Consider the following 47761-nt stretch of genomic DNA (forward strand, 5'->3'; position numbering starts at 1 on the left):
GCGCTTGCCTTCGATGGATTCGAGCAGCGCGGTTTCTTCGCCGCAGATATAGGCGCCGGCGCCGACCCGCACTTCCAGGTCGAAGGCCTGGCCGCAGCCGGCCACGTCGCTGCCGAGGTAGCCGGCGTCACGGGCGATGGCGAGGGCCTGGTCGAGCACGCGGATGGCGTCGGGGTATTCCGAGCGCACATAGATGTAGCCCTTGTCGGCACCCACGGCGAGGCCGGCAATGATCATGCCTTCGATCAGCAGGAACGGGTCGCCTTCCATCAGCATGCGGTCGGCGAAGGTACCGGAGTCGCCTTCATCGGCGTTGCACACCACGTACTTCTGCCCTGCCCCGGCGTCACGCACGGTGCGCCATTTGATGCCGGCCGGGAACGCCGCACCGCCGCGGCCGCGCAAGCCGGAATCGAGCACGGCGGCGACCACCTCGGCACCCTCCAGGGCCACGGCCGCTTCAAGGCCGGCGAAACCGCCATGGGCACGGTAGTCGTCCAGCGACAATGGGCGGGTGATGCCGGCGCGGGCGAACAGCAGGCGCTGCTGGGTCTTGAGGTAGGGGATGTCCTCGACCGGCCCCAGGGCCAGCGAGTGGCCGCCGGGTTCACCGGGCTCGCCGGTCAAGGCGTCGAGCAAGGACGGCACGTCTTCCGGGGTGACCGGGCCGAAACCCAGGCGCCCTTGCGCGCTGTCGCACTCCAGCAGCGGCTCGAGCCAGTACAACCCACGGGAGCTGGTGCGCTGAATGTCCAGCGGCAGCTGGCGGCGCTCGGCCTCACGCTGCAAGGCATCGGCGACCTGGTCGGCGCCCACGGCACGGGCGACCGAATCGCAGGGTATATACAGCTTCAGCATGCTGCGTCCTCCCGGCAGGCGTTGACCAGTGCGCGCAGGCGCTCAGGGGTAAGGCGCGCATGCACCTGGCCATCCAGTTCCAGCGCTGGCGAGCAGGCACAGGCACCCAGGCAGTACACCGGGCGCAGGCTGATGGCGCCGTCGGCGCTGGTGCCGTGGTCGTCCAGCGCCAGCTGTTCGCGCAGTTGCGCGGCCAGCGCCTCGGCGCCCCGGCTCTGGCACGACTCGGCGCGGCACAGGCGCAGGGTGTGGCGCGCCGGTGGCGTGGTGCGGAAATCGTGGTAGAAGCTGATTACCCCGCGCACCTCGGCCAGGCTGAGGTTCAGGGCATGGGCAGTTTCGGCGACAGCGGCATCGGGGATGTAGCCGATGTCGTGCTGGATGGCATGCAGGATCGGCAAAAGGGCGCCGGGGGTGTCCTTGTCACGGGCCAGAATGCGGTGGATCACAGGCAGGTGGAGCGTTTCATCAGGCATACAGCGGACCTCGGCATCACGGACCCTGCCTGAATTGTTGTGAGGGCAGGTATCCGGCGTGTTCTGCTGCGGCGCGCCGGCCACGTCACGGTTGCGTGGTGCCAGCGGCCTCCTTGCCTACGGCCGCACGTCTGCGCGCGCTGGTACGAAGGCATCCTGCAAGCATGGCACTTGTGGCGTCGAGGGGTTGTGTGCGAACGACCAGGCGCATCCTGAAACCGACGCGGGCTGTTTCTGGCCTTACTCTGCTGCGCTGTCGCTGAGAACTGAATTCGCAAGCGGCCCGCGTAACCTGTGGGAGCGGCTTTAGCCGCGAAGAATCCAACGCGGTGCATGGCACCGGCTACGCCGGTGTTCGCGGCTAAAGCCGCTCCCACAGGGTCCCTGCCAATTCAATGAGTTATGTGCAGCCCCATGAATGCATGGTATGCGCAAGGCTTCAAGGCTGCACGGCTTTGTCGATCAGTGCTTGCCTTCCACTGCCTTGGCCGTCTCGATCAGCTTGTCGAACTTGCGGTTCAGCTGGGTAAAGCGCTCATCACTCTTGGCCCGCGCCTTGATGTTCTGGTCCGAGCTGGCCTTGTCGGCAATGGTCACCACCGTCCAGTCCCAGTCCTTGGACACCCAGTACACCAGCTCACCGTCTGCGGAAAACGCCTCGAGCCGTCCACCGCTATTCGGCACAGGCTTGGCCTGCCTGGTCATCGGCAACAGTTGCTGGACCCGCGCCTCGTCGGTGCTGGCCAGCCGCACCTCCACCTGGCGAAGCTGGTCGGCTTCGTTGAACGACGCCTTCACTTGCGTGATGGCAATACCGCCCAGGTTGTAATTGCCCTTTGGGTTGCGCCCCTGAAAGAACTCGGTGGGCACTTGGTAGTGATAGCCGGTGAAATGCTCAACCTCGCCGAACTGCTGCTGCAGAATGGCCATAGCCTGGGGCTTGGGCATGCCCAGGGTGAACTGGCCGACTTCCAGCGCCGACCAGGCTTGCAGGGGGAAAAGCGTGCAGGCGAATACCAGCGGTAGGGTCCGTTTCATCGGTCATCTTCCTTGAAATTAGCCTTGCAACCTAACCCCTACATGCCAATCAGACAATACTGGCAGGGTGCCAAGCCCACCCTGGCAGTGCCAGGGGGCCAACATCGCCGCCCATGGCTATCGGTTCTTGCGCATACCCATGTGGGCGTCATCCATCAGCGCCTTGGCCATGTCGCAGAGAAAGTGCGAAGCTCAGACCAGCACCGGGGCCTGCAAGACCGGGGAAGATCGAGAAAACCCCGGCTGACCCGAAGGTCACCCGTATGCAGCCACCATTAAGCACAACCATTGGCACAGACCAACGGCTTGATGATGAGCACGCTTTCGATACTTCCCCAGGCTTGCAAAGACTCATTGCGTTAGCAGGAAACCTGTGGAAGCGGGTTTACCCGCGAACACCGGCCTAGCCGGTGCCATGCACCGCGTTGGATTCTTCGCGGCTAAAGCCTCACAGGGTACGCGGACCGCTTGCGATTCAGTTTTCTACCTATTTCGACGCCGACTTGTCCTGGGAGGCAGAGGACCGTGTCATCGCCCGGGTTAATCAGGCGTGCTCGCACCTGGGTGTCAACGTGGAAGTGCGCAATCAGGCCCGCATTCACATAGGGTACGAAGCGAAGTTCGGCGGCACCTATTCACCATTGAACAAGGTCACGGATGGCATCGACCGGTATCTGATCCGGTCGACCTGCCTGGGGGGCGATGTGGGCACTGGCGAGCTTTACAGCACGCATGGCCTGGACGACCTGCAGAACGACCTGCTCAGGATGAACGAGCTGAACCCTCGGCCAGGCTTGTTCAGGGAGAAAGCTGCCAGCTACCAGGCACGTTGGCCGTGGCTTGCCTTGGTTGAGTGAACGTGCGCATAGGACCCCATCGCGCAACTGCGCAGTGCTGCAATCGAGGCGTACCGCCAACAGCAGAGGGGGCGCTGCCCCCCCGTGGCCGCTGTGCTGGCAGTAGAAGACTATCTGGACGACGCAGTGGAGAATCAGCCAGCAGCAATAGCGCAACGAACGGCCAAGGCGATTCAGAACGAGCGATCAGTTCCAAAGGCTGCTTTCGACCTATAGCAGAAGCCCACCAGAAGCTACAATCCATGCCCAAACCACCAGCAACTGCCTGCCCCAATCAATCGCAGGCTCATGAAAAGGAAGTCACGCAAATGGATGCTCGTTGCGCCTCTCTGGACGAAGTCCGCCAAGGGATCGATGAAATTGACCGAAGCCTCGTTTCTCTGCTCGCCAAACGCGGAAGGCTCGTGACGCAAGCGGCAGGCTTCAAGAAAACCACCGATGATGTACGTGCGCCTGCACGGGTCGAGCAAGTGATCAGGAAGGTTCGTGAAATGGCTGACGAAACCGGTGCATCGGCTGAGGTCGTGGAACAGGTCTACCGGGCGATGATCTCTGCCTTCATCGCTGAAGAACTGGCCACCCATGCGAAGCTGGCCAACGATCCTTCAGCATCTTGATATGACTACGTGGGGCTCATCCGCAGCCCCGCCGCCGTCTCCCACCACTATCTCTGGCTCAACGCCGCAATCGAAACGCCAGACGCGACGAAGGTGAGGCCTGCGCCCATGTTCAGCCCATTCACCAGCCGTGGCCGCTGGTACAGGTAGCGAGACAGCACCGTGGCAAAAACGCCCATCAGGGCAAACCCCAAGGCTGTGAGTACAGCGAACCACACTCCGTAAACCATCATCTGCACGCTAACCGACCCGCGTACCGGATCGACGAACTGGGGAATGAATGCCAACACAAAGAAGCCTGGCTTCGGATTGAGCGCAGCCGAAAGCAGACCGGTCAGAAAAATGCTGGGTAACGATTGCCTGGACGCCGGCTGGAAGCTTATCAGGCTGCGAGCGCGCAAGACCTTGATCCCGAGCCACAGCAGATAGCCGGCACCCATGAGTTTGATCACCCAGAATGCGAGCACCGAGGTTTGCATTAGTAGGGTCAACCCTAACGATGCGGCTGCAACGTGAAATAGAATGCCTGCGCCTGAAGCCATGCCAGATACGGCCGCTGCGACTTTTCCCTGGCTGAGACCACGACCAATGGCCAACAGGTTGTCAGGGCCCGGCGCCAGAACCAACAGCACGCAGGCGGCGGTATAGGCGAACCACACATTCATGGGAAACACGGCTCTCTCCTTAAGCCTGATGAAGCACCCATCCTGACGGTGGGATGTGCCAATAGCAAGGCGGCAGCTCAAGGATTGTTGCCTCTGATGAGCGTGGCCCTGCTTAGTCGCCCGAGTCAGCAATGAGCGTGATCTCCGCTATGGGTCGAATGCGGTCATCCGTGACCGGCTGCCATCGCCCCATTGCAATCCTTCGCGGATGATTATTATCGGCCAGAAGCATTCAGCCGACGCGGTTCTGGTTTCTCCCGATAGGCTGAGAGAGCAACCCCACAATACTGAGGCATTGCCGGAGCATTGTAGGGTTGGTATGACCGCCCCTACACTGCCCCGAAACGCACCTCCACCGACAGGCTTCCCAGGTTATCGCTCAGGCCAGCGCCATAGCGCCCGGCCAGGTCGTCATTGATGCACAGCTGCAACTCACCCTGCTGGCCACGCGGCAATTGCACCTGGTTACCCACCAGGAACGGCACGCCGTTGCTGCCGATACGCCCGATCAACGCCCCTTCGTTCTGCCCCGGCAGGGTGTAGCCCGGCTTGGCAGTAAACGCTGGGTTGCCCTGCGCGCCAACCATGCCGGTGGTCGGGTTGGCCGTCCACTGCCCGCCCGTACATACCGCCAACTGCCAGCTCTGACCATTGACCTGCATGCCCGTGCCCTGCCATGCCCGGTTGGCCTGCACCTGCACCGTGCGCTTGAGCAGGTCGCTGGCCACCACGTCGGCGGCCTGGAAGGTCAGCGCGGTGATGGTCAAGGTCGGGTTGGCGGTGCCGGTGGTGGGGAACACGCCGTCGCCGACAAGGAACAGGTTGGGGTGGTCCCAGCTGCGCTGGTCCTTGTCCACCACCGACTTGGTGCGGTCCGAACCCATGCGGTAGGTACCCATCAAGTGGCCAGCGCCGAAGAACGCGTAGTTCTGGCCGTCGTACTCGAACACCGTTTGCGAGCCGGGCTCAAGCTTAGGGTTCAGGTCGGTCAGCTCGGTGGCGCCCATTAGCTCGGTAATGATATGCGTGGCGGCCAGGCGCGCCTGTTTGAAGCCCTCCTTGGTGTAGTCGGACAGTTCGTAGGTGATCTGAGGCCGAGGCAGGCCCAAGCCGTCTGTGAACTCCGTGCTCCTCTCCACCCGGCACAGTGCATTGTCGGGGTCTTTCTCCACCTGCTCGATCAAGAAGCCCAGACGGAACTGGCGGGTCAGCACGCTGTTGAGCTGCTGCACCAGCGCCTTGCCGGACAACGCCAGCTTGTTGGGGTTAGCGCCGCCGTTGTTGGTGCCGTCGATGAAATCGCAGACCGAGGTGTAGGGGTCGTTCACCGACCAGTTCCAACCCTCGTTGCCGATCTCGATACGCCAGGCGGCACGCTGGCTGCGGAACGGGCCATCGCGCATGTCCTCGATCCCCGAGGTGGACAACGGCCCGCGGAACGGGAACAGCGGCTTGCCTTCGGGCATCAGGCCCCAGGCCAGGTACACCGGGTGGTCGGCCAACGCCTGGCCGACCTGGCCGCTGCTGTTGGCGACCCCTTTAGGGCTGTTAGGGCCGATGGAGTTGAGCAGCAGCTTCGGTGTTTCGATCGCGTGGGCGGCGATCACGTAGCGCTTGCCCTGGGCCGTGCCGTTCTGGCGTGTGCCATTGTTCTGATACTGGATGAAGTCAATACCCGTGACCCCATTGGCATCGACCTGCACCTGGCTCGCCACGGCCTGGTAGAGGATGCGCACGTTGCCGGTATCCAGTGCCTTGGCCATGGTCACGGTGGCGTCGTACTTGGCCTGGATCGGGCAGATGGGCGTGCAGCTGGTGTTTCCAGCGCATACCCGGCGGCCGTTATCGCTCTGCGAGTTGCGCCCAGCCGGGGTCTGCCGGACGTTGAGGGTGACACCTGGGTAGGGCTTGCCGTCCGGCGCCTTCTCCGGGCTCTGGTACACCGTGCCCGTGACGTTCTTGCCCAGGCCTTGGTCGACCAGCGACGGCGGGATGCCGTGCATGCTGTATTCATAGCCCTGCGGGAAGGTCACGCCCAGGTAGGTCTGCGAGGTAACATCGGCGGACACGCCCATTTCCTCCTCGGCGCGGCAGTAAGCGGTCTGCAGGTCGTCGTAGCTGATCGGCCAGTCGACCCCGACGTTGTACGCAGTGCGCATGCGGAAGTCGTTTGGCAGCAGACGCAGGGCCGTGCCCATCCAGTGCCACATGGTGCCGCCGCCAACCCGCTCGTAGGTGCTGGCGAACAGTTGCGGCCCCTTCTGTACCAGGTAGCTCTTCTGCGCCTTGTTCGGGTCTGTGCTGCCGGCGGTGATCAGGTCCTGGATGGTCGCCCGTGGCGCGAACTGTGTGGCCGGAGTCTGCTCGCTCTGCTCAGGTGGGTACGGCGACTCGGGCGACTTGAGCACCGCGGTGTAGAAGCGCTCCAGGTACTCGCTGCGATTCGGCGGAATGGCCGGGCCCGACTCGAGCACCAGTACTTTCAAGCCGGCCAGGCCCAACTGGTAGGCCATGACACTGCCGGCCATGCCGGCGCCCACCACGATCACATCGGCGGTTTCGATACTCTGTGTTTGTACATTGCTCATGGCTGCAGCCCTTCCTTGGCGTCGACACCGGTGAATTGCTTGAGGGTCGGTGGCTGTTCAGCCCAGTAGCCGAAGTGGTACTGGCTGTAGCCCATGGGGTGGGATTGGGCGATCTTCCACGCCCAACTCTCCTTGTAGGCCTGGTCGGAAACCACACTGGTATCACCCTTGTGCTTGCTGCCTTGGTCATACGGCTGGTACCAGCTGCCAAGCAGCCACAGCTTCATAATCGAGCGGGCGCCCTGGGCGATCTGCGGGTCCGAGTTGCCGAGCACGGCGCTGGCGATTTGCTCAGGCGTTTGACTCCTGATGCTGGCATACAGCTCCAGCAGGTTGCTGAACGCTGCGGTACCCATGCCATGCTGGGCAGTGGCGAAGAACAGCGGCGGCAGGTTGATCGGGTCAACGGAGGGTGCCAGCAGGTCGGCTGACAGACCAGTGAGTGCAGCGGACAGGTCGATGAAGTTCTGCAGGTTTGGGTCGCTCATGGCATCACTCCTTGGCGCCGGTGGATTGGGCACGTTCAAGCAGGAAGGTGAAATCGGCGAAACTGGTGCGCGGGGACTGGGTCACCCGGGTAGTCGCGTTGTTGTGGCACTCCATGCAGCTGGACGAGGCCTGTGGCGTGGTGCCCTGGTTGTAGGTCTCCAGGGTGGCGTTGGCCAGGAAGGTCGGGGCAGGCGTGCCCAGCGGGTTGGTCGGCGACGGCACTTGGCAATCCTTGGCCGGGTCGGTCGGCCACTGGGTACTGATCAGCTGGTAGTTGGCCCAGACTGTGCCCTTGAGCGCGCCTTGCCACTGCGCGTTGAGCTGTTGGGTCGCTGTGGTGAGCGGGATTTCCCGCACGATCTGCGAAGGTGTGGCTTTCTTCGACGGGTCCCACGGTTGCGCTGGCGGCTCGTTTACCGGGCGGTCGCTGGCCTGGGCGTCGTAGAACAGGTAGGGGCCTTTACGCTCGTTGATCGGAGTGGTCTTTTCCGGCACGTTGCGCACGTGCTCGAAGCTTGACCATACCCACTGCGGCGCATCCTTGGTCTTGTGCACGATGTGCAGGCCGACCAGCCCGACCTTCTGCGCGCTGCACGACTCGGGGATCACCGCGCCCTTGTTCGGGTCGTCGTTGCCGGGGGTGTATACCAAGGCGTCGACGGCGTGGAAGTCCTGCGGTTTGTCGTTGCCGCCGAGTACCTTCCAGGCCGACTTGACCATGATCGCGCCGACTTGCTGGGCCTTCTGCGAGCCGCAGGAGAAGGCGATGCGGTTGTCGGCCTTGCTGAAGAACGCCTGCTGGCCTTCCTTGCTGTAGAGACCATTGTTGACGATGTCGTCGAACATCGGCTGGTTGACCATGATCGCGTTGCGCGTGTAGGTGCCGTTCTGGTCCACCAGTGGGCCGGTCTTGAACGGCTGGATGAATTCGTCAAGCACACCGGCGACCTTGCCCATCTGTTGCAGTACGGGCAAGTCACCCTTGCCCTGGCAGGCAGCGGGTACCGGCGCCTGCTGGTCCCAGGCGACCGGTTTCTGGCCTTGGGGCAGGAAGATCTCGTAGCTTTCTTTCCACGATTCCCACACCGTCTTGCCGGGCGCGCCGATCTCCACTGAGGTGTTGGCGCTGCCGTCGGCGTTGGCGGGCCAGTTCAGGGCGACGAAGGTCTGCCACGACAGCACGTCGAAATCGTGTTGCAGGCTGTCGAGGTTGAAGGGCGGGTTGGCGGTGACGTCGAAGGGGATGGTGGGCGATAGCACGGGTGGCCCGGCCGAATCGGCCATGGCGAACACGCTGGTGAAGCTCGCACCCAGGTACGCCAAGTGTTTCAGAGGTATTCTCATTATCGTCTCCTCAGCAGGTAAAGCATCGGGACGACGAGACGTACTGGTCCTCCATGGACCGAATGTTCAGCGTTATCCCTGACGCTAGGCTGCAGGCTAGCCGTTGCGCCAGAACCCTCAGAGATATCCGACTAACGGTAGGGATACTGCCGAGGAAGGCACTGCCCTGGACCTGCTGATCAGCTCAATGGCCGAGACGTGTAGCGGTCCTTCGCGGAGGGCAGCAATTGGCCAAAAGCGGACCTCCATGAGAAGTGTGCAACTCATCTGGAGATTACCGAGTGATGCGTCGGAGGCTGAGTACAACGGCTCGCCTCTCTATTTTGCTAAACAATTTCACGGCTTAAAAACAATAAAAACACCGAAAGGGTGTGTTTTTCTTATGACTCCACTGCATGTCCACCAAGCTACTTTTCACTACGAGTAAAGCAAAAACCTAGGAAACCCCAGGCTTTTGCTAATACAGCACGAGATGAAATATTTAATACTTCGACTCTGAACGGGCCGAAACCAAAACAGCAGTTAGTGAGTCATCCGCCTCGGGCATTCTGGTGAGTGCCACCGCGTCTTCTAAAACAATTTCTCTAGATCCTAGTTCATGCCGGAGGTCGGCACGAATCATGCGCAGTAATGACCACGCCAGCACACCGAGCACGGGTATCAAAGGCAGTGCAACGACAATGGTAGACGTTTGAACAGCTTTCAGACCGCCTACTTTAAGAAGGCCGATGCCGATGACCGCCAGTAGCAGTGCCCATACAATCCGCAGCCAACGCTGAGGCTCCTCATAGCCACTTAACTCGCTCGATGTCACCGATGCAAGCACATAAGCTGCCGAGTCAAGCGTCGTCGCAAGAAACACGAAGCAAAGCAGAACGAAAGCGCCAATAACAAGACTTGAAAATGGCATTGTTTTCAAGATGGCGAGCACAGCAGCCGGAATACCATGTTGTGACAGAATAGCACTGACATCCAGTTCGCCTGTCAGCTGAAGATTAAGCGAGTAGCCGCCCCAGACCGCGAAAAAGACCCAGCAGCCCAGGCTGCCCCACACAAGCTCAGCCAAAATGAGCTCTTTGATTGTCCGCCCGCGAGAAATACGAGCCACAAACAACCCCATCATGGGGGCATAGGCAATCCACCAGGCCCAGTAGAAAATCGTCCAGTCCTGAGGGAACGAACCTTTTGCAACTGGGTCAGTCCACAGGCTCATGTGGATAAAATTATTGAGCATCAGGCCAAGGCTATTTGCCCAACCATTGATGAGCAACAATGTTGGACCGACAACAGCAGCGAACAAAAGCAGCAGAAAAGCCAAGTAGACATTTATATCGCTAAGTATCTTTATTCCTTTACTCAGCCCAAACCAGACACTCATGCCGAACATCAATGTCCAGAGCGCCAAGACGCACATGTCAAATACGAAGGACTGCTGTATTCCAAAAATGTCGCCAGCCAAGGTTGAGACAAGGGGCACGGCCAAGCCAAGGGACGTACCAACACCGCCAACAATCCCGAACACCACCACGGTATCAAGCGTAAGACCCAGCCACCCATTGGATTTATCGCCCAAGACGCCACGCGCAGCGACTGATAATCTCACCCCTGGCTGTCGACGCACATACATCGAGTATGCAATTGGCAAAGCCGGCAAGCAGTAAAATGCCCACGGGGTCAGCCCCCAGTGGAACTGCCCATACGTCAACGCCCACTCTGCCGCTTCACGACTGTGAGCAGCCACATTCAAAGGAGGCCCATTAAAGTAATAAATCGGCTCAACCCAGGCCCAGTTAACAATGGCTATGCCGATACCGCCACAAAAAATCATGGCGACCCAGCTAAAATAGGAAAACTCTGGAACATCACTCTTTCGCCCAAGGCGTATATTTCCGTAACGCCCGAACGCCATCCACAACAGGAACATGACAGCCATCAAGCCGGAAACCAGGTAGAGCCAGCCAAACTTTCCGGTCGCAAATGCAAACATCTGATTTATCACTGCATTCCCAGCCTCAGGAAATGCAATAAGCGGAATCGTGACACCGAGTATCACCGCAATCGATGGCCAGAATACGCGACCATCCAATGAAGCACCATCTTTCAACTTACTCATTTGGCATATCTCCTCAGAACGTTCGACTCAAGACCCAGCATCTGCCGAATAAAAATATGTCAAGCACGAATTACAACCCCTGCTCGAACAGATTTAGTCCCATGGAGAAATGAAAGGCCGCGAGCCTTTCCCGAACATATATTATGCTTATTATTCATATTCGCCTCTAATTTTATTTAATTATTATTTCAGCGGCACAGCCAAATAAACTTCAACACCACAAAAGATGCGTGCCTGGCGGCAGTCAGGCACACATCTTCTTCAATTGTTACTTCATGGTCGGCATGGAGAACTCAACGCCTTCCCGAACACCTGACGACGGCCAGCGCTGGGTGACTGTCTTACGTCGGGTGTAGAACCGGACGCCATCGGGCCCGTAGGCATGCAAATCACCGAACAGCGAACGCTTCCAACCACCAAAGCTGTGGTAAGCGACGGGTACAGGCAAAGGAACGTTGATACCGACCATGCCTACCTTGATATTGTCGGAGAAGTATCGAGCCGCTTCGCCGTCTCGGGTGAAGATGCACGTACCATTGCCGTACTCGTGTTTGTCGATCAGCGCCATGGCTTCCTTCATGCTGTTGACACGCACGACCTGCAGAACCGGGCCGAAGATCTCCTCCTTGTAGCTCTGCATGTCTGGGGTAACGTGATCGATCAGGGTGCCACCGACGAAGAAACCGTCCTCGTAGCCAGCAACGTTTGGCTCACGCCCGTCGACAACCACGGTTGCACCCTGCTCTTCAGCACTGTTGATGTATCCAACCACTTTTTGCTGATGCTGCCGGGTGATCACCGGGCCGAAGTCATTCTTGCTGTCGGTGTAAGCACCCACCTTCAGGTTTTTCATGGCTTCTTTCATTTTGGCGATCAATGCATCGGCTGCCGCGTCACCCACCGCCACAGCGACTGAAAGGGCCATGCAGCGCTCACCGGACGAGCCAAATGCAGCGCCCAGAAGCTGGTTAACCGCATTGTCGATATCGGCATCCGGCATGACGATCGCGTGGTTTTTGGCCCCGCCCAGCGCCTGGCAGCGTTTGCCGTGGGCTGTGGCGGTGGCGTAGATGTACTCGGCAACTGGCGTCGAACCCACGAAGCTGACTGCCTGAATTCGCGGGTCGCGCAGCAGGATGTCGACCGCTTCCTTGTCCCCGTTCACCACATTCAGCACGCCCTTGGGCAGACCTGCTTCCTGCAGCAGTTGGGCAATGAACAAAGTGGAGCTCGGGTCTCGCTCCGAAGGCTTGAGAATGAAGCAGTTCCCCGCCGCAATGGCCACAGGAACCATCCACAGCGGTACCATCACAGGGAAGTTGAATGGCGTGATGCCTGCAACCACACCCAGCGGCTGGAACTCGCTCCAGGCATCGATGTTCGGACCGACATTCTTGCTGTGTTCGCCTTTCAGAAGCTCGGCGATCCCGCAGGCGTACTCAACGTTCTCAATGCCGCGCTGCAGTTCACCGGCGGCATCGTGGGAAATTTTGCCGTGCTCTTCACCGATCAGTTTGCAAATCGCATCAGTGTTTTGCTCCAGGAGTTCTTTGAAACGGAACATAATGCGGGCACGCTTGATAGGCGGCGTATCGCGCCAGGCCGGGAAAGCAGCTTCAGCAGTCGCAATGGCGTGCTCGACCGTCTGGCTCGATGCCAACGCAACTTGGCGAGCCACCTGGCCGGTGGCGGGATTGAAGACATCCTGGGTGCGTTTGGATTCAAGGACGACTTCGCCGTTAATCAGATGACCGACAGTATTCATGTGAAACTCCACTTTTTGTTATTCACGTTTTGCGTTGGTGTTCGATTACCAAAGGCTGCGGTAAAGCTCGACCATCTCGGCCTCAGTAGGCACGCGCGGGTTATTGCCAGGGGAACCGGAAGCCAGCGCCTGGGCAGCCATGGTTGGCATCAGTTCGAAGAATTTTTCGCGATCGATTCCAAACTGCGCGGGGGTGGGCACATTCAGCTCATCGTTGATAGCCACCAACTCTTCCAGCAGCTTCTCCACTGCGGATTGGTCCGTGTCGCTCTCGGTCGCGACACCCATAGCGCGCGCGCAATCTGCGTAGCGGTCACGTGCAGCGGGGATCGAGAAGGCCGTCACTTCAGGCAGCAACATGGCGTTCGACAAGCCATGAGGCACATGGAATGCGGCACCAATGGGGCGGCTCATGCCATGCACCAGAGCAACTGACGCAGCCGAGAACGCCAGCCCAGCCAAGGTCGAACCCAGCATGACGGCCTCACGCGCAACACGGTTGGCACCCTCGTGATAGACCTTGCGAAGGTTTGGCCCAATCAGCCGCATGGCGGCGAGCGCCTGGGCATCGCTGAACAGATTGGCTTTCTTGCTGACGTAAGCCTCGATGGCATGGGTCAACGCATCAATCCCGGTATCAGCTGTCACTCGAGGCGGCAGCGAGAGCGTCAGTTCATAGTCGACCAGTGCCGCAACAGGCATGAAGCCTGCGCCGACGCAGAGCATTTTTTCGTCAGTCGACTCATCGGTGATGATGGTGAACCGGGTCACTTCGGAGCCCGTGCCGGCGGTTGTTGGAATGGCAATGATCGGCAAACCCATTTCAGTGACATTGCGCGGGAACCTGTAATCGCGCATGACACCGCCGAACTTGGCCAGGATGCCAATCGCTTTGGCGCTGTCGATCGGGCTTCCGCCGCCTAGTGCGATGATGCTGTCGTACCCCCCTTCCCTGGCGGTCGACACGCCGGCTTGAATCGAAGCGACTGTAGGCTCGGGTACGGTATCGGAGAACACGTCGACGTCTATCCCGTGCTCTGCCAGTACTGCACTGATACGACCTGCATAACCCAACTCAACCATCATCCGGTCAGTGATGATCAGTGGCTTATGGCAGCCAAGGCTGGCCAATACCTGATGGATTTGCTGGCTGGCGCCGGCACCGGTTTGCAGGATTCGTGGGAGGATGCTGTTGTAAGTCATGGCTCTATCTCATTTCCTGGGCATGAACGCGCCCGCGAGCAGCCTTGGGCTCGTGTTCGCTTGATCGGTAAATCGGGAAACAAGGGAGGGCGTTTCAAAGGCTCCCCCCCTCTACTTGCCCTCAGCAGTCAGCTCGGCAGGTATTCCTCACTCCAGGATTCGCCGATTGCGCCGGCATCCAGGAGCGACTGAATCTGCACGTCGGTATAGCCGTAGCGGCCCAGTACCTTGCGCGTGGAAGCGCCAAACTTCTCAGCCGGTGGCAGAGCCCGGACGCGCGCTACCCGTGGACGAATGGCGTAGGGATCCAACTGCGTAACCCGATGTCCACTTGGATGGTCGTTATAGATGCTGAAGGAATAGCTGCCGTTCCCCGTCCCTGGCAGACCATCAGCGAATCGGCTGTATTGGCTGCGCAAGTGATCAATGTTGTCCGGCACCGCGGCAGCAATGTTGGCGGCCTGGAGACGCTCTTGAAGGAAGGCGCTGCTCATACGGCCAATGACGGCTTGCAGGTAGGCAGCCCGATCATTTGCAGATACCACGCCAGTGAACTCCGTGATGGCTGCGAATTTGGGCAGTTCTGGCTCGGAGGCATCCAGGTAGATCCAGCCGTCCGCTGTCTTGTAGAAGCGAGAAAGATCGCTGTAGCCAACCACGTCGCGCCCGGAGGGCTCATTGAATGGCGCTCGGCCTGCGTAGTCGTAACAGAACGGGATCTGCACCAGATTCCCCAGTGAAGCCAGAGAGGTACGGGCCCGGTGAACTTCGCCGGAGTGGTGCTTGCGATAAAGCGCTGTTGCGACACCCAAAGCGGCAGCAAATCCACACATCACATCGATGGTGCCGACGTGAGCATGCTCTTCCGGGGTTTCCATGCCGCCACCAAACCGCAGCATGATCCCTGTGGTGGCTTGGATGAGATCGTCATACCCTAGGTAATCTGTGCGAGGGCCACGACGCGGGCCGCCGAAGCAATCAAGTTGGCAGAAGATCACACCAGGATTCACTGCCTGAAGACTTGCCTCATCCAGGCCCAGCGGTGCGAGTTGGCGATCGGGAGCGTTCATGACGATGACATCGACCTCCCGCACGAGACGATTGAAAACGTCCCGCCCTTCAGACTTGTTCAGGTCAACCAGAACACTTTCCTTGCCCCGCGCCGAAGACATACCGAAGACCACGGTATTCCAGGGATCGTAATTAGGCACGACAGGGTCGAGTTTGATGACGTCTGCCCCGAAGCGCCCCAGGAACGACGTCGAGTGGGGCCCTGCGATAACGTTGGTCAGGTCGAGAATTCTGACGCCTTCCAGCCAGCCGGTAGGTTTGTCGAGCTTGGCAGGCGGCAAGGCAGGTACCGGACGCTCGGACAGTGTTGCCAACGCTTGCTCATAGCTCACCTCGCGACGCGAAAGGGGTTTCAGCATCGGCTCTGAGCACCCCTCCATCCACGCAATTGGGCCAGGCTGTTTCATGATGCCGAACTCGCGATCATCTACCTCAACGATCAGCCCAGCAGTATTCGAATGCTCGTCATGGAGCCACTCCTGGGTCGACCTGTGGGGAGCTCCGGGGAAATGCCCTTCACCGAAGATGACTTCCCACTCCGCTGCTGTTTTAGTCAGGAATACTTCTTTCATTCGGGCAGAGATGCGTGCGGCCCAATCAGCAGGCAACGGGTAGACACCCAACGATGCATTGCCTTCCCACTGGTCAATGGGCAAGTAAGGGTTATCAACCTTGGGCAAGCCAGCGGCAATCATTTCTTCGTAAATGCCCATAGCCTGCAAACAGCGCTTGGCATGCTCTCGATGCGAGGGGCAAACGGCATAGAATTTACGGCCATCCGCACATTCATAAGTGCGGTAGAACGGGTCGAGGAACTCCTGCAGATCCTGATAGCTCAAGTTCATCGGCAGGTTCTCAGCGCGACGACGCTCGCTCTCCTTCTCACGCAGTGTTTTATAGCGCAGTGGGTACCCGTCAATCTTGATCGAGTTGTACGACAGGCCTTCCATCACCGCTGATGCCAAGGGAACTTCGATCTGGTCGCCCACGCCAGTCTTTTCACGTGCCTGCAGTGCAAGCACGACAGAAGATACAGCCAGCATGGTGCCATACGCTGACGCCAACGGAAGCGGCGAGAAACTAGGGTTGATGCCCATCAGTACGCGGTTTTGCCCCATATCGGTGAACACACCGGAGGCCGAAGCGATCACTGCCTCGGTCGCGCGCCATTGCGCACGCAGTTCGTCATCACTGGCAAACCCTGGAATCGACAACGTGATCAGCTCAGGACGAGCACGCCGCAGCTCTGCGAAATCAAGGCCCAACCTGGACATGACACCAGGCCGGAAATTTTCGATCACGATATCGGCACGGGAGATGAGTTCGCGAGCTTGATGCAGCCCCTCTGGAGTCTTCAGATCCAGGCGCATGCACAGCTTGTTGCGGTTAAGCGTGGCATTCGCCGGGCTATCCCAGAGAGGCCCGTCCAGCGGGTCGACGTGAACGACAGTCGCGCCCAGATCAGCAAGGATCATCGCAACTGCAGGTCCTGCGATGTATTGCCCAAAATCGATGACATTGACGCCTTGCAAAGGCAATTGGTTGGAGTGTTCCATGACGATAACCCTACGTAGCCCCCGAGCCAACGAGATTTGCCGGCGCGGTTATTGTTGTTATTGAGACCTCGTACTAACCGGCCACCTGGACGACTGCACCATCCAAGGGCTTACGATGTGATTGCTACTTTCAGAAATTCGAAGGCATCTCGAAAGCAATAAAAAATGACCCAAAGGGGTCATTTTTTTTATTTCTGGTGGGCTTTGCTTATAGCTAGAGGTGTTCGTCTTCTTCCGCGTTGGCATCCACCTTGAAAGAGTGGGCTTCTTCAGACAGCCATTGAGCAAAGGCTGCCGCATCGGGATTGATCATGCTGTGGGCTGAATAAACCAGGTAGAACGCTTCTTTGGTAGGCACATGACATCCCAGCGGGGCGACGAGACGACCCTCGTCCAGAAGATGCTTGACCAATGAAGACCGAGCCAACGCGATACCTTGGCCGAGCTCAGCGATCGTCAATGCCGAAATAAGGGTGTCGAACTGCATCCCCTGAGACGAGTCAACGCTCTCTGCATTGTTCTTCTTGAGCCAATAGCCCCAACCTTCCTCATAGCCCAGCACATGCAGTAAAGGGTGCATCGCAAGATCCTGAGGGCGCTGCAGCGGACGTTCCCTGGTGATCAATGCAGGTGAACACACGGGTACCAGCGTGTCCCACGTCAGTCGCTCGGCCTTCATGCCAGGCCAGCGCCCTTGCCCGTACCTGATTTCGAGATCGGCATCGAACTCTGTTTCATCTACCCAGATGTTACTTGCGACTCGAATGCTCACATCCGGATGCTTTGCTCTAAATCGGGGTAGTCGGGGAGCTATCCAGTGGGTGAAGAACACCAGACTGCTACGAATGCTGAGCGCGCTTCGATGACCTTGCCCAAAGATCTCATCCGTTGATGCAACGAGGCGCTCAACCGACTCTCTCACCACTGGAAAATAGGATTTACCTGCCTCGGTGAGCTCAAGTCCGCGCGGCAGACGCTTGAAAAGCGCTACGCCTAATTGGGACTCCAATGCCTTCACCTGCTGACTGATCGCCGCTTGCGTCAGATTGAGCTCTTCAGCGGCATGGGTGAAATTCAGCAGCCGAGCAGAAACCTCAAAAGCTCGAAGCCAGTTCAGAGGAGGTAAACGCTTTTTCATAACGCATCCAACACTAGGCTCATCGGGAATCGAGTCGCTCAGTGGTTGACATTAGAGACGATCAGTCTAAATTACAACGCATGAATAGTTCCAAACCTATCCCTCGAAGAGGCCGCCCCCCCAAGGTCGCACGTGAGCATGGCGAGACGCTGGAGCTTTTACTGCGCTGTGGCATGGAAATCCTTACCGAGCAGGGTTTTGCTGCCACCGGCATCGATACTGTGCTCAAACGCGTGCAGGTGCCAAAAGGCTCGTTCTATCACTACTTCGACAGCAAAGAAGCATTCGGCCAAGCGGTACTGCAGCGCTATGCCGACTACTTCGCTCGAAAACTCGATCGCTGCTTCAGCGACCTGAGCGTGTCGCCGCTACGAAGGCTTTCCAACTTCGTTGAAGAGGCGAAGGGCGGGATGGCCAAGTACCAGTTCCGAAGAGGCTGCCTGGTAGGCAACCTTGGCCAAGAGGTCCTGGTGCTGCCAGACAGCTTCCGTGAACTACTGGAACTGACCCTACAAGACTGGGAGCAGCGTTTGTCTGCCTGCCTGGAGGAAGCGGTCAAGGTGGGAGAGATTTCTTACGAGCATGACTGCAAAGCCCTCGCAGCCTACTTCTGGGTTGGCTGGGAGGGTGCCGTTCTTCGTGCACGGCTGACGCAACATGTCCGCCCCCTGGACATTTTTTTCCAAGGCTTTCTGACAGGAATCACTCGGTGATTCCTGTCGGACGATTTAAAGACAACCGGTCTAAATGAGGATAAGCAATGTTCAAGGCCATTCTGATTGAGAAGCTGGAAGACAAGTATTCGGCCCGCCTCACTGAACTGAAGGATGATCAGCTACCCACTGGGAACGTGACGGTGAAGGTGGCCTACAGCACCTTGAACTACAAGGATGCACTCGCAATCACCGGCAAAGGGCCGGTTGTTCGTCAGTTTCCGATGGTGCCGGGCATCGATCTTGCGGGCATTGTCGAAGCGAGTGACGATCCTCGATACCAGCCTGGCGATCGCGTACTGCTCAATGGTTGGGGGGTGGGTGAAAGCCATTGGGGCGGGCTTGCACAAAAGGCGAGATTGAACGGTGACTGGCTGATCCCTCACCCCAAACGCCTGAATGAACGCCAAGCCATGGCCATCGGTACCGCTGGATACACCGCCATGCTGTGCCTGATGGCCTTGGAGCGCCATGGGATGAAGCCATCCCATGGGCCGGTACTGGTCACAGGCGCCACAGGCGGCGTCGGTAGCTTAGCCATTAGCCTTCTGGCCGGTGCTGGGTATACCGTCACTGCCGCAACCGGAAAAACTAACGAAGCCGCCTATCTGAAAAGCCTGGGGGCAACAACCATCATTGATCGGGCCGAGCTTTCTGCTCCGGGGCGTCCATTGGCAAAAGAAAAATGGGCGGCCGTTATCGACTCGGTCGGCAGCCATACGCTGGCCAATGCGTGCGCAAACACAATGTCTGAAGGCTTGGTCGCTGCGTGTGGATTGGCCCAGGGGATGGATTTCCCGGCTACCGTTGCACCTTTCATTCTTCGAGGGGTAAGCCTGCTCGGCATCAACAGCGTCACTCAGCCGTTCGAGCGACGAGTCGAAGCTTGGGAAAGGCTAGCTGACCAGCTCAACCTTGATGTTTTATCGTTGATGATCAAAGACATTAGCCTTGAGGCTGCACTTCCAGCCGCCTCCGAACTCATGGACGGAAATATTCGCGGCCGCTTGGTAGTAGACGTACATAGTTAGGCCCGTCCCCCGACAGCTGTATGACGGATGCAGTACGCCTTCCTGGAACGCTCCAGCAGCTGGCGCGTTAATGCCACTGCAGAAATCCTGCGTAGCAACCTCATCGTGGAGCTGGGCCTGGCCAAGCAGAAATTCGAGATCCTGGGTGCGGTGCAGGATCTCTTTGGCGATGGTTCTATCGCTCCGGCAGAAGGCATTCTACACATCAGCCTCGCGACGCCCTCCCAAGATTCCTCGGCAATCTCCATAGAAGAGGAAACATCGAGAAATATCTACCTCGCTGTCCTCGCGCCGTTCGAGTGCACCGATACAGTGAACGTACTGACACTGCTCGGATACCTTAGGCCACCATCGCGGTACACATCTGCGCGGCACGTCGTCCGATTCTGGTCGTGACGCTCTCGTCTGCCCTTATCGACTGGCAGCGCGAGGTACTGCTCGAACGCTGGCCGCTACGAATGTCAGCTATTGGTCGGAAGCTGCCGTTCGCGAGTGACCGCTATCGCCCCATAGCGGACATCTAATATCGGAGTTCCCTCACGGCCCAACGATCATTCAACTATGGATACCGGCGTTCATGAGCGCGGCGGTAATGAATGGTCCCTTTTTCTCAAGATATTCAACCATTCCACCAGTATTGCTCGACTCCAACTGAAGCTTCAGCGCTTCATACTGCTGGCGGATCGAGGCATCGCTCCTGAGCAAATCTCTGAACCCAAGCATCTGAGTGATCGAAATGTGGTCGCGGACACAAGCGTGGAGCTTGTGCGTGCGGATCCCATCCACATTGCGTCGGTAGAAATAATGCCCTTCCGATAGGTCACTTCCTCGAACATACCCCAAATCCTTTAACACCTCGTCTCGCGCCGAGACATTGCAATGATCGCGGACCTCGATGAGTACATCGATCTCGGGCTTCGCCGCGAGACCTGGAACGGAGGTGCTTCCAACGTGGTGTATGGCAATCAGTTCATCGCCAAAGGCCGAAGCGATGAGTGACTTGTCTGCCAGAAATTGGAGGGGCCATGCGGGGTTGTAGGGAGCGATCTTGCTGGTCAGTGCCATGTCCGTTCCTTGATGGCAAATACTTGAAGTGGCGAATTATCTCTGATCTTGCAGGTTGGCGGGACGATCAGCATTGAAAAATGACGGCAAAAGTCATCCAGGCGTTGTCGCACCTTTCGCATTAACGCTCAACCGAAATATCAGCGGCTCGCAGCCAATGTCCGCTTTGGGTCGGAAGCTGCCCTTCGCAACTGACCTCTTCCGCCCCTTACCTAACTCTCCAGCTGTGAAAAGCCAGACCCTATCAGAAGGCCAGTATCTGGCCGGAGCTGCACCGGCCGGGTGAGCATGCCAAGCTGGGCTGGTGGGGACTCTTGCCATTTTGCCGTTCAGCCTCTCACCGCAACCCACGCCTGACGCTGAGTAGCGGATGCTCTTCATGGGCTCCAATCTTTCATTAATACTTGTTTATTGAGCTTTTGAAATCAAGCTTCTCATGTATTGGTTAACATCTCGCAAATCCTGAACACTCCAAGAGTGAGGCGGAATCTTAACATTATTCTCTTTCAATGTATTCGGAATCAAATTTCCATTTGGACGAAGTACTATAGAAGATACAATCACCCCAGGATAATCAGCCAATCGCTTCTTGAAATTCAATGTCGTGAGGTCTGGTGTTGGAGGATTGCTTTTTCTTGCCAGCGGCCCTGTCCCTTTGATATCCGCACCATGACAAACCGAGCATCTCTGCATGTAAAGTTTCTTTCCGTTGATGTTATCCGCCAACGAATACGGCGTCTGGGTTATTGCGCAGAATCCAAGTAAGGCGATGAACAATTTCCTGTTTTTCATTTTTGCTTGCGCCAATCAATTTTAATGAAACGAACCTTGCGCGATCACAGCCTCTCCAATCGGGTAGTCCGGCTGCCGACATGAATACGCCTCTTTCCGAGGTGGACAGCTTAGAGGCGGTTCGGTCGTCTGTCGAACGGTAACTTTGACTAAGGCGCAAGGCGTCCGCCACTGGCAGATAGCAGCTACTGCTGAACGTCAGCTATGGCTCGTTAGTTGCCTCCGTAGAGGTCTGCCTGGATCGAAAGCGGCCATGCCCGCCGTTGTGGTACGTGATGGCCTGAAGCACGGCAAGCTTGAAAACCTGCTGCCGGACTGGGCGCCACGTAACGGGATTGGCCGTGCCGTCTATGCATCCCGTCGTGGTTTACTTCCATCGGTGCGGGCGCTACTGGACTTCCTGGTGACCAATTTGCGAGCAGCGGGATCAGCTAACGGCTTGCCCTACCGGACGCGCCGAACACAGTTTTGCGCTGGCGTTTCGCCAGGATCTTACGGCCTGTTTCGACAAAGGGCGTGACGATCAGGCCATAGACCGTCAGGTAACGCTGGTGGTCTTGTTCTCCGATGCCGAAACGGATGTTTTCGGGCTTTGATGTCGTGACATAAAGCGTGCCGAACATCCAGTCCCAGAGGGACAGGTTGGTGCCGAAGTTCCGGTTGAAATGGCGAGGGGCGTCACTGTGATGGATCTGGTGCTGGGCCGGGCTGTTCAACACATGTTCCAACTGCGGGCCGAACGACAGCCAGACATGGCTATGCCGCAGGTTGGCCGCCAGGCTGTTGAAGATGAACACCAGATAGGTCACGCCGAACAGGGTGTAGCGGCTGACTTCACCGCCGCAAAGGTACCAGAAGCAACCGGCGTAGAGGCCGATGCCAATGCCGGTGCTCAGCTTCTCGACGATCTTTTCCACGAAATGCACCCGGCTCGCCGTCGCCGGCACCAGCACGGGTGCCGAATGATGGACCTTGTGGAAGGCCCAGAGCCAGCGGGAGTGAAAGGCCCGGTGCGCCCAGTAATGGATGAAGTCCTTGAGCAGGAACACCCCCAACCCGTAGAGCAGGGACAGTGCGAGGTTCTCGCCCAGGCGCGGGCGCGCGCCCCAGAGGTTGCTGAAAAAGGCTTGGTAATCGCCGGCGCGCAGAATGTAGGGATCGACCAGATGGACGATAGGCAGCACCAGCACAACCTTGAGGATAGCCCGCACGAAGTAGTAGCGGTAATCCAGCAACGCCGAGGGATGCAGGTGTACCCGGGCGCCGCCGATGAATTGCCAGAACGAATGGGCGTCGCTGAGGCCGCGCTGCTTCCTGAAGCGGAACAGGCCGTAGGCGACGCCATAGGAGATGCAAAGGAACAAGACCCCGAAACGGCCATTCACATTGAAAATGCCTAGAAACTGCTCGGTGACAGGCGTGATCACCCACTCGGTCAGGTGCTTATAGAGAAGCGACAGGGCATCCACGAAACGATAGCCTCGGCAAAAGGGATGCAATTGTAAATCAGATTTATTTACTCAAGTGGTTTTATGCATGCCCTGGTGCTTAAAGCGCCTGGTAACGGCTTGCCAGGCCCGCATAATCCATCGAAAGGAGCCAATGGAGTCCGCTTGTTTTTCTCCCCCGCCTTCAATTGGAGGTTCACCCCGTTATGGGGCTTGGAGGTGTCTACAAAACCAGGAGCAGTTCAACCGACCGTGTCCTTGCACGACGATATCCCATCTGGCAAGGTTGCCATTACAACGCCCACCGATTGACCAGTGGTGCCTCACTTCAAAGGAACTTGACCTGTCGCTGCAACCATCCGTTCGACGTGATCTGCTGATTCTGTGGCTCTCCATTGCCGCAGTTGCTCTTGTGCTGGGATGGCTGTTGCTGATACTCAGCCGCCAAGGCGTCGATACCCAGATTGCGCATGCGCGCCAACTCACCTCGACCAGTTGCCAGGCGCTGCAAGCGGGTGCAGCACGCGTTCGCCAGCAACTCCCGTCTGCGGACGATCAGCCCTACCCCATGACCCCAGCTGCGGCACAGGCGGTGCTTGATTTGACACTGCGCGATCAGCCGGGCATGGAGGGCGGCTTCTGGCGAGCGGATGCGGGCGTGGTGGCCTACGCGTTCCCAACCTACGACGGCACGGGAATCAAGCGTGACCCCCCGAGTGCCGAGTTGGAGCGCATTGCCTCCACGGCCCAGCGCGCACAGGATTCTGCAGGCCTCGTGGCGGACGTCCGACCGGGTTTACGCGAAGCCGTGGCTTTCGCGGCATGCCCTGTGGAGACCGATGACCGACGCCTAATCGCCTGGACCCTGATGCGCGTGCCGCTTTTGGCCACAGGAACGATCAACACCTTGATCCTCGCGGTGAGCCTGCTGCTGGCGCTGGTCGTGGTCTCCGGCGCATGGCTGGGCTGGATGATTTCGCGTTGGCAGCGCCAGTCAGCCCATCTGCAAAAGCAACTGGCCCAGTCCGAACGTCTGGCCACGTTGGGGCGCGTTTCCGCCGGGCTTGCGCACGAGATTCGCAATCCTTTGGGTACGATGCGTATGAAGGTGGAAAACGCGATGGCTGCGCCGGCCGACCGGCGCGAAGCCCGTGTGGTTGGCGCTCTGGAGGCCGTGCTGTCGCAAACTGCACGCCTGGAGACGCTGGTGTCGAGCCTGTTGGCGTTGACACAACCGTTCCACGCCGAGCGCCAGACGGTTGACCTGCAGGAATGGCTGGAAGAGCGGCGCAATGCCTACGCCGAAGCGGCGCAAAAGAATGGCGTACGAATCACACTGGCGATTGAACCGGAGCTGACCGCTAGCGCCAAGGGGCTGGCGCTGTTCGACCCGACACAAATGGCACGGGCCTTTGACAACCTGCTGCTCAATGCGATGGCACACACGGGAGAACGCGGTGAAATCGAACTTGGTGCGCATCGCGCGCGCCGTGGCGCATTACTGTTGTGGGTGGCGGACAATGGTTCCGGCATTCCGGTCGACTTGCGCGATACGCTGTTCGAGCCTTTCGCCACAACCCGCGCAGGAGGTACCGGCCTGGGACTGGCACTGGTGCGCGAGATCGTGCAGGGTCACAGCGGGCGGGTCCGTCTCGCAGACTCGGCCAAGGGAACGCGTATAGAGATGGAGCTACCGTGGCCCGAATCCTGATCGTCGACGATGACGCTGCGTTCCGCGACAGCCTTGCAGAAATGCTGCAGGACCTGGGGTATGCGGTGCTGCAGGCTGAAACCACCGATGCAGGCCTGCACAGACTGCGCAACGAGGACGTGGATGCGGCCATCGTCGATCTGCGGCTGCCGGGAGAGGATGGCCTGGTGTTCCTGCGCCGCGCAGCGCGCATCTCGCAGGTGCCTTGCATCATGCTCACCGCCTACGCGAGTGGCGGCAACACCATCGAGGCGATGAGCCTGGGAGCGTTCGACCATCTGACCAAGCCAGTGACCAGGGTCGTCCTGGTCGAAACGCTAGAGCGGGCCTTGCGGGGAGCAGCCCACACCCCAGACAGGCCTCAGGCGGCCGGGGCATCGCCTGCCGCAAGAGAGCCCGTGGATGGCACTGAACTGGTCAGCAGCAGCGAGGCCATGCGCCAGGTCTTCAAGCGCATCGGCCTGGCCGCGAACTCTGATGCCACCGCCTTGATCCTCGGCGAGACGGGTACAGGCAAGGAACTGGTGGCGCGCGCCTTGCATCGCAACAGCGGTAGAGCCACCGGCCCCTTCGTCGCAGTGAACTGCGCTGCGATCCCGGCCGAACTGATGGAAAGCGAGCTGTTCGGTCATGTCAAAGGCGCGTTCACCGGTGCCGTCAATGAACGCACCGGACGCTTTCGTGAGGCCGATGGCGGCACCCTGTTCCTCGACGAGATAGGCGACATGCCGCTGTCCACGCAGGCGAAAATCCTGCGGGTGCTGCAAGAACGCGAGATCACTCCCGTCGGCGCCAACCGTGTCCAGCCCGTGGACGTGCGCATCGTCGTGGCCACGCACCGAGACCTGCCCAGCGCGGTCAAGGAGGGGCGCTTCCGGGAAGACCTGTGGTACCGCCTGCAGGTAGTGCCACTGTGGTTGCCGCCGCTGCGTGAGCGCCTGGGCGACGTGCTGCTGCTGGCCGAACACTTTCTACGCCTGCTAGGCGGCGACTCGCCCAAGCGGTTGAGCGCAGCGGCAGCCCGGCTGCTGCTGGCCCATCCCTGGCCCGGCAACGTGCGCGAACTGCGCAATGCCATGGAGCGCGCGGCCATCCTCAGTCACGGCCCGGTCATTGATGTCGAACACATCGGGTTGCAGACGGCGGCTGCGCTTACCCCGGGCCTGGACATCGACTGGGAAGGCCCTATGGCACAGGCCGTTGCCCGCCTGGAGCGCGAGATGATCGTGCGCGCCCTGGCTGCGACGGCTGGCAACCGCGCAGAGGCGGCGCGGCGCCTCGGTCTGTCTCGCCAGCAGCTCTATCGCAAGCTGGCCGAGTTTAATCTGGACTAACCCCTTTGCACGCAAACCGGTGTCCGATTCCGCGACACCCTGGCGTCACGGAATCGGACGGCACACCACCCATTACGGTTATAACCAATTGATTTTATTGTAAATATTTCTTGGCATGGTGCTTGCCACACAGGTTGGGTGTTTTCCCAACCCAAGGACCTGCTCCGATGTCTACGCACTTCATCGCCACATCTGTTGCGCTGGCATTCGGCCTGTGTAGCCTCAGCGCACATGCCATGCCGCCCGCCCCGCCCCCGCATCTGCCTGCAACACCACATCAAGGGGTGGATGCCCCTGGCCTAATGGGCCAGTACGCTGTGGAAGGCCAGGTTCAGCGGATGCTCATCAATCCCTACGGTGAAGTCGACGGCCTGCGTCTGAGCGACGGAACCATTGCCCGGTTTCCGCCGCACATGGCCGATGCGCTCACGGCCACGATCAAGGTGGGGGATGCCGTCCGCATCATCGGACGGGCGGAAACGCGGGGCACGGTCAAGGCCGACGCCATCATCCACTCCGACAGCGGGCGCACCGTGTACGACCAACCGCCGGTTGGCGAAGGCCGAGCCCTGCCGCCACACCTGCGCGCCCAGCGTCTGCAGCCCCAGCAGGTGGAAGGCCACGTGGACACCGTGCTCACTGGCCCACGGGGCGAGGCCAACGGCGTCATCCTGAGCGATGGCAGCATCATTCGTTTCCCGCCAGAGAGCTTGCGTATTTCCGTGCAGACGGGCGCACCGTTCGCGGCATCCGGGCTGGGCACACGCAATGCGTTTGGCACCGCTCTGGAAGCCGTCAGCATGGGCACCACGTTATCCACCCTTCAGCCACTCTACGACCACGCGCCATAAGGACGTGCCCCTGTGCACCTGGCCAGTGCGAGCGTCCGCCGCACCGGCCAGGCCGTGGCATTTCCGCTGACTGGAATTTCCCATGCCTTCAAAAAACTTGCCCATGGCCCGGCATACCCGCTCGCAGGGCTGGCTATCCGGCCTGAACTTTTTCCTGGCCGACGTCCGTGACGGCCTGGGCCCCTTCCTCGCTGTGCTTCTGGCCAGTCACGGCTGGCGAGCCGATGACATAGGCTACGTGATGGCCGCCGGCGGCATCGCAGGCATGCTGGCGACCACGCCGATGGGTGCCTGGATCGACGCTTCGAACCACAAGCGACTTCTCCTGGCAAGTGGCACCATCGTAATCACTCTCGCCACGGCAGCTCTATGGACGGCACCGTCGTTTGGCGTCGCTGTCGCCTCTCAGGTGGTGACGGGGGCTGCGGGCGCGTTGATGGGCGCCGGCATCATGGGCATCACCTTGGGCATCGTTGATCAGAGAGACCTGTCTCGGCAGCTCGGCATCAACGAGGCCTGGAACCATGCCGGCAACATGGTCGCGGCTGCATTGGCCGGGCTGGCAGGCTACCGCTGGGGGCTGTCAGCGGTATTCGTTTTGATGGCTCTTATGGCGTGCGCGGCTCTTGCTTGCTTGCGGAAGATCCATCCACAGGACATCAATCATGAGCGGGCCCGCGGTGGTGACCTCACTTGCAACCAGCCTGCGCAAGGGAGCAGTCCCTCGCCTTCCATATTGCGGGTTTTGACGGACTCGCGCGAGCTGGGCCTGCTCGCGATCACTATGCTGCTGTTCCACCTGGGCAATGCCGCGATGTTGCCCTTGTTTGCACAGTCAATCGTCACGCGTGGGCTGGCGGACCCCAGCGTCTTCACGGCATCGACCGTCATCGTGGCGCAGCTATTCATGATTCCTGTGGCGCTTTGGGCAGGCTGGTATGCTGCTCGGCACGGGTATCGGGCACTGATCATTATCGCCCTGCTGGCCTTGCCCTTGCGAGGGCTAATCGCCGGTCTCTGGGAGTCACCGTGGGCACTGATTCCGGTACAAGCCCTTGACGGAATCGGGGCGGGTCTGCTGGGAGTCGCCTTGCCCGGGCTTGTCGCTTGCATCCTGCGGGGCACTGGACACGTCAATGCAGGGCTTGGTGCAGTGATAGCAATCCAAGGGATAGGCGCGGCCATGAGCCACGCACTCGCCGGCTGGATCGCGCATCATTTCGGCTATAGCGCAGCCTTCGTCGCTCTGGGCATCGTGGCCGCAATCGGACTACTCACCTATCGCTTTGGCATCACCTCCCAAGTGCATGCAAATAGCTTGGAAAGCTCCCCTTTCCTCTCCACAGCACCACGCAAAAAACCGCCGGCGAGCAAAACCAGCTCTCGCGAAAGGGCATTGCTGCCCTGAAATGCAAGACGAACTCCAAGGATGGGGCGTTGCACCTAATTCGCCGAGGATGGTCGCCGTTTCAGCTGTGCCGAACTGCTGCTGGCCGACAAGAAACTGGACCTCAAGGCCAGGTCCGCACGCAGCTCGCTGAGTCGCCTGGACACCATCCCCTTCCCGCCATCGCCGCCGATCACAAAGGCCGATTTCATCATCGCCTGTCTTGACGACGACAAAGCACAGATCCACTCCCTCCCCCCGCGCACGAACGACGCCATTGAGATGAAAGCGGGGGCTGGTGTACAGCACACGGATTCAGCTGAAGGAGAATAGCCTCCGGGTCGGCGAGAACAGAATCGAACTGTCGCCGGGCATGGCCGTGCGGGCGGAAGTGAAGACCGACAAGAGAAAGGTGATTGACTACATCCTGAGTCCGCTTGAGCAATATAAGTCCGAGGCCTTAATGGATCGATAAATACTATCTATCTACGGCGCGCAGCTTTGGCTTGCTTGCATATAGGTATCGGGCAAAAATATATTTTTTGCGTCCTGATAATTAATTGGCCTCGCTCAACGTTGAGAAAAAGCGCTCGATCAATTTCAGCCAAGAGGCCGAAGTGAGCGTGAAGTGGATATTGTAGCGTGTACGCGATGCAAGCCAAGCCCTGATTTTTTCGGTCTTGTGTGTTGCGTAGTTATCCATGATCAGAGGAATTGGCATTTCAGCAGGTACCGAAACATCAATTTCTCTCATACGCCGCGTACTCCAGTGGCTGGAGTCATCTGGCTGCCTTTCAATACCTGGTTTACTACCTGCTAAACTTGTTCATCTGAAATAGTACGCGGCCGGCCAGAGCGCGGTTCATCGTTCAAACCCAGCAACCCCAACTTAGAGAAACGCTGGCGCCATCGTGACACCACATCGTTGCTGGTAACCAAGCGCTTGGCGATGTCGTTACCTGATTTGCCGGCGGCACAGGCGAGGATTATCTCGGTGTGTAGGCATGCATCCTGAGCACCTTTGCGGAGCTTGACCCGACGCAGTAACTCCGCATGCTCAGTTTCAGAAAGGGGAATGACAGTTGCTGGTCGGCTCATGTCGATACACATCTCTTGCTGAATGGGTTTCTACAGAGCCTAGCTCAAATTTTCAGCGGCACTTCTGAAACACCACGCTAGCTTAAATGGTAACACTGCATCTATAAAATGCGACGCTTGTCCACTATGAGTTTCTACAGTCCTTTTTGACATGCCGCCAGCTGGCGTCTAAAAGGATGGATACGAACACAGTACGGAAGTGACGTTCCCCATGCCAACTTTACCTCTAGCGCGCGCGAGGCTTTCCAACGCGTTTTACTCCGTTGCCCATCCTCCGTAACGAATTACCCTCGTTTGTCTAATCCTGACTACAACTCTGCTCTGGGCTGCTCCAACGGCCGCGCCCGAGAGCACATCTGAGAATGCTTAATCCACTTTGGATGAATGATCATGAAGATCTTACTAATTCTCGGCGCTTGCCTGCTGGTGGCCTGTACTTCAAACACCCCGTTCCGAGACGACCGTGTAAGGACATGTGGCACCATCGAGTCGTGCAGCAACAGCTACTACGAGGTGCACCCCAACTACGAGATAGGCTTCGTCGAATACAGCGAGCGCGGCAACGATTTCGCCCCGGCGAGAACAGAACAGCTTGTTGATCGCCTCAGGCAGTACTCTGCCACCGGCAAGCTCGCCATGGTGGTTTTCATCCACGGCTGGAAACACAACGCAGATCAGAATGACGAAAACGTCGTCAGTTTCACAAAAGCTCTCGCTAACCTATCCGCTTCCGGTGTACTGAGTGACCGCAAATTGGTCGGTATCTATGTCGGATGGCGTGGCTTGTCTTTACACGGGCTCGGCAGCGAGAACGCCACTTACTGGGATCGAAAAGCTGTGGCGGAAGAGGTCGGTCGCGGTGGTGTTACCGAGTTGCTCGCTCAGTTGGAGCAAATCGACCGGAGCCAGGAAACGAATTATCTGGTAATCGTCGGACATAGCTTCGGCGGCGCAATTACTTTGAGCGCCCTACATGATCAGTTACTCGAACGCCTGCAAAACCAGCAAGCTGGTCTTCCTGTACGGGCTTTCGGCGACGCTGTGATCATGCTCAATCCTGCGATCGAGGCAAACCAAGGTCTGTTGCTCAAGGAGAACAGCCTGAAAGTGGGCGCTTCAGGTGCTCGCGCGCAGTCACTGCTTTACGTAATCAGCTCAGAGGGTGACGAAGCCACCCACTACGCCTTCCCGCCAGGTCAATGGCTGGGGGTCAATCTGACTTGGAGCCAGGTCGACCTCAACAGGACCTACAACGGCCAAGCCTTTACGATCAGGGAAGAAGAGATGGATACCACTGCCATCGGCAACTACAGCCTTTACCACACCACACGGGTCATAGACCCTAACCCCACTGAAGCTATGGCCCAACAAGCGATCGTGGACTCCTCGGGGGGCGTCAACAAGGCTATGGCCGGCCCCAAGGTGCTGGAGGACACGAAGTTCGGTGACTGGGAACTCGTAAGCTATTGCACAACCGACGGCAAAAACGGGGACCCGAAGGTACCGCGCATGCCCTGCTACAGCAATGAACCTGTCAATTTCATCTATACCGCCGACTCCTTCATTGACGACCATAATGACATTTTCAACCCCGCAGTGATTGCCTTTATGTCCACCGCGGTTAGCAAAGCAATTTATGAGCGTACGAATGGTGAGTCCTACTTCGATGAGTGCATAGACAAGACTCAGGCAAAGTTCAGTTTCAACTCATGTTTTAATTATCATTTCACAAAGGCAACGCAGACGGATAAGGCATTGGAGAAGGCGATAAAGACCGACTCCAACGCTACCCGTCTGGAGTCGGTCAAGCGGAATACCAATGCGGGCCTCTAGCCTACTTGCGCTCTACGTAAGTGAGTTTTTTGTCACCGCAGACAGGACTAACCACCGATACCATAGAGAATAAAGCCACGTCTTTCAGTGTTGTTTTTCAACGCACGGACTCAAAGGATGGAGAGCAGAACATGGCCAATGAGGAAAAACAAGACGAGGTAAAACCCAACAGCCCCGTGCAGCAACTGATTGATGAACGGCACGAAAAGCTAAAAGAAGAAGGCATGCTACCTACTTCGAAAAAGCCATGGGGCTTGGCGCTATCCGGCGGCGGTATTCGCAGCGCCACGTTCTGCTACGGCTTGATCAGCGCGCTGGCAGAAAATCGTGTATTCGGGAAAATCGACCTAATGTCGACCGTATCTGGCGGCGGCTATGTCGGCTCGATGGTGGGCCGTTTGGCCATGGCCAAAGGCTCATCGCAGGCGTTACAGGACGAACTGGGTGCCAAAGGTGCTACGGCCAATCACAGAAGCTGGTTGCGTGCCAATAGCCGTTATCTCACACCGCAAGGCAGCCGCGATCAGCTTTATGGCTTGGTGGTGTTCCTGCGCAACCTGGCCGGCGTGCATTTGGAACTGGGGCTTCTCGCCGTAGTGCTGGCCTGCGCACTGGGCGCTTTCGATATTGTTGTGTGGTGGAGCGTAAACACTTCATTTACCCAGGCTCCCCTAGAAGACTGGATACGGCATCCGGCCTTCTGGCAAGTCATGGCCTTTGTGCCAACGCTATGGCTGCTGTTACCCGTGCCATTAATATGGGCCGCTGCGGCCATCGCTTGGTACTGGTATGTGCCGATAGTCTGCAAGGACAACAAGAAGCTCGACCGCTCCTCACACCGGGCCACGCTGCAACTCAGCCGAGCGGTAAAAGTTGCGGCCGCCATCCTGGTTCTGGGCGGCGTGGATATTGTGGCGTGGCGCCTGGCGCAGGACCCCGCGCATCTGTTTCCTCTGGGCGCATTGTTTGCCACCATTCTTGCGGTATTGCGTCTTGTGCTGCCGATGCTTCAACAGGTAAACGGCTCTGCCGGCGACATTTTTCGCCAGCGCATGCCTTTTATTCTCGATATGGCAGGCCGGTTTGGCTTGGTGGTGCTGCTTATTTTCTGGACCAGTATTGTTCACGCGTTTGCCACCACCCAGGTGTGGGTGCTGGGCGGGCCGATTACTCAGCTTGATTACATTGGCGCGCTGATATCGCTAGCGGCGGCTGGTAGCATCTGCTCGGTGTTGATCGTGCTATCTGGCCGGAATGTAAATTTTCTCAACAGATCGTCGCTGCATAACTTCTACCGCTCGCGCCTTACCAGGGCCTATCTGGGAGCGGCCAATCCGGAGCGTACGGCCAACTCCAAAGTCACCGAAGTGCATGACAAAGATGATGTGTTGTTCAAAGACTACCAGCCTCACCGGTATGGCGGTCCTGTGCATATCGTCAACGTGTGTGTAAACCAGACTTACCAACGCAAGGGTTTGCACAATGTGGATCGTCAAGGCGATCTGATGTCGATCATCGGAGGCGCGGGCTATTGCCGAGTGTCAGGAGCGGGCTGGGTGCCTGTTGCTGAACCTGCTTTGGCTACCTTGGGCACCTGGATGGCTATTTCCGGCGCTGCGGCTTCACCGGGTATGGGCGCACTGACCAAACCAGGTTATGCCGCAATGCTCACTACCCTTGGGGTGCGGCTTGGCTATTGGTGGAACTCGCACAACAGCACGTTGACCCAGAGCTGGAGCGACACATACTTTGGTAAATACAAAGGTCTGTTGGGCGAACTGTTTGCAAGCTTCGCCGGTAAAAGTAACAGGATCCAATACCTCAGCGATGGCGGGCACGCGGAAAACACTGGCGCCTATGCGTTAATTCAGGAGCGCTGCAAACTAATTATTCTCGCCGACTGTGGCGCCGATCCGGAATACAAATTCCAGGATCTGGAAAACCTTATACGCCGCGCCCGAATTGATCTGGATGTGGATATCCGCTTTGTTCTACCGAGGGAAAATCACGACGGCATCTTCGGCACTCTGGATGACCTGATATCCCGTGAAGGCCATGCTTGTCTAGCCGTGGCAAGGGTGATTTACCCCGATGACAACACCCCCAGCGTGTTAGTGTTGGTGAAGCCTAATATGGTATCCGGATTGGCAGAGGATGTTTACAATTACAGCCGCGACTTTCCCGTGTTTCCCCAGGAAAGCACGGCCGACCAGTTCTTTGACGAGGCGCAGTGGGAAAGCTACTTCTCCTTGGGCAACCATCTGGGCAACCTGCTGAAAGGCGATTTGCTGGAGGGCCTGGAGGCATCCATTGGTAACAATGACTGGTTGGAATCCCCCGAGTTGAAATGCAAACGCACGCCCCAGCGCATAGTGGGCAAATCCGTGGCCGCAGCCAGCCTTGGCCTCGGCGCGATCATCACGTCAGCATCTGGCATCTGGGTGGCGCTCGATAGTCCGGATGAAACCCTATCGCCCAATGCGTTGTTTAAATCCCTGTATACCGCTTACGGCAGCCTGTCGCTCACAGCTAAGAACGACGAGGCGAAAAAGGCCATTGGCGACATGGCTGCGCAACTGTTGATGGCCTGGCAAACCCTGCGTGCCAACGATGAAGACCAGCTTTTTCTACGTAATGCTGAAACCCTGGATATGCTTCGTAAAACCTATGCCTTGTGCACGCAACTCAAGGATGAACTGGCCGCCTGCAATACCCTGAACACTGTGTTTGTTTGCCCGCAAAAACCCGATGAATCAGCGCGCAGCATGAACGACGGCTATTGGGCTAGAGATGAGTCAGCCGTCACCAAGCTCGATCAAGCGAAAAACTCCCGTACTTATTGCGGCGAGCAAGAACTGCCGGAAATTAGCGTTGCCACGACAGCCTCCACGGGGGATCTCACATATACAGCAACAACGCACAGCGCTAGCAATCCCGCGAGTGGTGACGCCAGCGAACGCGATAAATTAATGGAGCAAATGACCGCGGTCCGCAAGCAGATGGAGGCCTCGCACAGAGCCGTGAGCCTCAAACCCAGCCTTGCCATCCCGCAAACCGGCGCGCTAGTTGAAAGTCCCATTGCACCGTCCCCCCCGTTACTTGAAGAAACGCCACCGCCAAGCCCTGCTGCCGCCATCGAAGATGCCTCAGCACCAACACCAACAGAGGAACCTACCCCCATCCCCGGTGATAGCGTGACAATTGAGGCTCATGACACGACTATGGAACCAACCGACTCGACTCAAGCCGACAGCACAGTCTGCTCGGAACACGTCATCTTTATTCAGATATACGGTCCAGAGGACCGTGACAAAGCCCGTGCGTTCCGGAGTATCTGGCAAGCGAAAGGCGCCTCCGTGCCTCCCATTGAGGATGTGGTGAGTACGGCCTACCAGCAAAAACGCAGTGCCCCCAAACCCTATGAACAGCCGACGATTATTTACCACCGGGATGATGCCAAGAAATGCGCCAAGTCTCTGAAAAATACACCGCTGCCGGCCTCACATTGGCAACTTATGCAGCTTTCCCAGAGGCTGACAGGCGCACCGCGTACTATCGAGGTGTGGCTACCGCCCTCGGCGTTTGAGAGGGATCTCACACAACCTGCTGCTGTGGAGTAAATGCCCGTTCGTTAGCCCAGCGTTGTGCAGTTTTTTATTGCGCAGATGACTCGGCCCTAGCTCGTATACGCTTTTGAATGTCAGCTTCTGGCCGTTTGCCGCCCCCAGCAAAGGCAGCTTTGGGTCGGAAGCTGCCCTTCGCGAGTGACCGCTTTCGCCCCAAAGCAGACCCTCGCCAGAGTCTGCATACGGCCAGAAGCAACCCCTCAACGCGTTGACAAAAAGAGTGACAATCCAGCTGCCCGTTCAACTGACCTTGCTGCGATACCAGACGGTAGTCCGCTCATTACCAGCGTGGGACTTTCGTATTTCAAACTGCCGTGATTCGTGCAGAACATGCCTCCAGCTACTGCAACCGTAGCGTTTGAACCTCTGCTCTGGATAGGTGTCATCAATCCAGCGGATGGCGGCCTCCAGTCGAGTCCAGCCATCTTCGGCAAGCTTGGCTTCTGCTTCACGTAAACAGGAACATATCCCACTGCCAGGCCAATCGACCGAGCCATCCACCCGTATGCCGTTGAGCACATCGTCAAATGTCTGGCTCTGTATAAACGACGCCAGTTTAGCTCCTGCCTCAACCATGGTTTTGGCCCAACATTGCAGGTTCAAACAATGCCGATTGATGGTCTGGTAGCTTTCCTCCAGATAAACGTCCGCAGCCTGGCAGCCCGATTCAGACCAGAGATCGAAATGTTCAATGAAGTGGTGAACTAGCTTGTTACGCAGGTCGACCAACGCCCTGATAGCCACCTTCGTTGCCTCATAGTGCTCGACTGGCATTTCCAACTGGTTTCGATAGCTGAACCCGATCTGGTCACCAGCATCGGCTTCCGTCTGTGACTCTTCATTTTGGGGCGACTGGATCAGAAAGCTGTCGATCAGCATCCCGACCAACATGCCCATGGTTTTTTTCTCGGCACATGCGATCTTCTGCTGACGGATGTTATGCAGCCGATCCACAGGGCCGCTCAACTCAACACGCGCGACTATGACTTTCAGCAACTGTTCGTATTGTTGCAAACGCAACAGACAGCGTCCGAGCTTGCGCTGCACCACAGCTTGAAGGCCAGGTACATCGTCCGCGGGCATGGTAGTGACTTCATCCATGATTAGCGACTCACGCAAAAGTGGCAGGGATGGAGCAATTCACTGCAATCCGCTGCCCTGCAAGAAGGGTCTGCAATGCGAAAAACGGACGCACTTCAAGCGTCAGTATAGGTTGAGGACCTTTATTACCCGCATCGGTCGCCAGCTACCCCTGGCGTTCAGCACAATTCAATGATGACGAGCCTGTTCTGCAGGTGTCGTAACGGCCTGGATCAATACTCAGGTTGAAGCTATACCCAAAGAGTTCAGCCTGGCGATGGACCATACGCCTTTTTAGCGACTGGGGGGAACTTCGCGGTGTCGAATCAGCTGGTCATACGCAACATGACCCGTCCCGAACTGGAAAAACTCGTCGATTGGGCTGCCCATGAGGGCTGGAATCCCGGCGTTCACGATGCCGAGCTGTTCTGGGCTACGGACCCTGCCGCCTTCATTGCAGCGTCCCAGGGCGGCGAATTGATCGGTGGCGGTGCCATCACTTCCTACAACGGCGAATTCGGTTTCATGGGTTTTTTCATCGTCCGGCCTGAGTATCGGGGTCAAGGCCTGGGCAATACCCTCTGGCACGCACGCCGCGAGCGACTCCTCGCCCGCCTGCGCCCAGGCGCGAGCATTGGCATGGACGGCGTCTTCGCGATGCAGGACTACTACGCCAAGGGTGGATTTGTCTTCTCCCATCGCAACCTGCGTTTTCGTGCCAATGCCACCGAACGCCCGGCGACCTTGCAGGTAGACAACCAGGACATCCTTCCCTTGGCCTCCTTCCCGTTCGATGAGGTGGTCGATTACGACCGCACCTGCTTCCCCGCCAAGCGCGCAGCCTTCCTGAGCGGGTGGATAGCCCAGGCCGATGCACTCGCCCTGGGTTGCCGGCGCGAGGGCAGGCTTAGCGGCTATGGCGTAGCAAGGCGCTGCCGGGAAGGCTACAAGATCGGCCCCTTGTTCGCCGATGACGCCCTGGCAGCCAATGCCCTCTATGCGCGCCTGGCAGAATTTGCGCAAGGTTACCCGCTGTTTCTGGATGCCCCGGAGAATAACCCCGCCGCGATGGCGCTTGTACGCCAACAGGGCATGATCGAGGTTTTCGGCTGCGCACGCATGTACCTCGGCCCTCCTCCGGCGATCGCACACGAACGTGTGTTCGCCGTCACGACCTTCGAGCTGGGCTGATGTACGCTCGCGACCTCATCGGTTATGGCGGCTGCCCACCCCATCCGCGATGGCCCAGTGAGGCGCGCGTCGCGGTCCAGTTCGTACTCAACATCGAAGAGGGCGCGGAGTCGTGCATCCTCAATGGCGACGCACAGTCGGAGGCCTGGCTTCATGAGCTACCGGGCCGCCCGCCGCGCGTGGGGGAAACGGACCTCAGCGTCGAGGGCATGTACGAATACGGATCGCGCGCAGGTGTATGGCGCATTCTGGAGCTGTTCCGCGCCCGCGGCCTGCCGTTGACCGCCTTCGCCGTTGGCCGAGCACTGGAACTGACCCCGGCGATTGGCCATGCGCTCTACGCTGCCGGGCATGAGATTGCCGGGCATGGCTACCGTTGGCTGGACTATCGCGACATGCCTGAAGACCAGGAGCGACGCCATATCCGCCTCACCATCGAGGTGATCGAGCAGGCCTGCGGTAAACGCCCCGTAGGTTGGTATACAGGAAGGATCAGCCAGAACACCCGCCGCCTGTTGCGTGAAGAAGGTGGGTTTCTCTATAGCTCGGATGCCTACAACGATGATCTGCCCTATTGGCTACCAGGCTCGCCCGCCCACCTGGTGATCCCGTACACACTGGTCAACAACGACGCCCGCTATCTGCTGCCGAATGGTTTCGCCTGCGGTGAAGACTTCTTCCGGCTGCTCAAGGATGCTTTCGACCTGCTGTGGCAGGAGGGCGCGCACCACCCGAAGATGATGAGCGTGGGCCTGCATGGGCGGATCAGTGGCCATCCTGGTCGTGCAATGGCGCTGGCGCGCTTTCTCGATTACGTGCAAGGCCACGACGGGGTGTGGGTCTGCCGGCGCGAAGAGATTGCCAGGCACTGGATAGCCCAGTTCCCCGCCTGAGTGATGGCAACCGATTCCTCAAACAGGCAGCATAAGGTCGCGCTCCTCGAAATAGCGGCTCAATGTGGATACTTCCCCCTCAGGATCAGCCAGCGCGACATAGGTATCCGGCCGCAGCAGATAAGTAGCATTTCTGGCAATGCCGGCTTTCTCGTACGCATGCTCCCAGGCGAAAACATGCAGTGCAATGCCGTGCTTTGTGCACCATTGGGCCAGATCTGCCTTGACCTCACCATAAATCTGCACCTGCCACTCAATGGCTGTCAGTGAATCGTAGTTGTCTGCAATGGCCCCTGGCAGCCAAGGCAGACGATCGCCGCCCTGAACCTCACCTGCCTTACCTTGACTCAGCGGACTGTCGCGGTAATCAAGGGAGGTTTGCGAAACCACCCGGAACAGGTACTCACGTACGTTCCCGCTCTTGTACGCAACGCTGGCGAAGATCGGCGCGATGCGCGTGCGCACAAAGTCCGCGAACCCGCCCTGAGCGGTAACGAAACTGAACAGTTTATCGGTGGTCTCCACCAGCTTGCGGGCAAATGCCTGGCGTTCGATCTGGTAGCTGTCGAGTAATGCATCGGGCGCCTTGCCTTTCACCACCGCTGCCAACTTCCAGGCCAGGTTGTTCGCGTCCAGAATACCGGTGTTCATGCCCTGCCCGCCTGCCGGGCTATGGACATGTGCAGCATCGCCGAGCAAAAACGCTCTGCCACAGCGGAAATGATCCGTGACACGATGATGAACCCGATAGGTGGAAAACCAGTTCACCTCGGTAATCTTGAGGTTCAAGCCGTTGATGGCATCGTGGGCAACGTCCGCGAACGTCAGATGCTCAGGATGCTCGGCACGCTCGTCTCGCACGGTGCCAATCAGGCGGTATTGGTCCTTTTCGCCATAGCACAGAAGCAGCACAAAGTCGGACTTGTCAAAAGCGATGTGTGCCTCACCCGCAGGCTCGATGCCCGTTACTCTGACATCCGCGACATAGAAAAGGTGTTTATAGGTGCCGCCCTCGAAACCGCTGCCAATCTGATGCCGAACGAGCGACCGTGCGCCATCACATCCTGCCAGGTAAGCCGCAGTCAAGGCCCCTTCCCGCCCATCCGCCTGTTTCAGGAGGGCGGTGACGTGGTTTTCACCCTCTTCGAAGGACAGCAACTCGGTCTGCCACTCCACGTCCACGCCGAGTGAATGAAGCTGCTGCACAAGTAATCGCTCATGGCGATCCTGGGGATAGATCAACACGAAGGGATACGCTGAAATCTCTGCGCCGGCATCCTTCAAGGGGATGCGCGCTCTGTGGCTGCCTCGGGCCCACATGTTCATGGCAGGTGTTTTATAGCCGGCATCTATCACTGCCTCGGCCATATCGAGCTGGCGATAGAGCTCCAGCGTTCGGGCTTGAACAGCCATGGCGCGAGAGGCTTCGCCTGGGCCACGGCTCTTGTCGACGATCCTTACGGCGACGCCTTGCCTGTTGAGCCAAAGCGCCAGAGCCAGCCCGGTAGGACCCGCTCCAACAATGAGAACGTCGGTTTGCGCCGCCATGATCTCACCTCAAAAACAAATGACTACAGAGCCATAAATGTTCTTGAGAGCACGCAAAGTCAACAATTCATAGGTCGTTCGCAATCAGTGCCTGGGCTGGCGTCATCGCGGGCACGCCCGCTCCCACAAAACCGCACATAACTTATTGAATCAGCAGGCCCCTGTGGGATCAGCCAAGGGCCCGCCCTGCCGGACGCGCCGAGCACAGCCTTGCGCTGGCGCTTCGGACCGTACGGCCTGTATCGACAAAGGGCGTGACGATCCAGTCCCAGAGGGACAGGTTGGTGCCGAAGTTCCGGTTGAAATGGCGAGGGGCGTCACTGTGATGGATCTGGTGCTGGGCCGGGCTGTTCAACACATGTTCCAGCTGTGGGCCGAACGACAGCCAGACACGGCTATGTCTTGCCCCCGCTCGCGAAAACACAAGACACCGATTGACAACTGCAGGAGGAAAGACAAATATCTGAACGCCTTTATAAGAAGCATTATCATTTTCATTATCAATAATCTTCTCGTCATGGCGCCCGCATAATCCATCGAAAGGAGCCCATGGATGTCCGCCTGTTTTTCTCCCCCCGCCTTCAGCATTCGCCAAGCCGCACTGGTAGTAAGCCTTTCTGGCTCGCTGCTGGCCAGTGCCAATGCCTGGGCCATGCCTGTCAACTACAGCATCCCGGCGGGGCCACTGGGGGCCGCAATCAACCAGTTCGCAACGGCAAGCGGGGTGACTGTCAGCGTCAGCAACGAAGAGATCGCTGGCCTGCGCAGTGAGGGACTGCAGGGCAGTTACGAGCTGGAGCAAGGCCTTGCGCAACTGCTGCAAGGCAGTGGCCTGCAGGTACAGCAAGCGGGAGACAAGCACTACATGCTGGCCCGCCCTAGCCAGGATGGCACGATGGAGCTCGCTGCAACGACGGTCTCCAGCGTGGGGCTGGGTGCCACCAGCGAAGGCACCGGCAGCTACACCACAGGTTCGGCCAACACGGCAACCGGGCTGCGCCTCTCGGCACGCGAGACACCACAATCGATCAGTGTGGTGACCCGCCAGCAGATCGAAGACCAGAACCTGAACGATGTTGCCCAGGTACTGGAACAGACCCCAGGCGTGGTCGTCGACAGCATGGGGCCGGCTGGCAGCGACGCCAACCATATCTACGTACGTGGCTTCGAGGTCGGCACCATCCAGGTCGACGGCCTCAACCGGCCCGACAGCTTTGGCTTTCGTGATGACCTTGCCGACATGGTGTCGTATGACCGTGTCGAGGTGGTACGCGGGGCCACGGGGCTGATGTCCGGCACCGGTGACCCCGGTGCGACCGTCAACCTGATTCGCAAGAAGCCGACGTTTGAAACGCAACGCAAGCTGACCCTGAAAGCGGGCTCGTGGGACACCTACCGCACCGAGCTGGACGTGTCCGGCAAGTTGTCGGAAAGCGGCAATGTACGTGGGCGCCTGGTCGCCTCGAACACCGACAGCCAGAGCTACGTCGACCGCCAGTCCCTGGAACGGCAGGTGGCATACGGGGTGCTGGAATGGGACATCACCGACAGCACGATGCTGACCGTCGGGGCTGAGTATCAGGAAATGGACAACGATGGCGCCGGTAACCACGGCTTCCCGATGTTCAACTCCGACGGCAGTCACTTCAGCCCTTCCCGCTCGTTCAACTCGGCTTCGGACTGGAGCTACCACAAGCGTCGCACCAAGACCCTGTTCACTACTCTGGATCACGACCTGGCCAACGGCTGGCACCTGAAATTCAATGCTGAGCACAGTCGCCGAAGCTATGACGACGTATTTGCCACCGCCGCCAGCGGCACCGTCAAACCTGATGGCAGCGGCATCCAGACCTGGACTGGCCGTTGGGCAGGCGAACCTCGGCAGACCTCGTTCGACCTGTCAGCTTCGGGCCCGTTCGAAGTGCTGTCGCGCGAGCACCAGGCGTACGTCGGGCTCAGCCACTACCGGGCCTACTACCGCAACGACGGCTACGATCTGTGGACGTATCAGGATATCGACAACATCCATGACTGGGATGGCTCGTTGCCAATACCGGACGCCATCTACAACAAGACGACGGAGGATGCGCTGGATGAAACCCAGGACGGCCTGGTGGCTTCGGTGCGCTGGAGCCTGACCGATGACCTGTCGCTGATTACTGGCGCCCGGGTGATCGACTGGCAACGTGACGAAACCCACGAGACGCTGGCGAGCGGTAAAACCGAACGCACCTCGCAAAAAGAAACAGGGGTCGTCACCCCTTACGTCGGGCTGGTTTACGACATCGACGACAACTGGTCGGCCTATGCCAGCTACACCACCATCTTCAATCCGCAAGACAAACAGACTGCAACGGGCAGCTACCTCGACCCGTTGGAGGGCGTTAACTACGAGCTGGGCCTGAAGAGCGAGTTCTGGGACAAGCGCCTGACTGCTGCACTCAGCGTGTTCGAAGTGCACCAGGACAACCTGGCCGTGAAGGACGGCGGCAACGAGGCGCCGAATGGCAACCAGGCCTACCGTGCCGAGTCCAACACCAAGACCCGCGGTTTCGAGATGGAAATGGCGGGCGAGATCCTGCCGGACTGGCAAGTATCGGCCAGCTACACCTATGCCGTAAGCAAGAACGCGGATGGCGACCGCCTGCTCACCGAAGTGCCGCGCGACACCCTCAAACTGTTCACCAGCTACCGCCTGCAATCATTGCCACAGCTGAAAGTGGGCGGTGGTGTGCGCTGGCAAGGCTCGGAGTACGAGAAAAACGCAGGCCCCAACCACGAGACCTTCACCCAGGGTGCCTACAGCGTGGTCAACCTCATGGCGCAATATGCCTTCACGCCGCAAACCAGCGTCTCGCTGAACCTCGACAACGTGTTTGACAAGACCTACTACACGGCGATCGGCTCACGTGGCTGGTATGGCAGCCCGCGTAGCGCCACGGCCACGTTGGTGTACGCTTTCTGACCCAGGCGGCCTTCAGACGTTTCTGGCGAAAGCATTGCGGTAGCCAGCGCGCATTATTGATCGGGGTGAACTACCCGCTGCGTCCAGTCGACTGATCATGCCGGGGCAGTTACGCTGGCGCTTTCCACCTGCACGGAAGCGCCAGTGATCGTACTCACCCTACTGCCCTCCCCTGCGAATATCGGCAACGCTGGTGCCATCCACAGCCTACGCGAAACGGTTCGAAGCCGTGCTTGCCTACGTCGGCAGCCACCTCGATGGTGACCTGTCAGTGAATGCCCTGAGCCGCATCGCCCACTTCTCGGCATTTCACTTTCATCGGCAGTTCACGGCATACATCGGCGTTCCGGTTTCACGGTATGTGCAACTGATGAGGCTTCGTCGCGCAGCGCATCAACTGGTCGCCTCGCCTGCCATCTCCGTGCTGTGCGTCGAATCGATATGCCCTGCTCTCCACTCAAATGGACGGATGATCATTTACTTGAGGCGGTAGGTGCTTGGGCGATTTGTTGCCGCAGTACTGAGCCAGTCAGATCTCTTTCAGAGCAGGCCGTTTACCATGAGCCTCATCTGGCAGATACCACCAAACATCATTACCTATTTATTGGCCGGGATTTTTCATGTCCCGCACTTTCACAGCTTGTCGGTGCTCATCCAGATCCTCCCACCGAATGCGGGTTTCCCGACGCTTCGCCAGGCCTGAGCTGCCTGCTTTCGGGCGAACGTCTGGGCTTCTTGATAGACTAGGACACCCTTTTTCTTGAGGCGGATCTGGACGGTATAGCTGACCGTCCCATCGGCCTTTTTCCTTGCTCTGATCGTTGCCAGGATTTCCGGTGGTACAAGCGTGATTGGCGGTGGTACTTCGTACCATTGTCACACCAAAAACGCCCAAAAACCCCGGAAAATGGTACATAAAAGCGTAGACCAGAATGCCCCTAGAATCAGCCTCAAAGCCACAAACCACGCGCCCTGAGCCGTCTCGTCGCTTCAGCGTTGCACCGATGATGGACTGGACAGACCGTCACTGTCGGTTCTTCCTGCGCCTGCTCTCCAAAAACACCCTGCTGTACACCGAAATGGTCACCACCGGTGCCCTGCTGCACAACGACGCCCACCGTTTCCTGCGCCACGACGTCTCCGAGCACCCGCTGGCGCTGCAACTGGGCGGCAGCGTGCCGGCCGACCTGGCCGCCTGTGCCCGCCTGGCCGAGGAAGCCGGCTACGATGAGGTCAACCTCAACGTCGGCTGCCCGAGTGACCGGGTGCAGAACAACATGATCGGCGCCTGCCTGATGGCCCACCCGGCGCTGGTGGCCGATTGCGTGAAAGCCATGCGTGACGCGGTGTCGACCCCGGTGACGGTGAAGCACCGCATCGGTATCAACGGCCGCGACAGCTACGCCGAGCTGTGCGACTTCGTCGGCCAGGTGCGCGAGGCAGGCTGTCGGAGTTTTACCGTGCACGCGCGCATCGCGATTCTGGAAGGGCTGTCGCCGAAGGAGAACCGTGAGATTCCACCCCTGCGCTATGACGTGGCGGCGCAGTTGAAGGCGGACTTCCCGGACCTGGAGATCGTGCTCAACGGCGGGATCAAGACCCTGGCCGAGTGCCAGGCACACCTTGAAACCTTCGATGGGGTGATGCTGGGGCGTGAGGCGTACCACAACCCTTACCTGCTGGCCGAGGTGGACCAGCAACTGTTCGGCAGTGAGGCCGCGGTGGTTAGCCGCAGCGAGGCGCTGGCGCAGTTGCGGCCTTATATCGTGGCGCACATGGAAAGTGGTGGCGCAATGCACCACGTTACCCGGCATATTCTGGGGCTGGCCCAAGGGTTCAAGGGGGCGCGGCGCTTCCGCCAGCTGCTGTCGGCGGATATTCACAAGGCGGCGGAACCATTGGCGGTGTTCGACCAGGCGGTGGAGTTGTTGCAGGGGCGATAACCCGGCCCGAGTAGCTGACGCAGTCGGGTGTAGGAGCGGCCTTGTGTCGCGAAAGGGCTGCGAAGCAGCCCCGGCAATTGGTGCATCAGCGCTGAAGCCCTGGGGCTGCTTTGCAGCCCTTTCGCGACACAAGGCCGCTCCTACAAGGGGTCGCGACAGCTTCAGACTCTTGCATGCGGAACCTCGGGGCCGCTTGCGACTCGAATCTTCACCTTTCGCACCGCCCTTCGCGGGCAAGCCCACTCCCGCAGGCCCTTGAGTGGCCGTCGGGGCTCGGGTAATGTCGAGTCATTGCACAGGACAGAGCACGCCCATGACCTCCAAGCTGGAACAACTCAAGCAGTTCACCACCGTGGTCGCCGACACCGGGGACCTGGACGCCATCACCCGCCTGAAACCGGTCGATGCCACCACCAACCCGTCACTGCTGCTCAAGGCTGCGGCCATCCCGGGTTACGCCGAGCTGCTCAAGCAGGTAAAGGCCGATGCCAAGGGTAATGTCGACCTGGCTTGCGACAAGTTCGCGGTGGCCGTGGGTTCGGGCATTCTCAAGGTCATTCCGGGGCGTATCTCCACCGAGGTGGATGCCCGCCTGTCGTTCGATGAACCGGCCCTGCTGGCCAAGGCGCGCAAGCTGATCGAGTTGTACGAAGCCGCCGGCGTTGGCCGCGACCGCGTGCTGATCAAGCTGGCCTCCACCTGGGAAGGCATCCGCGCCGCCGAAAAGCTGGAGAAGGAAGGCATCCAGACCAACCTGACCCTGCTGTTCTCCTTCGCCCAGGCCCAGGCCTGCGCCGATGCCGGGGTGTTCCTGATTTCGCCGTTCGTGGGCCGTATCTACGACTGGTACAAGAAGAGCACCGGCAAGGAATACGTAGGCGCCGAAGACCCGGGCGTGCAGTCGGTCACACGCATCTACAACTACTACAAGGCGAACGGCTACAACACTGTGGTCATGGGCGCCAGCTTCCGCAATATCGGCCAGATCGAACAGCTGGCCGGCTGCGACCGCCTGACCATCAGCCCGGAGCTGCTGCAGCAGCTCAGCGACGACCAGGGCGACCTGCCGCAGGTGTTGAAGCCGGGCAATGCCGGCGAGCCCAAGCAGCAGCTGAACGAAAGCCAGTTCCGCTGGGCCATGAACGAAGATGCAATGGGTACCGAGAAGCTGGCCGAGGGTATTCGCCAGTTCGCGCGGGACCAGGAGAAGCTGGAGAAGTTGATGGCTGAAAAGGCCTGATACATTTCGGGATTGCCTGACGGGCGGGAAGTGTTCAGCATTTTCCGCCCGTTTTGTTTTACCTGGCCTTAGATGTGTATTGAATTCCAGGGCCTCTTCGCGGGTAAACCCGCTCCCACAGGGATCCCCACACGCCAGAAGTTGGCGCTGTACCTGTGGGAGCGGGTTTACCCGCGAAGAGGCCCGAGAAGCCACCCGAGCTGTCGATGACCTCCCCTATCCCCTTGCCCCTCGTACTCGCCGGCCCGGTACTGCGCCGCCTGGAACCCCAGCGCCTGGCCATCTGGCTGGTCGCCACGCAACCGCTACAACCCGAATTCATCTTCCCGGCAAGCGAGACCCAGGTCGATTGCCAGGTAGTCGCGGTGGGCCAGCACGCCTTCATCCACCTGCTGGACATCCACTTCGTCCTCCCTCTGCCCTGCAACCAGCTGCTCGACTATGACCTGATCATCAACGGCCAAGGCATCGCTGACTGGGCGCCGCACCTGCTCTACCCCGGCGCCCGGCACCCAAGCCTGGTACTGCGCGATCGGCTCGACCACCTGCTGCACGGTTCCTGCCGCAAGCCGCATCATCCGGCCGCCGATGGCCTGCTATGCGCCGACCGCCTGCTGCAGGCCTGCAAAAAACCCTCAGACCGCCCCGCCGTGCTGCTCATGACCGGCGACCAGGTCTATGCCGACGATGTCGCCGGCCCGATGCTGCGCGCCATCCACACCCTGATTGCACGCCTGGGCCTGTTCGACGAGCAACTGGAGGGCGCGGTGGTAGCCGACAGCCAGGCGCTATACCAGCACCCGGCCTGCTATTACCACCGCGCCGACCTGCTGCCGGCGCAGGAGCGCAACGAAACCCTGCGCGAGCGCTTTTTTGGCGGGAAGCGCAAGCCAATCTTCTCGTCCAGCAACGCCGACAACCACCTGGTGACCTTCGCCGAGGTCATGGCCATGTACCTGCTGGTGTGGTCACCAGTGCCCTGGCAGTTGGTGAATCTGGACATGCCCAACGGGCTCACCGCCCCGCGCCAGGCCCGTTACCGGAAGGAGCTGCCGCTGATCCAGGCGTTTGCCGGCAACCTCGGCCAGGTAGCACGGGTAATGGCCCACCTGCCGTGCCTGATGATCTTCGACGATCACGACATCACCGACGACTGGAACCTCTCGGCGCAGTGGGAAGAAACCGCCTACGGCCACCCCTTCTCGCGGCGGATCATCGGCAATGCCCTGCTCGGCTACCTGCTTTGCCAGGCCTGGGGTAACGACCCGCAAGGCTGCAAGCCGCTGCTCGGGCAATGCCAGGCGTTGAACAGCCAGACCCAGGATGAGCTGATCGGCGCACTGCTGCGCTTCCAGGGTTGGCAGTTCAGCCTGCCCACCAACCCGCCCTTGCTGGTGCTGGACACCCGCACCCGCCGCTGGCGCAGCGAGAGCAGCCTGGCCAAGCCGTCCGGCCTGCTCGACTGGGAAGCGCTGAGCGAATTGCAGCAGGCCCTGCTGGACCACCCATCGGCGATCATCGTCTCACCTGCGCCGATTTTTGGCGTGAAGCTGATCGAGACAGTTCAGAAGTTGTTCAGCTGGCTGGGCTACCCGCTGCTGGTGGATGCCGAGAACTGGATGGCCCACCGCGGTGCAGCGCAGGTCATTCTCAACATCTTCCGCCACTCGCGCACGCCGGGGCACTACGTGGTGCTGTCCGGCGATGTGCATTACTCGTTCGTGTATGAAGTGCTGATCCGCCACCGCCAGCGCAGCCCGCATTTGTGGCAGGTGACCAGCAGCGGGATCAAGAACGAGTTCCCGCGGCGCCTGCTGGATGTGCTCGACCGGCTCAACCGCTGGCTGTATGCACCGCGTTCACCGCTCAACTGGTTTACCAAGCGGCGGGAAATGGAGGTAGTGCCGCGTACGCCCAGCCATAGCAAGGCAGGCGAGCGGTTGTGGAATGGGGCGGGGTTGGGGCAGGTGTTCTTCGATGAACAGGGGCGGCCGGCGCGGGTGTATCAGCTGGATGCGGGTGGGGGTGAGGCTACCGAGTTTGCGCGGCGGGGGTGATCAGGCAGGTAATGCTGGTGTTGGCCTTGCCGGCCTCTTCGCGGGTAAACTGTTCTGGTCAAGTATTTCCGGACACCGGTTACGGTGATCAAGCCGCCTGCTGCTCCATAGCTATTGGTGACAGGTAGTCGTTGTAGCTGTGGAGCCTGATTCGGTTGTAGCGCATGAAGAAGCTGG

At 59.0% G+C, this 47761-nt stretch carries 33 protein-coding genes and 8 pseudogenes (1 of these 41 only partly in view); 19 read left to right on the top strand and 22 right to left on the bottom strand.

What is annotated here, in order from left to right:
- From CAY82_RS21730 to CAY82_RS27220, 4 genes and pseudogenes are all read right to left on the bottom strand, one after another.
- Positions 1–858, bottom strand: the 5' portion of a protein-coding gene (locus CAY82_RS21730; RefSeq protein ID WP_087503005.1) for an NADH-quinone oxidoreductase subunit NuoF. The gene continues 711 nt to the left of window position 1, outside the view; the window shows 858 of its 1569 coding nt (coding positions 1–858); it begins with the start codon at positions 856–858; the stop codon falls past the left edge of the window.
- Positions 852–1334, bottom strand: coding sequence for a formate dehydrogenase subunit gamma (locus tag CAY82_RS21735; protein WP_087503034.1), 483 nt, complete (start codon positions 1332–1334; stop codon positions 852–854). Before CAY82_RS21735 ends, CAY82_RS21730 begins: the two co-directional genes overlap by 7 nt.
- Positions 1335–1796: 462 nt before the next feature.
- A complete protein-coding gene (locus CAY82_RS21740; RefSeq protein WP_087503006.1) occupies positions 1797–2372 on the bottom strand; it encodes a hypothetical protein in 576 nt (191 codons plus the stop codon).
- 117 nt (positions 2373–2489) lie between these two features.
- Positions 2490–2564: pseudogene (locus CAY82_RS27220) on the bottom strand (DUF3077 domain-containing protein); the annotation flags it as partial.
- A 296-nt stretch (positions 2565–2860) separates the two neighbouring features.
- Here CAY82_RS27220 and CAY82_RS21745 point away from each other — a divergent pair.
- A pseudogene (locus CAY82_RS21745) lies at positions 2861–3229 on the top strand (nucleotidyltransferase family protein); the annotation flags it as partial.
- Positions 3230–3537: 308 nt separating this feature from the next.
- Entirely contained in the window at positions 3538–3846 is a 309-nt protein-coding gene (locus CAY82_RS21750) for a chorismate mutase (RefSeq protein WP_087503008.1), read from the top strand.
- Between the two features lie 47 nt (positions 3847–3893).
- Here the strand turns inward: CAY82_RS21750 and CAY82_RS21755 are convergent, their stop codons facing one another.
- From CAY82_RS21755 to gcvA, 9 genes are all read right to left on the bottom strand, one after another.
- The gene (locus CAY82_RS21755) at positions 3894–4520 is read right to left on the bottom strand and encodes a LysE family translocator (protein WP_170931116.1); all 627 of its coding nucleotides are present in this window, start codon (positions 4518–4520) and stop codon (positions 3894–3896) included.
- A gap of 320 nt (positions 4521–4840) precedes the next feature.
- Positions 4841–7099: a GMC oxidoreductase gene (locus tag CAY82_RS21760; protein ID WP_087503009.1), complete on the bottom strand. Its 2259-nt coding sequence runs from the start codon at positions 7097–7099 to the stop codon at positions 4841–4843.
- On the bottom strand, positions 7096–7587 hold the full coding sequence (locus CAY82_RS21765) for a sorbitol dehydrogenase (protein ID WP_087503010.1): 492 nt from the start codon (positions 7585–7587) through the stop codon (positions 7096–7098). Before CAY82_RS21765 ends, CAY82_RS21760 begins: the two co-directional genes overlap by 4 nt.
- A gap of 4 nt (positions 7588–7591) precedes the next feature.
- A complete protein-coding gene (locus CAY82_RS21770; protein ID WP_087503011.1) occupies positions 7592–8932 on the bottom strand; it encodes a cytochrome C in 1341 nt (446 codons plus the stop codon).
- A 481-nt stretch (positions 8933–9413) separates the two neighbouring features.
- Positions 9414–11045 carry a BCCT family transporter gene (locus CAY82_RS21775; RefSeq protein ID WP_087503012.1) on the bottom strand — a complete coding sequence of 544 codons (1632 nt, stop codon included), beginning with the start codon at positions 11043–11045 and terminating at the stop codon, positions 9414–9416.
- Between the two features lie 268 nt (positions 11046–11313).
- Positions 11314–12810 (bottom strand): CoA-acylating methylmalonate-semialdehyde dehydrogenase, encoded by a 1497-nt coding sequence (locus CAY82_RS21780; RefSeq protein ID WP_087503013.1) that lies wholly within the window; start codon positions 12808–12810, stop codon positions 11314–11316.
- A 45-nt stretch (positions 12811–12855) separates the two neighbouring features.
- Positions 12856–14013: an iron-containing alcohol dehydrogenase gene (locus CAY82_RS21785; protein ID WP_087503014.1), complete on the bottom strand. Its 1158-nt coding sequence runs from the start codon at positions 14011–14013 to the stop codon at positions 12856–12858.
- Positions 14014–14141: 128 nt separating this feature from the next.
- Positions 14142–16640, bottom strand: a complete 2499-nt coding sequence (locus CAY82_RS21790; protein ID WP_087503015.1) for a CoA transferase — start codon at positions 16638–16640, stop codon at positions 14142–14144.
- Between the two features lie 214 nt (positions 16641–16854).
- The gene (gcvA, locus tag CAY82_RS21795; protein ID WP_087503016.1) at positions 16855–17778 is read right to left on the bottom strand and encodes a transcriptional regulator GcvA; all 924 of its coding nucleotides are present in this window, start codon (positions 17776–17778) and stop codon (positions 16855–16857) included.
- Positions 17779–17858: 80 nt separating this feature from the next.
- Here gcvA and CAY82_RS21800 point away from each other — a divergent pair, with 80 nt between their 5' ends.
- From CAY82_RS21800 to CAY82_RS21810, 3 genes are read left to right on the top strand one after another with little or no spacing between them, the layout of a single operon-like run.
- A complete protein-coding gene (locus CAY82_RS21800) occupies positions 17859–18491 on the top strand; it encodes a TetR/AcrR family transcriptional regulator (RefSeq protein WP_218190841.1) in 633 nt (210 codons plus the stop codon).
- Between the two features lie 47 nt (positions 18492–18538).
- Entirely contained in the window at positions 18539–19522 is a 984-nt protein-coding gene (locus CAY82_RS21805; RefSeq protein WP_087503018.1) for an MDR family oxidoreductase, read from the top strand.
- A gap of 27 nt (positions 19523–19549) precedes the next feature.
- Positions 19550–19918, top strand: a complete 369-nt coding sequence (locus tag CAY82_RS21810) for a hypothetical protein (RefSeq protein WP_087503019.1) — start codon at positions 19550–19552, stop codon at positions 19916–19918.
- Positions 19919–20077: 159 nt separating this feature from the next.
- On the opposite strand, the gene CAY82_RS21815 is transcribed toward CAY82_RS21810, so the two are convergent.
- Both CAY82_RS21815 and CAY82_RS21820 read right to left on the bottom strand, forming a co-directional pair.
- The gene (locus tag CAY82_RS21815; protein ID WP_087503020.1) at positions 20078–20587 is read right to left on the bottom strand and encodes a GrpB family protein; all 510 of its coding nucleotides are present in this window, start codon (positions 20585–20587) and stop codon (positions 20078–20080) included.
- Between the two features lie 408 nt (positions 20588–20995).
- Entirely contained in the window at positions 20996–21379 is a 384-nt protein-coding gene (locus CAY82_RS21820; RefSeq protein WP_087503021.1) for a cytochrome c, read from the bottom strand.
- Positions 21380–21626: 247 nt separating this feature from the next.
- Here CAY82_RS21820 and CAY82_RS27145 point away from each other — a divergent pair.
- A pseudogene (locus CAY82_RS27145) lies at positions 21627–21782 on the top strand (LysR family transcriptional regulator); the annotation flags it as partial.
- A gap of 28 nt (positions 21783–21810) precedes the next feature.
- Here the strand turns inward: CAY82_RS27145 and CAY82_RS21830 are convergent.
- Positions 21811–22848 carry a sterol desaturase family protein gene (locus CAY82_RS21830; RefSeq protein WP_087503023.1) on the bottom strand — a complete coding sequence of 346 codons (1038 nt, stop codon included), beginning with the start codon at positions 22846–22848 and terminating at the stop codon, positions 21811–21813.
- A 265-nt stretch (positions 22849–23113) separates the two neighbouring features.
- Between CAY82_RS21830 and CAY82_RS21835 the strand changes: the two genes are divergently transcribed.
- The 4 genes from CAY82_RS21835 (at position 23114) to CAY82_RS21850 (ending at position 28131) form a co-directional block, all read left to right on the top strand.
- Positions 23114–24538: a PAS domain-containing sensor histidine kinase gene (locus CAY82_RS21835; protein WP_256576322.1), complete on the top strand. Its 1425-nt coding sequence runs from the start codon at positions 23114–23116 to the stop codon at positions 24536–24538.
- Positions 24523–25872: a sigma-54 dependent transcriptional regulator gene (locus tag CAY82_RS21840; protein ID WP_087503024.1), complete on the top strand. Its 1350-nt coding sequence runs from the start codon at positions 24523–24525 to the stop codon at positions 25870–25872. The genes CAY82_RS21835 and CAY82_RS21840 overlap by 16 nt, the downstream gene beginning before the upstream one ends.
- 338 nt (positions 25873–26210) lie before the next feature.
- The gene (locus tag CAY82_RS21845; RefSeq protein WP_256576323.1) at positions 26211–26723 is read left to right on the top strand and encodes a hypothetical protein; all 513 of its coding nucleotides are present in this window, start codon (positions 26211–26213) and stop codon (positions 26721–26723) included.
- Positions 26724–26805: 82 nt separating this feature from the next.
- Positions 26806–28131: an MFS transporter gene (locus CAY82_RS21850; protein WP_256576324.1), complete on the top strand. Its 1326-nt coding sequence runs from the start codon at positions 26806–26808 to the stop codon at positions 28129–28131.
- Between the two features lie 544 nt (positions 28132–28675).
- Here CAY82_RS21850 and CAY82_RS21860 read toward each other — a convergent pair.
- Positions 28676–29208 (bottom strand): annotated as a pseudogene (locus CAY82_RS21860) (helix-turn-helix domain-containing protein); the annotation flags it as partial.
- 390 nt (positions 29209–29598) lie between these two features.
- On the opposite strand from CAY82_RS21860, the gene CAY82_RS21865 reads away from it, so the two are divergent.
- Together CAY82_RS21865 and CAY82_RS21870 are read left to right on the top strand one after the other, a co-directional pair.
- Positions 29599–31041, top strand: a complete 1443-nt coding sequence (locus CAY82_RS21865; RefSeq protein ID WP_170931117.1) for a S9 family peptidase — start codon at positions 29599–29601, stop codon at positions 31039–31041.
- Between the two features lie 131 nt (positions 31042–31172).
- Positions 31173–34661, top strand: a complete 3489-nt coding sequence (locus CAY82_RS21870) for a hypothetical protein (RefSeq protein ID WP_087503026.1) — start codon at positions 31173–31175, stop codon at positions 34659–34661.
- Between the two features lie 246 nt (positions 34662–34907).
- Here CAY82_RS21870 and CAY82_RS21875 read toward each other — a convergent pair whose 3' ends face one another.
- Positions 34908–35768, bottom strand: coding sequence for an OST-HTH/LOTUS domain-containing protein (locus CAY82_RS21875; protein WP_087503027.1), 861 nt, complete (start codon positions 35766–35768; stop codon positions 34908–34910).
- A 297-nt stretch (positions 35769–36065) separates the two neighbouring features.
- On the opposite strand from CAY82_RS21875, the gene CAY82_RS21880 reads away from it, so the two are divergent.
- Positions 36066–36938 (top strand): GNAT family N-acetyltransferase, encoded by an 873-nt coding sequence (locus CAY82_RS21880; protein WP_087503028.1) that lies wholly within the window; start codon positions 36066–36068, stop codon positions 36936–36938.
- Positions 36938–37831, top strand: a complete 894-nt coding sequence (gene puuE / locus CAY82_RS21885; RefSeq protein ID WP_087503029.1) for an allantoinase PuuE — start codon at positions 36938–36940, stop codon at positions 37829–37831. Before CAY82_RS21880 ends, puuE begins: the two co-directional genes overlap by 1 nt.
- Before the next feature lie 18 nt (positions 37832–37849).
- Here the strand turns inward: puuE and CAY82_RS21890 are convergent, their stop codons facing one another.
- Complete coding sequence (locus tag CAY82_RS21890; RefSeq protein WP_087503030.1) at positions 37850–39379, bottom strand: FAD-dependent oxidoreductase; 1530 nt, start codon at positions 39377–39379, stop codon at positions 37850–37852.
- Positions 39380–39548: 169 nt separating this feature from the next.
- Positions 39549–39782: pseudogene (locus CAY82_RS21895) on the bottom strand (sterol desaturase family protein); the annotation flags it as partial.
- 150 nt (positions 39783–39932) lie between these two features.
- Here CAY82_RS21895 and CAY82_RS21900 point away from each other — a divergent pair.
- Together CAY82_RS21900 and CAY82_RS21905 are read left to right on the top strand one after the other, a co-directional pair.
- On the top strand, positions 39933–42344 hold the full coding sequence (locus tag CAY82_RS21900) for a TonB-dependent receptor (protein ID WP_087503031.1): 2412 nt from the start codon (positions 39933–39935) through the stop codon (positions 42342–42344).
- Positions 42345–42534: 190 nt separating this feature from the next.
- Positions 42535–42759, top strand: a pseudogene (locus tag CAY82_RS21905) (AraC family transcriptional regulator); the annotation flags it as partial.
- A 189-nt stretch (positions 42760–42948) separates the two neighbouring features.
- Here the strand turns inward: CAY82_RS21905 and CAY82_RS27150 are convergent.
- Positions 42949–43023, bottom strand: a pseudogene (locus CAY82_RS27150) (integrase); the annotation flags it as partial.
- Positions 43021–43172, bottom strand: a pseudogene (locus CAY82_RS27155) (site-specific integrase); the annotation flags it as partial. The pseudogenes CAY82_RS27155 and CAY82_RS27150, both read right to left, overlap by 3 nt.
- Positions 43173–43276: 104 nt before the next feature.
- Here CAY82_RS27155 and dusA point away from each other — a divergent pair.
- The 3 genes from dusA to CAY82_RS21920 all read left to right on the top strand — a co-directional run bounded on the left by dusA (position 43277) and on the right by CAY82_RS21920 (position 47584).
- Positions 43277–44287 (top strand): tRNA dihydrouridine(20/20a) synthase DusA, encoded by a 1011-nt coding sequence (dusA, locus tag CAY82_RS21910; RefSeq protein ID WP_085625536.1) that lies wholly within the window; start codon positions 43277–43279, stop codon positions 44285–44287.
- 313 nt (positions 44288–44600) lie between these two features.
- A complete protein-coding gene (gene tal, locus CAY82_RS21915; protein WP_087503032.1) occupies positions 44601–45527 on the top strand; it encodes a transaldolase in 927 nt (308 codons plus the stop codon).
- Positions 45528–45733: 206 nt separating this feature from the next.
- On the top strand, positions 45734–47584 hold the full coding sequence (locus tag CAY82_RS21920; protein WP_087503033.1) for an alkaline phosphatase D family protein: 1851 nt from the start codon (positions 45734–45736) through the stop codon (positions 47582–47584).
- Positions 47585–47761 lie beyond the last annotated feature (177 nt).

This window comes from Pseudomonas sp. SID14000 (assembly GCF_002165135.1).
Lineage (GTDB): Bacteria > Pseudomonadota > Gammaproteobacteria > Pseudomonadales > Pseudomonadaceae > Aquipseudomonas.

Coding starts and splice junctions, on each gene's coding strand:
- CAY82_RS21900 (WP_087503031.1), top strand. CDS start 39,933: ATGTCCGCCTGTTTTTCTCCCCCCGCCTTCAGCATTCGCCAAGCCGCA.
- CAY82_RS21890 (WP_087503030.1), bottom strand. CDS start 39,379: ATGGCGGCGCAAACCGACGTTCTCATTGTTGGAGCGGGTCCTACCGGG.
- CAY82_RS21865 (WP_170931117.1), top strand. CDS start 29,599: ATGAAGATCTTACTAATTCTCGGCGCTTGCCTGCTGGTGGCCTGTACT.
- CAY82_RS21765 (WP_087503010.1), bottom strand. CDS start 7,587: ATGAGCGACCCAAACCTGCAGAACTTCATCGACCTGTCCGCTGCACTC.
- CAY82_RS21800 (WP_218190841.1), top strand. CDS start 17,859: ATGAATAGTTCCAAACCTATCCCTCGAAGAGGCCGCCCCCCCAAGGTC.
- CAY82_RS21775 (WP_087503012.1), bottom strand. CDS start 11,045: ATGAGTAAGTTGAAAGATGGTGCTTCATTGGATGGTCGCGTATTCTGG.
- CAY82_RS21810 (WP_087503019.1), top strand. CDS start 19,550: ATGCAGTACGCCTTCCTGGAACGCTCCAGCAGCTGGCGCGTTAATGCC.
- CAY82_RS21735 (WP_087503034.1), bottom strand. CDS start 1,334: ATGCCTGATGAAACGCTCCACCTGCCTGTGATCCACCGCATTCTGGCC.
- CAY82_RS21790 (WP_087503015.1), bottom strand. CDS start 16,640: ATGGAACACTCCAACCAATTGCCTTTGCAAGGCGTCAATGTCATCGAT.
- gcvA (WP_087503016.1), bottom strand. CDS start 17,778: ATGAAAAAGCGTTTACCTCCTCTGAACTGGCTTCGAGCTTTTGAGGTT.
- CAY82_RS21815 (WP_087503020.1), bottom strand. CDS start 20,587: ATGGCACTGACCAGCAAGATCGCTCCCTACAACCCCGCATGGCCCCTC.
- CAY82_RS21770 (WP_087503011.1), bottom strand. CDS start 8,932: ATGAGAATACCTCTGAAACACTTGGCGTACCTGGGTGCGAGCTTCACC.
- CAY82_RS21805 (WP_087503018.1), top strand. CDS start 18,539: ATGTTCAAGGCCATTCTGATTGAGAAGCTGGAAGACAAGTATTCGGCC.
- CAY82_RS21850 (WP_256576324.1), top strand. CDS start 26,806: ATGCCTTCAAAAAACTTGCCCATGGCCCGGCATACCCGCTCGCAGGGC.
- dusA (WP_085625536.1), top strand. CDS start 43,277: ATGCCCCTAGAATCAGCCTCAAAGCCACAAACCACGCGCCCTGAGCCG.
- CAY82_RS21780 (WP_087503013.1), bottom strand. CDS start 12,810: ATGAATACTGTCGGTCATCTGATTAACGGCGAAGTCGTCCTTGAATCC.
- CAY82_RS21760 (WP_087503009.1), bottom strand. CDS start 7,099: ATGAGCAATGTACAAACACAGAGTATCGAAACCGCCGATGTGATCGTG.
- CAY82_RS21785 (WP_087503014.1), bottom strand. CDS start 14,013: ATGACTTACAACAGCATCCTCCCACGAATCCTGCAAACCGGTGCCGGC.
- CAY82_RS21845 (WP_256576323.1), top strand. CDS start 26,211: ATGCTCATCAATCCCTACGGTGAAGTCGACGGCCTGCGTCTGAGCGAC.
- CAY82_RS21920 (WP_087503033.1), top strand. CDS start 45,734: ATGACCTCCCCTATCCCCTTGCCCCTCGTACTCGCCGGCCCGGTACTG.
- CAY82_RS21740 (WP_087503006.1), bottom strand. CDS start 2,372: ATGAAACGGACCCTACCGCTGGTATTCGCCTGCACGCTTTTCCCCCTG.
- tal (WP_087503032.1), top strand. CDS start 44,601: ATGACCTCCAAGCTGGAACAACTCAAGCAGTTCACCACCGTGGTCGCC.
- puuE (WP_087503029.1), top strand. CDS start 36,938: ATGTACGCTCGCGACCTCATCGGTTATGGCGGCTGCCCACCCCATCCG.
- CAY82_RS21875 (WP_087503027.1), bottom strand. CDS start 35,768: ATGGATGAAGTCACTACCATGCCCGCGGACGATGTACCTGGCCTTCAA.
- CAY82_RS21750 (WP_087503008.1), top strand. CDS start 3,538: ATGGATGCTCGTTGCGCCTCTCTGGACGAAGTCCGCCAAGGGATCGAT.
- CAY82_RS21870 (WP_087503026.1), top strand. CDS start 31,173: ATGGCCAATGAGGAAAAACAAGACGAGGTAAAACCCAACAGCCCCGTG.
- CAY82_RS21820 (WP_087503021.1), bottom strand. CDS start 21,379: ATGAAAAACAGGAAATTGTTCATCGCCTTACTTGGATTCTGCGCAATA.